Raw genomic sequence first — 57,671 nt, 5'->3', positions numbered from 1 at the left:
AGAGCCGAGAGAACGGGAATACGATCAAATGTTCACCACCGTAAAATAGACGGCGGAGTGAGCTCGGCTTCTGACCCACCTATTGCCAAAACCATACCCTGACGAGGCGTAGGCGAATGCCTGTCGTCTATCTCGTTTGAATGTTCGCGAGAGCGAGGATTGCCGCGGGAGGCCGAAACCTCCTTGATTTGTTGGTGTCCCGCTCGCCCCGTGCATGAATGCGTTCGGGCTCGGCGCAAATACCTTTCCGTCGTCCAACCAATCAAACCGAGGCAACCCCAACAAGGAAGCTCTTAGGGCATACGTTGCAAAACAAGTCTTGAGGCGCGGACCCACCGACGTCGGCTTGAGAACAAGATCTATGCGGTGGGTGTCTGCGAATAAAACACTAAGCAGCTGCGGGGCCGGTAGTCTCTTTCCGTGCTCTCCGAGGTGCATGGCCCCATCGCCCCCGAGGTGATGGTGTCTACCCACTTTTGAGGAGATCGCCGGGCTCAGGTCAGGCCATAAATTTCCAATTGCTCAGTAAACGAGCGATCCACTTCATTCGACTTCTCCTCCTTACCCGGCACAGACCATCGCTCGTAAAAATGGAGCATTAAAAGATAGCTACTTCCGATTTAATGCGCGTCTGTGCTAGTATCTGAAAAATGGGCGCTGCGATGCGAGCACGGAATCACTCTTACTGCCGATTGTAATTCATCCTTTTCGAAAAGCTTAGTCTTGAGGAGGATCTTTATGTCGCCTTTCGATTTCCGGGTTCAGGCTCACAATGGTGACCCGCTTCCGCTTGTTGAGGCGGAGTTTATTTTCAGCGCTTATGGACAGTCATCAGCGCACGTGGATCACCGCGGAATCCACTGTGCTCATGAATCCATCCTGCAATTGGTCAGCGCGACAAATGCAATCGAGCTGGAGGTTATCAACGGCACGCCAGCGATCATCACCGCCCTGTCCCTCGATGCTAATGGTTGGCAAAGCCATCCCCGAAACGTTCCTAGCTCGCCGGGGAGCCAGCGCGTGACGTTCAACGTTGCCAGCATTCAGCGCGTCGCTTTGAAATCAGAAAGCGGTGAACTTTTCCTTCAAACCTTACGCTGACTCCTGCATCGAGAATCGCACAGTCGGGGCGACGTTACTGACTTTGCATTAATTCTTTAGTCATCGACGAGTTGGGGGAGCAAGCAATGGCCGGAATTCGTCTACGGCGTGACCAATCCGGGTTATACCTGCCATCGCTGCCCGATGGAATAAGCTTGCATCGGTGGGGATTCGCGGCCCCGTTCGGGTACAACCAGAACGAGATCGTTATTACTACAAAAGATCTGAGCACGGGAACCCTGTGTCTCTGGGGTGGCGAGCCCGAGGCATTCCCGCCGGACGATATGTCGGTGCTGCTCAAATATATTTACGATTATCAGAAGTTTCCGGGACTGCTGTTTTTCCGCGTCCTTCCCGACCACTCGATCATCACTGATGAAGTTGCTGTCTCCCTTGGAACCACTGGGGGATACTCCCACGTTGTCATGGCGCCACCAATTGCGCCGAACGCGGAGCGGACGGGCTACAACCTAAGCATACCGCCCCGCTCAAGCGTGAAGCTGATTACCGACTCGCCGGCTCGAGTCGAGTTCTTCAACAGTACGAAGAAGGTATTGTTTGAGCGAGTCGACAATAACGTAGGGATCGACAAGAAAAGGCCAATTGACGATACGCTGTCGCTAGGCTTGGACTATTCGGAGCGAGCGGGTCAGACGGAGCTGGCGGCAACGTTCAGGTTTCGTCTCTCACTAACCGCCGCGCAGTTGGAGGCGCTGGGGTTCGGGCTGCGCTACTCCTGGTTTGCCGATCAGAAAAATCTAATCGCGCGTCTGCAAGACTTCACGATTCTAAGGCCATGGGATCCGAGCGGTTCACCGGATGCCAAGCTGATTTTGGACGCAGTCGTCGACCCATTCAACCATCGCCAGCGGGACCGGACGCGCTTTGCAATCCCGCGCAGCGTTAAGCTGAGCCGTCCCAGGCGGGCCCTGCTCCAGGTCCTCAAGACGACCGTCCCGACCACCCATGGGGTCGATCTGCTGCTGGTGCCGCCCGAGAAGGGGCCCGCGCCGCGCTTCGTCTTCATCAAGCACACAACATTGGCAAAAGCCGACGGACTGCCCGAATTCGGCGGCTCCTTGGACAGCCTAAGCGCAAATCTCGCACCGGACGGCGTGTTCGATCTCCAGGAAGCGAACCTAGACGACGCTAACGGCCGCGTGCCATTAGCGCAGCGCGACAACTTTGGCTTGCTCACCGGCATGTCGGATCGCGAATTCATCAGGCTCGATAAGGATGATCAGATCAAGTTCCTCCCGGACGGTCCGGCCTACGATCCCAATTGGGCGCTGGAGGAAAGTGAATCCGCCGGACCACTGCGACCCGCCAAGCTCTACGCAGACGCGCTTGGCCAGACCACATCGTGGGTGTCCGTGATCGGGCCGCGCCCCGACCTCGTGGAAACCACGACCCTCGTGTCGGAGAGCGCCGACCTCGCCCTCTACCAGCCGGATGACTCCGACCCGGTTGCACTCAAGGGCCACTATCGGCCGATTACGCTGCAAGTTGCCAACACTTCGGTGCCGTTGAAGGGCGCGCTGCCGATCGTTCCCTATCACGGCCTGCCGCCGCACCCGACCACAGCGTTCATCAAGCATTTCGAAAAGCGAACCGTCGTTCCCTATCGACGGGGATTGGTCGCGCCGGTCGCTAGCAAGGCGGAACTGACCGATGCCGTTCAGTTCACGCCGCTTGGATTCGTGGTTGGCCGAACCGCCAACGGCTTCAGCCGAGTGCTTTTGGCGAAAACAGCCGACGCTACGACGCCCGAGGTCGCGATCGCCACGCCGAGCCCTGACTTGGTGAACATCCTTGAGCGCGACGAATTATTCATGGTGATCGCCGGCCTTGCGTCGGGCGACGGGACCATTTCGGCCGGCGTCGACATCGCAGGGTGGCGCTTCAAGGTTGACGTGGACCCACACCAACCGGTGGCGTGGGATCCGAAGAACCCGGTCCTGATCATAAAGGGCGCGCGCGGAACACTCGACGACCTGGTGAGCAAGGACGGCGCCTGGGCGGGCCGCGGGGTGGTGTGTCCAACGGATCCGAATACTTTCGGCGCTCGCGAGGTGCGCAAGCTCCTCCAGCACGACGAGGGAGCGACCTCCGATCCGACCAGCCCGGCCCTGAGGGCCGCCTACGCGACGCTCGACGCGGTGCAGAAGGACCCCAACTGGATGGGGGTCCTCGTCCTCAGCTGCGGCATTGACCCGGCGAATCTGCCGGACCAGATTCAGGCGATCCTAGGCGGGATCGATGCAGGGAAGTTCCGCGCCCACCACATCGGCCTCGCGCTCAACCGCCTCAAATCCGGAGGGAGCGGCTCGGTCGAGATCGCGACCAGCCCGCTGTTTGGCGTCATCGACTACGGTTCTCTTGACAAGCCGACCGATGTGTCAAACGGCTACGGGTTGGTGGTCGCACGCCTCGTGGTCGGCTTCGCCAACAGCAAGATCAGTGCCTTCTTCGCGAAAATCCTCTTCCTGACCAACAAGTTCTTCGAGGCCGACGCGAACGACAGCCCAAGCCGGCGCTGGAAGAGCAAGAAGGCCCGCGCCGCTGCCGCCGACAAGAACGTCATCACGATCCTGGGCTCCTACGAGACCCGCCTCGATTCCGCTGGCAACAGTCTCGACATCTACAAATTCGTGTCTGCGGACACCTATCTATTCAACATCACCGGCCAGTTCATCAAGACGATCCAGTGCGATCGGATCACGCTTTCGACCAAATCTTCGCAGCCTAATCCGGACAACAAGACTCGGCACGTCGTGGCGCGTATCGGGATTGATGGCTCACTGACATTCGGCGACAAATTTCCCAGCGCGGACATCACGCTTGCGGCGCCAAACATCACCTGCTCCTTCCTCGACATGGGGATCGAGTTTGAATTTGATGTTGAGCTCAATAAACCGGACTGGAAGCCGCTGCATCTCGGCTTCCACTTTCGCCCAGGCGGACTATCGATCGATTTATCCAAAATCCAGGCGCCGGATTACGGATTGCTCGGCCTTCTCCCGTTCAAGCTTCGTAGCTTCGAATGGTGGGGTGATGACGGCGTCAGTCTTGCGAAGCTGGGGTACTTTCCTTTCATTCCGCTGAAAGGCACTTCGAACGACCTCGATTTTTTCAAATACGGCTTGAACTTCGACCTCGATCTTGGCTCGCTGGGCGACCTTGGGGCGAACCTCAAGGCGTTTCAGCTCCACTTTTTGATCGGGTGGAGGGAATTCAACGGCAAGTCGCTGTTCACCCTTGGCTTCAAGTTCGACGGCTACAACGGGACCGGCCTGGACATCGGCATCGGCAATGTCCTCCGCTTCAAGGCGGATTCCTACGGCCTCGACAACGTCGGCGACACCAATAAACCCATTTATGTCATTTATGCCGTCGGCGCGAAGATGATCATCTTCGACAAATCGGTTCCAGACGCTACGTTTGACATTTTCATTTTTGCCAATCCTGACGACCGGAGCAATGTCGGCTGGTTCCTAGTCATGCATAGTGATGACAGCACGACGGACACGATCGTCAAATTGACGCTTCTGGCGGGAGGCCAACACGTCGATCCGTTCCCGCAGCTTAGCGCTTCGCCAAGGATCAAGGATCTCGTCCAGCAAGTCACCGACGGCGCCGGCAAGCTCATCGCTAAGGACAAAAACGGAATTATCGACGCGATCAAAAATAAGAAACTTGTCCGGTACAACCCGGGCAGCAAGTGGACGACCGTCATCGATTCCAAGCTGTTCGGCCTGCTTGTGTTGCAATTCGCATTGCGAGACCCCAATCTCTATGGGCTGCGGCTAAATTTCGGCGAAATCGACATCGAGGCGCTTTATCGCAAGCTGAGCGAGGATCTCGGCGTTTATTCCATCGAGTTCGTCCCGCCGGAGACCTGGCGCCGCTTCGACGTAGGGCCTGTCACGATCAGCCTGCCCGCCATTGGCGTCGACATCTACACGGACGGCGGCTTCCGGGTCGACCTCGGCTATCCCTACAATCATAATTTCACGCGCGCCTTCGTGGCGGAGGTCTTTCCGTTCACCGGCTCGGCCGGATTCTATTTCGCGCGGGTCTCTGGGGCGGGCGCGCGCCTGGTGCCGACCATCAATCCCTTGCCGGTGGCCAGCGCTGCGCGGAGACGTAAACGCAAGCTCGCCGCGGCCGGAGCACCGCAGCGGATATTCGAATACAATCCGGTCACCGAGGTCGGCTTTGCCGGCTCGTTCGGGATCGGAAAGTCGATCGACAAGGGCCCGTTCACCGCCGAGGCCAAGATCGAGATCTACGGTTTTCTCGAGGGCTCGCAGGGCCTACGGCGGCAGTTGATCCCCAATGTCAATCCCGCGGATGGGTATGAGCCCGCCCCTCGCTTCACGGCGGTACGCGGTACGCTCGGAATTCACGGCCACATCGAGGGGCGAGTCGATTTCAAGGTCACCCGTGCCCGCGCCTGGGTCGATGTCATCGTCGAGGTCATCATTCTGTTCCGAAACCAACACGGCACGGACCTCAGCTTCAACGCAATAGTCAGCGTCGGCCTGGAATGGGTAATTGCTCGTATCGAAACCTTCTTCGGCACGATCGAGATATCGATTCACCTCTCGTTCTCGACTTCGATCAGCTACACGTGGACCCTCGGCACCACGAACCCGCTTTTCGATCAGATCTACGGAGCGCCCGCCGCAAGCCGTTTCATCGCCGCGGCGGCAGAACGGGTCCGGGCGCGCCCAGCCAATCTGAGGGACGCCAATTTTTCTCCGATCGTCTGGGCGCCAAATTTTATTCCGGACTACTGGAAGACAACCGGGGCCAAGTACCCTCTCCCCCTCGTCTTCAATCCCGACATCACCTTTGCCGATGACGGCTTCGCACAAGGTAAGATCGTGACCCGCGGCCCGGCCTTCGTCGCGCTGCTGTGGGGCCAAACACGACCGGCCGACCCGCAGGTCGCCGGCAACGTGTCCGACATGGAGAACGTGATCGTGGCGCTGACCGCCTGGGCGGTCTGGTCGGTGTGGAAAGACACCAAGGCCGGCCCTCCGCTTCAGTGGAAGGTGACACGAGAAGACGTCGCGGAAGTCGCGCGCCGCATGCGCGGCGGCGACGAAAGAAACAACACGAATCCGGACACGGTCCGCGGCCCCGCGTACGACGCCGTGACGCAATTCTTTGCCGACAATTTCGTCGTTACCATCAACGACCCGAAATGCGCTCTGACAGGAAAGACAGGAGCCCTATTCCCGTTTCCCTCTGATATCGCCTGGACCACGAATGACGGCAATGGGCAGACGAAAACCGTAAACTTGTGGGACGACAAATCGATTACCGCGAGCTATCAGGACACGCTGCGCAATTTCTTCGCCGAATTGGCGATCCAGGCGGAAGACCGCCAGCAGCCGAAATCAGCGCGCACACGCGCCGACCAGGGCCGGCCCTTTGCCTCGGTGCTGTTCGAGGAACACATCGAGTTGCTGCTGCGCGGCGGAGTCGACGCCCTGGATGCCGCTTGGCTGGTCGCAGCGAACGGCGCGCAAGAGGCCGCGCTCAGCGCTGTGCTGGGCAATCTCCTCGACATGACGCAGCCGAGCGATTCCTCGCAAAAGCTCCGCCCAGCCGCCACCGTGGCGGCATTCGTGACACGCTTCTTCCTACATGGGTTGCGCGTGCCCTTGCCGGACGGCAATGCCCAGAGTGGGAAACGGCGAGATGCTGCGATCGAGACGCCCGACTACGCGATGATCAGACGCGATAAGGATGCCGGCGCTCCGGTCTTCAGTGCGGCTTCGTTGCAAAACGACCTCGGGGCCACGCAGTCTATCTCGTTGACGCAACGCACCAACACGCCGTGGTTCTCCGTTGCCAACGGCTTGTCGGCAAACGTCAATCCCGATGCCGTGAACGCGTTGAAGGACGCGTTCGGCCTGATTACCTCGGACACGCTGACCTTCCAGACCACCACCCTGCCCGGGTGGACGGAACGCTCCAACGAATATGCGCCGCTCGCGCAGCTCGCGCTCAGGAAGACGACTTCATGCCTGACGCTGCCGGCGGATCTGATTGACGGAAGCTATCGCGACACTCCGTTGAAGGTCGAGGTTCGCGACGGGGACAGCGCGAAACGGACCACCGTCACCGCCCACCACGCGCTCGCGATCCCGATTCGCCTGAAGCAGGTCTGGGATCGCGTCAACGCGCCGAACAAAGACGGGTCGACTGCGCCCACACCGATCCAATACGTCTATGAGATCCTGGGAGCCGTGGAGGACGACCGGCGGCTGCTCGACCTGCTGGTCAAGCCGGACACTTGGGGCGCGGACGCCAACAATCTGGTCGTCGAGCTCTATGCCGTGACCGCGAACGGCGACCAGACGAGCTACGCGCTCGTCGCTGGCATCCCCATGGTGATGCGCAGCAACCTGTCGGTCGAGCCCCGGCTCGACGGCGCGGACCAAGCCGCGGCGGTCCTCGCGACGGCCGCCCCTCCGCAGAATTCTGCGCTGATCACCGAAATTGCCACCTTCGTCGATCTGGTGCGCTTTTCTTCGGTGGTGAACAGCGGTGGCTTCTATCTTCTTTCCGACGACAAAAATCTCGAGGCGATTTTCACTCAATCCGGGGCGCGCGATTCGGGAAAGCCCGAAGGCGCGCAGAAGATCCCAACCGCGCTGATGGTGATTCGTCGCGGGCCCCAGGCCCCGCAGGACGCGCCCGAGATTCCGCGGGTCCGGAATGCCCTGCTCGTCGATCTTTCGGTGGCGGAAAACGGCCGCGAGCAGGTCACTGCGATGGAATCGCTCGATGCCGGCAAGAGCGTACTCGTCATCATGGCCGGAACGGTCCCGCGCTCAGCGACCTTGCCGGGCCTGCTCCGGCTTTGCGTCAAGCTGGACGATCCGCGGTTCATGTACACATGGACCCTGAAGAACGGCAAAGCGATTCCCCCCTGCAGCTTCGAAGACCTGAAGCCACAAATCCTCGCAGACGAAGGTTATCCTGACGACAAAACGCTCAGAGCGCTGTTCCTGACGGACCGCGGGCGCGGCATTGTCAAAGCCGATCTGCTCACCCGCTATACCATGCTGGATTTTTCCATCAGCGGCGCTGTCTTCGATCCCACGAAGAGCCGCAAGCTCCTGCCGGTCGGCCCCTCGAACAGCGCGGATTGTCAGGAGAACAAGAAGCTTGTCTATGCGCTTCCGATCCCGCTGGCGAAATTCCTGGACCCCCGAAAAGGCGATCCGACCGATCCATACGGCGCCGTCGGCCAAGCCTGCGCCATCAATTATTCATTGCGCGACGTCTACGGCAATCGCCTGGGAATAGCCGGCACCTACCCAATCGACAAAGTCCAGTTCACCGATCCGTTGCTACCGTTCTGGAACATCTCGGGCATCTCGTCGTATTTCGACATCGACCCGGATCGCCGCGCGGTCCGCATCACCTTGGCTTTCAAGACGCCCGACAAACCCTCGACGGAGGGACTGCAGTCCATCCTGCGCGACGTCAAGACCAGCCTGATCCAGCTGTTCATTCCGAGCAAGCTCAAGACTGCGACCGCCATACGGCCCTACACGAAGCTGCTGCTGGAAACGACGCTGATACAGCCGGAAGACAACCGATCCACGCGCGATCTGCCAGATCCCGGATCTCTCGAAATCACCGACTCGGGCACCATAACGGCACTGCGCGACTTCCTGATCAGCGTCCGCGACAGCTTGGCCCAAGCCATAAATCCGGATCCAAGCAAAAAACAGGCCCGCAAAAAACGGGAGGTGCCGACGAATACGCTGACCATTCCGTTGCAGGCTAACCAGCTGCCTTCGGCCACCGACTTCGTGCCGCTGTCTGTCGCCCTGGTCATGACGCGCGACCGCGGGCTCGTCGCGCAAGCGGACACGCACCCCGAGCTTGCGAGGACCACAACCGAAATTGCCCCCATCTACACGTTGCCGACCTCGTCGCAAAAACAGCCTCGCGGCAGGAGCCGCCGGCGCACGGCCGGCGACCCACGCAAAGATTTTGCCGATCGTCTTGTGAAGCTTTGGGCTAACGGGACGTATCTCTCTGCGATCGGTCGCGCAGCCCAGCCGGGCGGGCGTCGCGAGGTGATGTGGCTGGTGCGCGCGGTCCTGACGCAGCCCACTATCGACTACGGCAATCCGGTCTATGCGGCCCCGTTGCCGCTGGCCAACGCGCCGGTGAGCTTCTCCTTCATGGACATCCCAGTCTACGACGACAATTTCCAGGTCACCGACAAAACGAAATGGAACCTGCGCGACGCTGACGTGGATCTGATAGGCAGGACCATGGCGACCCGTATCGATCTCGCCGTGTCGCCCCGAATCGTCGGGCGGCTACTCGCCGCCAAACTCGATTCAAACTTGCAGATTCAAGTGCGCCAGGCACTCGACAACATTCTCGACGCCAAGGCATCGATCGCCGAGAATTTTTCCACCCGCGTCGCCGCCGCGTATGAAAACGAAAAGCGTTTCACTAACCTGAGCGCCGACCTCACACGCGATTTCAAGGAACGGCTCAAGCGCAAGCTGCGCTCCTATTTCGACATCGATGCCACGGTTTGTTGTCCGGTTACCTGGTCTGCGTCGATCAAGGCTAGAGACGCCAACGATCAGCGCGCGCCCCACCTGCGGGTCAGCGTGAAGAAGGCCGATGCTGCGCCCCGGCTCCGCGCAGGAGCCACGCAGCCGCCCGACTATGCGATCGACGAGGCGCCGGTGCCGATCGGAGCGACGAATGCGTTCTCCTTCTTCGTAGACATAAATCCGCAGAGCAAGTCGGCTCAGCTGCGTCGCAAGTCGACGCAGTCCGGCGGCGACGTCCTCGACGCAAAACTCACTTACGCCACAACGCATGTTCAACGCCTGCGATACCCGCTCTCCGACAAGGCCGCGCTCAACGAGCGCCAGACCCAGTGGCTGGCCCTGATCGATCAGCCGCCTACAGCGAAAGATGCGAGTGTGCCGATCATCGTGCGCAAGCTGCCGCAGCAGCCGACGATCATAGAGCAAACGGTCGAGTTCGCCACGGTTCCGTCGTCGGGCACGTTCCGGCAGCGGATCGATGTAGCGCGGCAATGGGCGTTCGCGGTGGACTGGGGATGGCTGCGGAAGTCCGGCGACGAACTATTCGTCACGGTCCAATACAACTCCGTGCCGCAGAATCCAGCCAACGCGGTGGCCCCTGTCGATGTTGCGAACGCGGTCGCCCATTTCGTGGCCGAGACCGACGGCAAGCTTTGGCTCGCGCTCGAAAAACTCGCCGCCGGAGAATCCAACGGGTTGGCCGACGGGACCTTTGCCAAGGCGTTCATCGCCTTTGCCGGCGCGGCAGCGACCCTGGGAGGGAAACTGCGCGGCGAGCTATCGATCCTAGCGCAGCCGGCAATCAGAAGCTGGAAGGACACCTTCGAGGTCCAGCTGATCCAGAAGAAGCTAAAAATTACGCCAAATTGGGACGCCAACGATCCGGACACGCGAAAGGTCAAAGCCCAGCGGCCGTCGCCGACCTTCGGGAACTTGGATCGTGACGGCCTCAGCGTCAGCGGCATCAACGTCATGGAGGGTACGAGCGCGTGGTCCGGGTTGAAGGTGCAAAGCAACGTCGGGTTCAACCCCGTGTTCATTTACACGGTGGACGGCATCCGCGCCGGGGCGGCGTTGGTGCCGCACGTTTATCGCGGGGTCGAGGAGTTCGACATCACGGCCGGGACCTCGGCGTCGAAGTCGGCGGAGGACTGGCTGATCCTAGCCTTTGCCGCCCTGTTCAACGGAAAGCCCTCACGCTTCGCAACGCTGCTCGCCGACGTCGAAACCCTGTATCAAAGCAAATCGCTCGATGATCCGAATTATCCGGCCTTCGTCGACGTTCGCGGGGCGCAACCTCCCGGAACCCCGGTTGGGAAGCTGGTCGGCGCGGTGATCAATGCGATGCCGCGGACGTTGCAGGACGATATCGGCCGACTAGCGAAATCAACCGCCACGCTGGTGATGGATTGGCTGCGCGCCAACCAGGTCCCGATGGTCAACAAGCGCGGTCGACCCAAATCGGTGGTGCGCCGCTACAAAGGCCAGCTTCGGTTCCGGGTGACCGTGTTCAGCGCGACCGGACCGGCGGTCGGTGCACCGATCTTGGAGATCGAAAACCTTCTGTTGCCGCTGGACAGGGTGGTGCTTGACGCGTGACTGGCGCTTTTTTGAAGAGCCGTTCTCGAGGCTGGCAACATGATCCCGCCAAATTGCGGCCCGTTAGAGGAGGTATGAGATGAGCAAGTCAGCCTACTTTATAAATCCGAACAATGGCAACCAACAGGCCGTAGTTCTAAATAGCGACAACTCCACTGATGTTTGGGATCGGGACGGCAGTAATCGCTTGCATTCCGGAGGCGATCGATTCGATGACTATTGCCAACAATTACTCAACAGCGGTTACCAACGAGACGATAATCCGGGTTGGCAAGCTCCCGTCCACTAACCACAAATGACGAATTTTGTACGCTACGCGAGTCTTGCAAGAGAGTAGCGATATGCATTGGCCAGCGGTCGAGGCACTGTCGCCTCCTCGACTTTGGCGATAAGGTCGGGTTCCGTGTAGCGCGTCTCAAGGATGCCGTAGACCTCTCCGCGGTCGTATCGGGTCACATGTGCCGACCGCCCCAAGTCGAGCACAGCACCAACATAGGCAGCAGAGGTTTCGGCGAAACCGCGCACGATAGCGGTCTGAGCCCGCTCATGATCGACGGATCGGAAGATGATGTACTGCATCGTCCCGACGTCGAGCGCGCTCTCCCGGTCCATGGCCGTCTGCGCGGCGATCTGCGAGATGGCCTTGGCGTAGTCGCGCTCCCACGACGTCTGGCGGAAGCCGGGGAAGCACATGAGTACGGTCTCACGTTTCAGCATTTTCACGGTTCCTATCGTGCCTACGTGCGGAGACCGTGGGCAGCCGACCGAATCGATTCCGCCGCCGGCGGCTTGCCGGTAACCTCTTCGATGTCGTCGTGGATGGCCTTCTCGGCCATGAGCCGCAGCATCGCGGCGGTCGCCCTGGGGTGGCGCCCGTGATCGTCGCGGCCATTTTCGAAGCCATGGCGGTATGAAGCGCTTCTATTTTCCGACGGTGGCGGATTGTCTGGATTGCGGCCGTCCAGGTATCCTCCGTCATCTCGACCTCGAACCGGTCTACCAGCGCCTCGATGGAGTTGTCGTTCACTCGGACCATGAACCGGCCTACCAGCGACTCGAGAGACGTATCGTTCCCTTGGACCTCCCGTGAGCGGCGAAATGCTTCCCGTCCTTGCTCGAGGCGGGCAGGCGATTGGTTGCTTGAAAGCCGTACGGATCCTCGATGACGTCGGGATTGGCGTTGACCCGTTTCTCGCGCGCATACCCTTACCGCGCAGCGCACGCGACTGCGCGCCCGACCGTGCTCTCGCTGGTTCGCGGCGGCTTAATGGTGGCCCGCAAGGCGCGGCGGCCCAGATACGATCGGATCTCAAGGAGAAAATAACGATATGAGCGCGGCGTCCGCAGAAGCGGGACTTTGGAACGAATTCGGCCGACACGGCGGTGGGGCCGCCTGCACCGGTCCGGAAAGCATCCAGAAGATTGCTTTCCCCGACGAAAGCGACGCCGACATCGACGAGCGTCGGAAAGCAGTCCGGCAGTATCGACGCTGCTCTGCACATCGGCGTGGACATCTGCTCGTAGGGATTGCCTCGCGGCGAGACACGAGTGAACCCTGCGACGTGTTCTTTTGCCAAGTTTGCGGAAGCCAGGCGACGCCACGACCTTCGAGCCATGGTTATCAGCGTCGTGGCGAGACGCAACGTGAAGCCGGTGTCCAGGTTTGCGATCGCATTTAACGCCATCTGATGAGCTGAGCGGATGCGACCAAGTTTCTGCTGGACGAGGGTGTCGCCGTTAGAAACGAGGACTTGTTTGACAGCTTGGCTATTGTCCCGGCGGCAATACCGGGCGGCGCGTCCTTACGAGCGATGGTCAGTGCACGCCCACGCGCATGTGGATTGGCGTGTCCTGTATCGAACGATACAGGCCGATCCCTGGGGGTTACGGCCTCGAGGTCATACAGTGACTACAGCATTGATGCTCGACAATACCACAGGTTATAGTTGTGTTCTTTGGAACTTGAGATATACTAACGTTTAGATTGTGCATTGGAGGCGCGGATTTCGAGCGCTTGGCTTAACTGCCAGATCTCCCACAGAAGCAAATGTAGCGACGACATACTTTGAGGCCGGCTCGCCCTCGCCGATAAGAACTTGCGGGTCGGCTGAAAAAGACCAAGTGAATAGGATGGTTCTCTGCCTGAATTGCACACAGCTATTCGGCTTCCTAGTTCGTTGAAGGGGGTCGTTGCAAAAGCGCTCTTGCCGAATCCGAGCTGTTAGGCGGCCAACTGAGCTGCGTGCGTCACCGATTAGAAGGCAACCTCACTCGGAGCAGCACTATGTCTGATCAAGCAGTTGGATGGCTTTGTGGCGCATTTTCTAACCCCGAGAATTTTTCGACAGCTGCCGCGCAGACCTTTGTGTCGGCCCTCAATAACATCGGCGCCGGCATCTCGTTTGTCTATCCCGGTAATGCCAAGAATACCATGATCGAGACGACTCAAGGAGCCCAGTACATCGAGCGCTCAATGCTCGCTGCTATATACGGACACGGCAACGTGTTTGGGCCTGACGTCGAGTACGTACCTCATATTCGACCTGCCCAGTTTCCATGGCATGTGTGGGGCGGTCTGGGAGTTTTACGCTGGGTGTTCATTGGAGGATGCGACGCCCTCGCATTTCCTTTGGCTCCCGACGGAAGGCCGTTCGCTAATTCCGATCAAGCTCCGCCCATGCGCTGGAACGGCACTTTGTCAGGCATTTCTGGTATGTGCGGCTATCGTTCCGAATCCTGGTACGTGCCCGGCTTCCAGGCAATGATGCCTCTTATGGATTTTGAAGACGTGGGGATTCTTCAGGTCGGGTCAGGATACGCTCAGACCTTAGTAAACGCTATGGGTGCGCTCAACACCTTCTGGTCAAGCTGGATTCAGGCAGCAAGTTGGCTGCACAACCAACTTAATCATCAGGCGCAGCCCGCTTGTTACGTCAATCGTCCAGAAAGCCTTAATGAGCACCTGAAGAACTATTTGTGGAACCGTCAGTCGGGATTGGATGTAAACTCTATTCAGACCGTAACGATCGGTACCGGTACGGCTCCGCAGTACGAACCCGGGTTCTGTCCAACCTGCGATGCCAATGGTCATGCGAACTGTCCGCCTTTCAAAGAGACAGGAGCAGCGGAATTCAATAGTATTGCATTTTATGGGGTCGAGTCGGCGGGCGGTACCGCAGATCTTCCAATTTTCGAATACACATTCGATGATGTGAGTCTTGCTCTGGTCAAAAACCTGGGTCGAGGGTTGCAAATCGATGGACTATCAGCGGCGCTCGCAATGAGCGAACCCTCGGCAACTAGTAGCGGAATACTAAGACGCGAGTTCGGGACGAATTTTTCTATTGGCGCAATACCATCGGTGCAGGGCGGCGCTGAGAACTTGAGCAAGCTATTTAGAGATGCTGCTCCTACAAGCTCGACTGTGTCGGGCGTTGAACTCAGATATTCTGAACCCCAAAAGCAACAGCTAACCGGTAACTTGTCTTGTATCTCCATGCGTCCGTCTTTGACGCTCGACGAGCAGATCTTCCCCGTTCTGCTCGACAATGGTTTGACGGTTTGGGATTCCCTCGGTGTTCGATCTGTGTACGGCTCGGTTTGGCGGCTTGTTGGACAGAAGGCGACTAGGCGCATACCGACGTTGGCTTCCATCTTGGAAACCGCTTCGCTTGCTCTGCCGCCGCACGCAACTCGTGTTGTCGTGGTTGCAAATGAAATTTGCTATGTGAAGGCGGGGACGGCATTTCGTGGTCAACTTGTGCCCACTCGACGAGTTTCAATGATCGTTAAGGGCTATGGTGGCTTCAAACAAGCGATCGTGGTATTGGGCTGAATGGTCTTGGATCCTAGAGTCTGGCGTTTCCCGAAGAGCGAAACTGGGCGATATCTAGTTGCGTATCGTGCCGGCTCCGAGAACTTATTGCTTGAGAAGCTCCCACGGGGAACAACTTCGTTCATCGTGACCGATCAGGACGAGCCGCAACGCGACTACGACATTGTGGTGATGCCCGCCATAGGGGTAATGGTCGCGACTGAGCTTGCGCTATCCTCGATGCGAGTAGCCGCCGAACATATTGAGGAATTCATAATCGCGATTGAGCCAGAGGGTACCAAGCGGGCGCTGGGGCTACGAGAGGCGTTTCCGCTTGTTGCAAGCGGGAAGGCCTGGGATGAAACCAAATACACTTGGGGTTTGCAGGCAACGGGCTGCGATAGGACTACTCTCTCAGGCGAGGGTATTCGAGTTGCGGTGTTAGATACCGGAGTGGACCTTACCCATCCTGACTTGGCTAAGCGTATTCGGCGCCATCACACAGCATGCTTTATCCCGGGGCGGTCAGACGTAGCGGATGTTGCTCGTCACGGGACTCACTGCGTCGGGACGCTAGGAGGGGGACGTTTCCCTCAAGTAGCTCCAGGTTATGGCGTTGCTTACAATTCAGAAGTATGGGTTGGAAAGGTGTTGGGTGACGATGGGAATGGCAAGGACAGCTGGATTTTACGAGGAATTCATTGGGCGGTGCGTCACCATTGTCGCGTAATTTCAATGTCGTTGGGAACGCCGGTTTCTAATGGCGAGCCATACTCCAAGGTCTATGAGGCTGTCGCAGCTAGAGCCCTTGAACATGGCACATTGATAGTGGCGGCGGCGGGAAATGACAGCAGCAGGTATTTGGGAAGAATCTGTCCAGTTTCGTCGCCAGCAAACTGTCCATCGATCCTATCGGTCGCAGCGTTGGATTCGATCGAACAGAACAGCTATGCCGTAGCTGACTTTTCAAACAGTGGCCTGATTCCGGATGGCGGCTCCGTCGATTTGGCGGCTCCGGGTGTGTTCGTATATTCATCATTTCCCATGCCAGTCAAGTACTCGAGGGAAGCAGGTACTAGTATGGCCACCCCCCACGTCGCAGGGATTGCTGCACTCTTGCTAGAGGAAGATCCTACACGTGGGGCCAGAGAAATCTGGCGCCTTCTCAGAGAGAGAGCTAAACCGCTTTCCCTTTCTGGTGTCGACGTGGGAGCGGGTCTTGTATCGGCCCAAGCAAGAAAAGTGGCGGAGGGATTCCGCAATGTACCTTGATCGCTGGCGACGTGAACGTCTTTAAGCAAAACCAACCGCTCGAAGGCTAACAGGCAGAGGCTTCGACGACGATTGGTCGAACAGCTATATAGGGCTACTCCAGATAGCTTTTAGGGTAAACATGCCGTTGGCGGCATCAAACGTCGTCTGTGCATTGGCGGACCTTTTTTGCAGATCGCTGTCTTTCGGTACCGGCAATACTGCGTCACTGAAGTCCACTGTTGCTCGACTCTTAGTCGCGTAGAAGGTGGCCAATGCCAGGATTAGGCGATCGGAAGTCGCGTAAAGTGACGTTTGTTCACCTCCATCAGTCTCGATTGACGCCAAGCAACCGCTCCATGGATGCCCATCAATGCCGATGTAGTCATGTATGTTTAGAAAAGTGATGATGCCGGTTCGTTCGCCCATTTGTTCGTCTCCCGCGCGTCGTGCCATTCAATGGAAACATATTATGCCATCGCGCAGCGTGGGTAGGTTTGCGATCAGTGCTCGGATTTCCGGCAGACGTCCCCACTTTGGATTGGCGTCATGTAACAGCGCGTGGCGCTTCCGCGGCTCGCTCCGCGTCGTCCGGCTGCGGTTCGTAGAATGTCACCGGCGCCAGGAGCCAGCCGAAAATTTCGGAGTTGCTGTGCACGATGGTCTTGCGGACGTCGGTCCAGTATCATCTCTCCTTGAAAGACAGCTCCAGATATTCGAACGAATGGAGATCCCAGCGGGCAGGCCAATTTGGCTAGCTGGCGCCGTTGAGCTTTATCGTACAAGGGACGCGAGCCAAAGTCCCGAAGGGCTCGATCGACTTTCATCATGCTGCCTCCGAACTGATTCTAACCGCTTCAGAGTCCCTTACGGGCAGGGCTTGTAGAACGGCGAGCAATCAAAGACGTCATGAGGCATAAGCATGAATCCCGTCCACATGGTGTGAGCCGTTCCGATCCAGTTGTGATTGTGGTCGAAGGCGCCATCCTCGTCGCGAGGATGATGGTGCAGCGATCCCTTGTACCACAGAACTATGTCCTTGTTCGAAACTGGTGGTGAGCCGGCAATATAGGCTGGAAGGTCCTTTGCGGCGAACTGGGCGGCATTGAATGGCGTCACCCAGAATTCGTTCCGGGTGAAGGTTTCGAAATGTTGGGTTAGGCCGCCGCCGGTGACCAGCGGAACAAGTTGGTATGCCGAAAGGTGCCCCTGAGCATTCTTAAAGGCCGGATTCGTGATCTCGATGGCGTCGTGCCTGCGCGGCGACCAGGTAAATCCTTCCGCTACTGTAATGGGGGAGGTCGTGTCGTTGGCAGTACCGGCCGCATTAGCCGGATTCTCGTTATGTTGCAGCCGAGCCGCATTGTTGGTGATCCCGTCAAGATCGATATCGATCCGCCAGATCGCGTTGTGTACATGCGTCACAAGCTCGTCGCCGGGCAGGTTTTGCCCAGTCGCCGCCATGCGCCCGATGATGACGCCATCGTCGCGGAAGGTGTATTCCTGGATATAACGATAATTAGCCGCGTTGATCGCCCCCCCAGAGCACGATCTCCTGGCCGCGGCGCACCCCACCAAAATCCTTCCACATCAGCCCGCGGTCGCGCACTTCCTTGCAGACATGTGGGCTGATGGGCGCACCGCCGGCGCTCGCGGGACAGTCGGCCGCGGTGACGCCGGTCAGCGAAAAATTGTAGATGCTCAGATCATAGAAGCGCGGGCTTCCGGGGTGATAGGGCACGAAGTAGTCGGACACCCGCATGTCCCACAAAACGCGAACGAAGGGCGCGTTAGGGGCTTTGCGTAGATAGACCGGACCGATCATCAGGCCGTTCGGATTGACGATACTGTTATTTCCAGCGACCTCGCGCCAGCAGATAAGCCACGTCGTCTCGGCCGGGCCCGTTGCCGGAAAGTCCTGCGTGATGGCGTTCGGACAGAACAGTTGAAAGCGGGCCGGATTGAAGCTCGTCACGCTCACCGCCGGCTGGGCCTCAGCAAGCGCTGATGATGCCAAGGCGAGCGCGCCCGCAAGCGCCCGGCGACGCATTCGGAACGTCCCGTTCATCGATGCTGTCCTCCCCCATGGACCTCGACAGTACGTCTGGTCAGGTTGACGTGAGCGCGCACCGGGAGAAAGCCAAACTCGCTCCGAAAGATGAGATCGAGGCAGCGGTCCACGCTGCAGAAGTCTCGCGGATCAGTGCTGCGCAGCGGAAGAGCCTGTGCGGCAAACGGAATACGCGCATCACTATCTGATTCAAGAATCTCGTAACGGTCTAGCGTGTCGCCAACTGCGCGGCGAAGCCCGGCATCCGCTTTGGCGAGCGCGAGCGCCTGATCGGCGTCACCACGTACAAACGGGATGTCTGAAGCGGCGATGCTCCCGACCGAAATCACACGGTTTTCGGAAGGCGATACGAGAGCGTGAGCCGCCTGGTTGGTCTGAGGATTAAACAGCACGACGCTTACGAGTCGGCGCGGCGGCGGCGCCAATTCGCTTGTCAGAAAGGCTTCGGCCTCTGCTTTGTCGCTCTCCGCGCCGGTCATGATGATCCGCGGTTGCCCTTCGCCTACGATGGCGCGAACGCGCGCATCCGAGAGTGCCGCGTTCTCGACCGCGAGTCTTTCCTCAGTCGTTATCCGTGAAACTGAACCTGCCGTGGCCGCGGGCGGTGCCTGTGCCGGTGCCTTTTCGACGCAATACCAACTCGCCGCCAATGCGACTGCAATGATCATCGAAGATGTGCGACTGCTTGCCATGGATCCTATCCTTCGGCTTTGCCGGTGGATATCCGAAGCTGAATGCAGATCACCAAAACGTTAGAATACCATACACAACTAGTGGTAGGATACCCAACATCGGCTCATGTCGCAAGAAGTTCCGCGAGCAAATTCCGGGCGAGCGCAACGACTGACGAGCGACGTTCACGCCGGACACCCGTCAAGCGGCGCCCGACCGATACAACTGCTCGTCGTAGCACAAAGCGGACCCTCGGGAGGTGAACCTTCGCAGGGTTGAGCTCGAGTTGTTTAGACTCAACGGATAATGAATTATCATAGGCGTAAGTGAGGGGGGATAGTCGGAGGAAAGTCCATATTATTTTCCGAACATGGATCGATTGTCGGTGCCCGCCGATAAAACAACTGAAGAACGGCCTTCGCCTGACCTAACGGCTCCGAGAGCATCTCTGCCTCGGCTGCCGACGATCCCGGGATGCACGATGTTGCGATCTGGGGACGCCGATTATGCCGCGCATGTCCGCGTCTATAACGCGCGGCCGCAGATTTCGCCGGCGTTGTTTGCGATTTGCTCCACGGCAAGCGCCGTCTCCACTGTCTTTGCGTGGGTCAAGGCGAACAATCTGCCGTTCGTGGTCCGCTGTGGCGGGCACTCGTATGAAGGGTTTTCCTGCAGCTCAGGCGCCGTCATCGACATAAGAAATCTGAAGAGTGTCGCTTTCGATCGAGAAAGCATGACAGTGACGGTCGGCGCCGGGGCCTCCATCAACGACATCCAGAAGGCGCTTAAGGGCAAGGGCGTTGCATTCGTCTCGGGCACGTGCCCCACCGTCGGCATTTCCGGGCATGTCATGGGTGGCGGGTATGGCCTGCTCGCCCGCGCCTACGGGCTTGCATGCGACAACTTGAAAGCCGTCACATTTGTCACTGCCGCCGGAATGGTTGTGACAGCGAGTCAAAATGCTAACCCCGACCTGTTTTGGGCGTGCCGAGGTGGTGGCGGGGGATCGCTTGGCATCGCCACCGAATTTGTGTTTGCGGTGCATCCAATTTCGACTGTAACCGTCTTTGTTCAGCCATGGACCTTGCCGGTTGCTCGCGCGGTCAGGATTATCGATGCTTGGCAGACATGGGCGCCCACGGCTGATCCGGGCATCACAGCCTAACTTAAAATCAGCCGGATCAACAGCACCAGCGTTTCGCTACGATGTATCGGCCAAAGCATCGGTCCGTCTCAAGTGCTCGAGAGCGGCCTGCGGGCGCTGGAAAACATCGAACCACTGAGTGGTGCGAGGACGCTGGAAACAAAATCCTTTTGGGGTGCCTACCAGTTCTTTGTCGGCACTGGCGCCGACCCTCGATATCAAAAGGAAAAGTCGGACTACGTCACATCCCTCTCGCCGGCAGGGATGACGACTTTGTTGACCGAGCTCGTAGGGCAGTCGTCCAGTCAGATCGCGCTGATTCTCAACGCGTACGGTGGCGCCGTCGATAGTCTCGGCGAGTCGGATACCGCGTTTCCGCCTCGCAGGACTGTCCGCTTCATGATTCACTACTACTCCGGCTGGGACGATGCCAGCGCGACCTTGCGGCGGGTTCGCGCCATGGCGGCGTTCTACGCCGGGATGCGGCCGCACGTCCCGGGCAAAGCCTACATCAACTACTGCGACAGCGAATTGCGGGACTGGCCGACTGCTTATTGGGGCCCGAACCTCACCCGCCTGGAAGGCGTAAAGCGCGCGGTTGACCCGACAAATATCTTCCGTTTCCCGCAGAGTATCCCCCCTGTCTTGGCAGATTTCGATCTTAAGCCATTTGCGGAGCAAGCAATGCAAGCAAACCCAGCCGCAGTACTTCCGTCGCCCGATTTCACCTGCACTCCGCCGGGGTGTGTTTTCAAGGCAGGGGTCCGGCCGTATCGCCGGGGCACTTACAGGCTGGAGATCCAGCCTTTCGGGTCGAAACATGTCATTCACAACTATGGTCACGGTGGCGCCGGCATCACGATGAGCTGGGGCTGCGCGGACGCCGTTGTCAAGTTCGTCCAAACACTCGTCCCGAGCGGCACGCGCGCGCAAATTGCTGTCCTGGGTGCGGGTGTCATGGGTCTCACCGCTGCAACGCTGCTGGCGCCGAGAATCACGACGTCGCAATTTATGCAGATCGATTGAGGGGCACGACGTCCGATGTCGCCGGCGGTCAATGGGCTCCATCGGTCGTTGAATATGATGCGTCAGATGCCAAAGCCAAGCAGCAGTTCGAGGATATTCTTCGAACAGCGTACCTTATGCATGCGGCGCGAGGACCAAGCTTCGGTGTTTCACCACGCGTCAACACCAAAGTCAAAAGCGTGTCCTTTGGTAAGGTGCCCTGCGATGTGGTTCCATCTCCGGCCCAGCTAAAGCATCTCCCTTTCCAGCACCTGTTCGTTTTGCCGGAGCTTGCATTTCGCTAATGCCCCATGGCGTCATGCCTGCCTATGTCCTCGGCCAACCAGGTTTGCGTTGCTGCATCATTTCGAAGATGGGCACGAACGTCTCGATCGACGCGAACTGAAAAGCATCCGTTGCCGCCTTTCTTCCACGGCTTGAGTCAAGCCCGCGAGCGGAGGTGCTGTGTCTTAGCTTCTCCTTCGTCGCCCGTCATTTGTCGGAATAGCCCGATCCCAATCGTGCAAGCTGCTTTGCGAATGATGAGCTTTCCGCAATACCTGCCACCGTCCCGATAAATCGCGTGACGATGCCGAGCTCAGTCAGTAGGCCGCCTTCGTCAAGGAGGAGAATGGGGCATCGACGCCAATCTATCCGATTTGCATTGGGGTAGAGTAGGGCACTGTCAAATGTCCCGCGGGGGGCAAACCACTGCACAACCATTTGCCGATGGTAGTCGAAGGCCAATTCCTTGCAGCCAAGTTCATAGCGGTGAGCCGGAACATAGTCTGGCCCCCGGTTATAGCCACTGGGCTGCCCCTTGACGTACAACTTCAACGACTGCGTCGCGCGTGCCCCCTCAGTGACCGAACTGACCCAGCGAAATCCGCGCAGCATGTAGGCGTTGGCTAGTGCTTCTTCCTGCTCAATGTATCCGGCGGATCCTCGTAGTTGTGTTCTTGCGCGAATGTAACACGCTGCCCCGGTTGCAAGCTCCCAATTGGCCGCCATGCATTCTGCCGCGAAATGAAACGCTTCGTGGCGTAGAATCGCATGAGCGGCATACTGAAGCTTCCTTCTAAGATCCTCCGTTTGGTCTTCCGAATATTTTCGGTTGAAGCAATGAGCGGCAAGCTCGAGGATGCCCTTAGCTGACAGGTAAATCCCGTGCTGTGCCATCTGGCAGTGGAACGGGAAATACCATCCAAGCGCATCCGTTCCTGTTACCTCGTTCATCCGCTCGAAATCACCGCTGCCAGTTCGGCCCAGCGCCTCGCGAATTTGGCGCTCGTCGATTTCGGGCGGAATTTCGAAAATAATGGATGGTTCGTCGTCAACTGGTGCTTCGTCCATTCGGAGGGCGGGGGCGTTCAACTCGAATTGCGGCGCATCTGCCGCGTCCTTTGTTGGTCTGTGGATCGGCACGTGAGGGATGTTACCAATATCGACATTGGTCGTCCAAGGCTTGTCTACAAAGAGCGTCCTTGATATCAGCTAGGCTTCGGCGAATCGCGTTTATGGTTGGAAGGGACACGGGAGCAGTAGCCTCAAATCGGGTGTTACAAATCGGACGAATGGAGTTGCGTTTTAAATAGGCGCTTATTTCTCTTCAATGATGGACTTTCGTTTCGTACCATTTTGTATCTGCTTCTTGCGGAGGTCAGGGCGTCGCCGCAGATCGTCTGCCGTTTGCGTCTTCTTCGATGGGCTACAGCAGTCCTACTTTCCCGGTCATTCGGTCATTGCTCTTGGATCTTTGCTTCGGTCTTCGCCCCGCCGCGGCGAGCCGGCATGCGGGCCGCCGTCGAACACGGCTTCGGCGCTCCGCTGAGGTGCGGCGACTGCGTACAGAGCAGCAGTTGGCGGGCATATGTCTTCGCGCCTTCGAATACGCCTGCTTCTGTCACGAAGACCGCCAGATAAATCGCATGCAGCACGGCGATCACGACGACGGCGAGCAGCTTCGCGTCGAAAGTGTTCGACAGATCGACCGGCCATCGGCGCCAGAAGATCGCGAGGCAGATAGCGACGATCAAGGCGTTCAGCACGAATCCCGGCAGTTTCAGACCGAGCAGGTTACGGCGGAATCCGTAGCTGATGTTCTCGTTGAGCAGGATGTCGAACTTCTTCGCGTCGCGGGTGTTCTCGCGCAGCCAGGTCGCGCCGCGGGCGTAGTAGCTGTCTACCGCGGCCGGATCGGCGGCCTCCTCCGAGGCCGTGGGAGCCGGCTTGCCGAGCTTGGCTGCGATGAACGCGTGGAATCCGGCCCTAGTGTCATCGTCGTAGGTGTCGTCGCGGTGCCGAAGCGTCGTCGTGGTCGGCAGTCCGCCCATCCTTTCAATCAGCTTCGGCTCGATCGCCTTGCCGCGCCGGCGCGCGATGTCGGCGAACGCCGCGAATAGCACGGTGAGCGCAGTCGCGACGATCAGATGCGTGACACCGAGACTGCCCCACGACACGAAGATGGCGGCGAATGCGAAGGCAGGCGCGCCGGCGATGACCGCCGGGACGAGCCGCGCCTTCATTGTGTAGGCGTCGAGAGGATTGTTCATTTCCTACCCTCCTTGTCCGGCGATGCCGGACCGGCGGCACAGGGCCTCCGCGGTGAAGTGGACGTAGCCCGTAGGCGTGTGGATCAGCATCAGCAGCGGGAAATACTGACTGATCGAGAGCTTTGCGGCGGTCTTCACGTCGCGTCCGGACGGTCCGCTCGGGAAGAGATGGTTGTGCCAGGTGCCGAGCGCGTACAGGGCGCCGCCCGACCCTTCGATGAGGTGCCGCAGCATGGGCTTTAATCCTTCGGTGCCGAGCACAAACTCGTCGCGCGAGAACTTGCTGTCGGGCGGTGCCGGCATCGTCCCGATCACGTGGAAGACGTTGGCGACGTCCGAAAAGCGGCCGATCAGGATTCCGCCCGTCTCGGAGCCTGGGCGCGCCGCGACTTCCCGACGGATGGTCTCGTCGACCTCCGGGCTCAGGCGCACGACGCTCGCGCTTCCGTCGCCGACGACGATGCGCGGTGCGACCTCCGTGCGCATCCACTTCTGGCTCAGGCCGTCCGCGCCGAGGCGCCCAATCAGCAACGCGCCAGCGCCAGGCAGTCCGTTGCGCTGCAGCTTGAGCACGTGCTCTGCCATGGGCGCGGCGAACGTCGAGAGCCGGCCGTCGGACAGCGGCATCGTGATCGCGGAGCATCCCTGTCCGATCGCGATGGCCTCGGCTTCCGTATTGAAGACTTCGCCCCTCAGATCCGGGTCCGCGTGGATCGAACGGTACGCCTCGCAGATCAGATCGATCGTCGACGGGTTGGCCTGAGGCCCCTCCACCGAGATCAGGCCGACGCTTCCTATCCCGAGCATGCAGGCTTCGATCGCCCGTGGACGGTTGACCGCAACGCCCGGCAGCACTAGCGCCTCGCGCACGCTCGCCGAACCGGTCGTGTTGACGACTGCGAAACTGCCCGGCGCGACGAGCCCGGCGATCGACTTGTTGTCGAACGCATGCGCAACGATGTCCACGTCGTGCGGTACCGCCCGCTGCTTGAAGGGCGCGAGCGCCTCCACCAGGTAGAACGCCTTCGGGATCGCCCAGAAGCTCTCGACCATGTTTTCCGAAGGCAGGAGGCCGTGGCGGGCGAAGTTGTGTGGCTGCATGACGCCGTTGTCGACCACGGCCGCCGGCGCCCGACCCGACCTTGCCATGTGGACCGCCATCTTCGATCCGATGCTTCCACATCCGACGAGCGTCCAGGGCCGCGACGCCTCTCCGTCGTCGCCGGCGGCGCGCCTCAGGAGTTCCGGCGACACCTCCTCGCGATGCATGGCGGTCCTGACCAGCTTGCCGCTGCCATTCGCGAGCGTATCGTTGCCGCGCAGTTCGACCACGTAGGGACAGATCTCGATCGGCGAGCCGGCGCCGATCACATCGCAAGGACGTCTCGCCAGCAGCAGGACCGCGACCGGCTGTTCCCTTCTCAGCTTGGCGGCCGACACCCGGCTTTGCAAAATGCCGAGCTTGGGCTCGAGGAATTCGCGGCACCCGAGCTCGGCGGCTCTGGCTAGGAGTTCGTCGATTGAAGAGACGGTCTCGGGGAGATAGCGCCCCGCGACGAAAGGCTGTCCGGTCGGAAGCTTGCCTGACCAGGCGACCAGGGCATGCGTGTTCCCGCGGTAGCCCGTGTCGCCGACGGAAACGAAGCGCCAGTCGCCGACAATGTTCTGTCCCAGAGGCACTGGTGCCGCTTCGGAGAGACCGATCCTGTAGGTGACGGGTCCCACGCCGTGCGAATAGTACCACGCCGGAAAGACCGAGCAGCCGCCGTCGCGCGTCGGCAGGCGGGTGAGCCAGGCGGCGTCGGCGACAATCACATCATCGATGCCGTCCCGCCGCACGGGCTCCCAGCCCTGCCGCGGGTCGATTAGTTGAGCCATCGCCGCCTTGTCGAGCCAGTCGACGAGCTGCTCGAATAGCCCTCCAATTCCGCGGACGCGCAGTATCTCGCGCGGCGACCCCGCCACCAGACAAGGCTCGGGCGGGCCGCCGCTTCGGGAGGGCTGGATGTGGGGATGGTTCCGGTTGAAGTCGCTCCGGAGCAGGATTTTCGGCGCGCCGAGCGGATAGCCCCCGGTGAAGAGGAAAGAGACCGGCTCGCACTCGCGGACGCCCGACGGGCTGACGCCTGCCGCTCGCCATGCGTTTGGAAGTTCGGTCCGAATATCGACGACGGCCAGCGTGACGCCGGCACCTGCGTCGTGGTCGGCAGTCACCCGTTCGACGGACGGATGCGCCTCGATGAGACGCATAGCCCGGCGGACCGGTATCGGAATGTCGTACACCGCGGGAGTCGCCGCCATCGGCTCATCCGTGGGCGAGCGGCTGGCTGCCGATGCCGGTACCGGCTGCGACACTGACCGCGAAGACGGCGCGCTTGATGCGCGGTCCGGCCGAGGAGACCTCTATCATCAGCGGGTCGTCGCCCGGGCTGTGGGCGACGCATTTGAATTCGCCCTTCACCGGGTCGAGGATGTCGAGATATTCGCGCTTTGCGCGGATACACGGCGGGTCGTTCTCGTCGTCCTTGATGGGCTTGCTGCTGGCCACGATCAGCGCGCCGCCGAGCGGCTGGCCGAGGGCGCAGCGGGCGGGTTCGGAGACCTTGGCCTTTTCGCCCTTGTCGGACCAGCTATCGTAGGAAAGGCTGTGCCAGGAACAATGATGCGGCGCGATCAAGACGTCGTATTGAAGGCGCTCGGGCCACTTCTTGTTGCGTTCCCAGATGCGGTCCCAGATCGCGACCTCGGCGTCGCCGCCGAGAAGAAAGCGACCACGCGTGACCTTGGAGACCTTCAGGTCCAGCCGCGTGATGACGCTGGAATTGTTCTTCGTCAGAAGCTCCTCTTCCTCCTCGTCGTCGGCGGGCATCGGCGCCAGCAGGCGCGCCTCGAAGGAGGTGTCGTGCACGCCACAGATCTTCGAGAAGACCTCGTCAACCTTCACCAAGACGTCGGCGAGATCGTCGGTCTTGCCATCGACGTCCTCGCCGAGGATAAGAATCCGATTCCCATCGACGGCGCTTCGGTCCTTCTTGTACTTGTTGGTGCGCCGGCGGGCCTCGTCGCGCCACGCCTCGGCATCCGCGCACAGGACGTGATCTTCGTCCTTTGCTCTCGCCCGGCGGAACACGATCGGCGAAGACCACATCTCGCGGATGATAATCTTGTCGTCGGCCTTCACCCACGTGGACGGATCACCCAGATGGAAATGCTTGATCAGACCCCTGATGTGGTCGGCGTCCGGATGGGTGTTGAGGAAGGCGTCGACGAACAGCCGGCCTTTTTCGTCTCGATCGAGCTTGTTCCGGAGCTGCTTGACAACGTCAGGCGTGTCGTCGTCCGTGCCGTCGGCGGCCTGGCGGATGTTTATGTCGCACAGGATGCGTTTCCCCGTCTCGGTTTCGAACAGGGTCATGTCGCCGTTGTCGACCTTGAAGAGAGTTGCTTTCGCCGCCACTGCCATCCTCCTGATGTCGGGTGTGAGTCGGGTTTCGATTCCGGAACTCTATCAGAGGAGCCACAAAAATTTTTGATTGAAATATTAACTTTTTGTAATGTTTGTATTAAGCACAAAAATGTTTGCTTCGTTGACGGCCGACCCGAATTGCGATTCTCTCACGCACATGGCTGATTTGGAGATCTACCGCGTCGTCGGCGCCGCCATAGCGGCGCGGAGAAAGAAGTTGCGGCTGAAGCAAGCGGAAGTGGCGGACCAGATCGGCCTAACCAGAGCGTCACTCGCGAACATCGAAAGTGGACGCCAGAAGATTATGCTTCATCAGATCTACAAACTGGCGGCCGCGTTGAGGGTCGCCTCGATCGTTGATCTTGTCCCAGCGAGCTACTCGTTCGAACAAACGAGCGGCCCCCTGCGGATTGTGGGCAGCGAAGTCAGCGAAGAACAGAAAGCACAGATCGAGCAATACGTGCGACGAAAGGCCGGAGGCGGAAAATGAACGAGTCCGCGAAGGAACAAGCGCGAATGCTCGTCGACAAGCTCGGGCTGAAGAGTCCACCCGTTCCAGTGGAAAAGCTCGCGAAGGCTCTCGGCGTCAGGATCGAGTACAGCCCCTTCGATGACGAGCTGTCCGGCATGGCGTTTTTACGCGACGGCAAGCCCATTATAGGCGTCAACTCGAAGCATCATCCCAACAGGCAACGCTTCACGATCGCGCATGAATTGGGCCACATAGTGCTTCACCGGTCCCACCTAGAAACAGCAGTCTTGATTGACAAGAGCAAGAACTTCATCGCCCGCGATCCGACATCCGCGCAAGGAATTGATCCCCTAGAAATTCAAGCCAACGCGTTCGCGTCCGAATTGCTCTTGCCGGCCAGATTGGTCCGCCAGGTACTTTCCGAATCGGCCGGCGACCTTCACGACGATGATTATCTCATCCGCGTCGCGCAGCGATTCAGAGTGAGCCTCGCCGCCTTCCAGATCAGATTAGAGCAAATTTAGGCGGCAATCAGCGTGGCTTTCGTCTTCTACGATGTCGAGACCACCGGCCTGAACAAGCGCTTCGATCAAATTCTTCAATTCGCGGCCGTTAGAGCCGACGTCGATCTCGTTGAAACTGAGAAGTTCGAAACGAGATGCCGGCTGATGCCTCACATCGTTCCCTCCCCGAAAGCACTACATCTGACAGGAACGTCGCTCGCGGAAGCGTCGGACATGTCGCGGCAAACCCACTACAGTATGGTCTGCGAAATAGCTCGCGTTCTCGAAACATGGTCGCCCGCCATTTTTTTAGGCTTCAATTCGATATCCTTCGACGAGGAATTTCTCCGCCAAGCCTTTTATCAGTGCCTTCATCCGGTGTTTCTGACCAACACCAATCGTAACGCACGCGCCGACGTTCTCAATCTTATGCGGGCTGCGGGCACTCTGCATCCGACAGTCATCCGTCCGGGGGTCGGCGCAGATGGCGCGGATGTCTACCAACTCGGTCCGCTTGCCGCCGCGAATGGAATTAAGGCCGGTCGCGCTCACGACGCGGTCCACGACGTCGAGGCGATGCTTGAGTTGTGCCGGCTGGTTCGAAGTGGCGCACCCGAACTGTGGTCCACGTTCCTCCGCTTTTCGTCAAAGACGTCTGTCATTGATTTCGTCAGAGATGAGGACGCATTCGCTTACTTCGATTTCTACGGATCTTCGCGCATCATGCATTTCCTGACCCGGGTGGGCATTAGCCCGCGCGACCGCAACGTTCACTATTGCCTCGATCTGGCCGGAGACATCGAAGCATTGAGAAATCTCGAGGAACAGGCTCTCGCGGAACGCTTGAAGGTCGAGCCTCGGCCCATCCGGCGGCTTAAGGTCAACGGCTCCCCACTGCTTTATCCGTTATGGGACATCGAACGACCGCTATTCAGGGATACCTCCGAAGAGGAACTCATGCGGACGGCTTCGCTGGTCAGGGCCGATGCGGATTTCATGGAGCGGCTAACTAACGCCGCTGCAGCCTCCGAGGTGGTCTATCCGGCTTCCGAGCACGTCGAATTGCAGATCTACGGTGCCGGCTTTTTCTCCGACGCCGATCGCGAACTATGCAGGCAGTTTCATTCGCGCAGTTGGGATGAGCGGCTCCGCCTGGTTGAGGGTTTCGAGGATCAGCGCCTGAGGCGCCTCGGTCGCAGGTTGATCTATTTTGAAGCCCCTCACCTGATCGTCGACGTAGACCGCCGCGCGATGGACGAAGATATTGCTGCGAGGCGCCGAGGCGATGGTCGGCACTCTTCGCCGCCATGGACGACGGTGCCCAGTGCGTTGGCGGAACTCGAATTGATTCGCGGCAAGATTTCGGAGGAATTCATCCAGAGCTTTGGCTCAATCACATAGCAATCGCGGCTGCCGCTTGCCATGTCGCCGCGCCGTCGCCGCAACCTGGCGCGGCGCCTGTGAGCTCTCCAGGACGATCTTGAGCTTCTCGTCCTCGGACCGGCGACGCCGCCGACTCGTCTCCACGACCTCAAGCCGCCCGACGTGGTCACTGCACCTATCACTGTTCATAAGGACAGTTCTCAACACCCTGCGTCACTCGGCAAGGCGGCCGCCACCGGCGCCACCGGAGGGATACCACCTTCATGAGCGGCGCGTTGAAATGGGTGGGCTGTTACTCGGGACGGTTTATGACGGATTGAGCCGCCACGATGATATCATCATCGAAATCGCGAACTTTGCCCGAAGCAAGGATTTCGATCGGACCAGCGTTTCTCTGCGCATGGTACGTCTGGGAACGCGCGCGGGAATTGGCAGAGGGAACCACGGTTGTCGGCTGGTACCATAGCCATCCCGATTTAGGTGTCTTCTTCAGTGGCACTGACCGAAAAACGCAACGCGCTTTTTTCAATCAGCCGCATTGCATCGGGTTGGTCGTCGACCCGATGCTACTTCAAGAGAAGTGGTTTATCGGACCGGATAGCATAGAGCTTCAGGATATTCAGATCCTGCGCTGAGTGCGGCACTCTCTTGCACGACGCTCCTGCATCGGATCGAGGCGCTACGGAAATTCCTTCTGCACAAAGCCGCGAGCTCCCAAGGATCATACCGCATGCCCTCGTTAGTGTTGGGATGCACCTCCCGAACCCAACGCGGAAGCCGCGCACGCTCTCGACGGACAGGGATCTGGTCGATGCATAGCCACAATCCTATCCGATCCAATCAGTAGTCTGTTGCAGCCGAGGGCTCCGGCATCTCGATCCCTAGCGCCCTGAAGAGGTCTCCGGGTCGGCCTTGGTCAACAACAATGGAGATAGCGCGAGCGACCTCATCCGCGCTTGGCTCATTCACATGAGCGCTGTCGTTTCTTACATCGGCAAGATTCTGGAGCCTATCGACAAAGCTGCGGCTCTGAAGGAGGTCTCGTCCGTGCCAGTTGGCCGAGCGGATTTGTGTCCTGAACGCCTTGAGTACATCCGGATCCGAGGACGCGAACGGCTTGGCCGCATACCGAAGAATTCGTACGATCCCACCCAATGAAGGCGACGACCGCCCGCAAGGAAAGCGTCGAGATCTCGCAACCGATCATCGGGCGCGAGCTGCCGTCCCGCGTTTACCTCCCGGAATGGAACTAACAATCGGTCCACGAGAAGCTTTTCGGCTACTTTTGAAGTGAACATGGCCAGCGCAACCTTGAGCTGCGCTATGTTCGTGAGGCTGTGATGAGCTCCGGCCAGCCATCCCGAAAGGGGAGAGGCCAGTGTCCGAATCCAGGGCCACTCCGTTTCGGCGGAGTGTGTTTGCGATGCGGGAGGGGAGGTGGCTGCCAACTTACCGGCCGCTATAAGCTCACCGAGCCGATATCCCAGGTCCTCGCTATTTTACTCCGCAAGATCCGACCGATGCCCGGCAAGCGCTTCGCCGGCTCTGTCGAGTCGCGAAAGACCAACGAGCGTTTCGACCGCCAGACGAAGTGTCCGAGGCTCCGACGGGCGGCGTCGCAGTGCGTCGATCAGAACGGCTTCTACCTCATCGTCTTCGCCCAGATCCACCAACGCGTTGACGTAGACGGCGCGCGCGAGAACGCAAGATGGATCACGTCGCACTGCTTCGTGGCCGCTCTCGCGAGCCGTCCGCAATTCGCCGCGCGAGCGGGCGACTGAAGATATGACCGCGTATGCCAAGGCATCAGGTCGCCCTTCCGGATGAGAATAACCATTAGCGTCGGAGCGAGCTGCCACTTGCATCGCAAGCTGGTCAGCAGCATCGGCATCGTCGTTCTCGATCGCTACTAACGCCAATGAAATCTGAGCTGGAATTTGCTGGTCCATTCCTTCAAGAAGCGCGGGAATATCCCCCGTGCGACCAGCCGCTCGAGCGATTTCTGCATTCAGGATTCGCCAATCCCCGTCGGCCCAGCGTGGCCAACAGAACACTGCGCTCACTAGTTCCGATAGTTGCTGGAAACGCTTTGACTGCAGTAATGCGAGGGCATAGAGCTTGTGTGTTTCTGCGCTCGGTAAAATAAAAAGCGACGGGTCATCGGGATCGTACAGCATCGAGTGCACGTCTTCGGGCGGAATCACGGTCCCGTCACGAACAAGAGCTTCCGATGCGAAATCAGCAGCGGTAGCTGGCCGACCCGCAAGCAAGTGTCCTTCAGCAAGCAGGATTGAGCGCCGTGGCGACGGCTCCCATCTTTCCATAAGCGCAGAAACAAAGGGTCTTGCCAATGAAGGGTCGCGGAGCTCCCCTATGCATCGGAACGCATTTAGGAAGGGTAAGACAAATGGCGGCTCGATCTCGACCGCTTTCCTGTAGGCTTCGATTGCGGCCGCTCGCAACCCCGCATTATTCCGAATGTTTCCAAGAACTGTGTGAAACCGATCGCCTGCCGGCGCTCTCGACTCTATTATGGTCAGAGCTTCCGAAGTCCTTCCCAGACGATCGAGTGCGACCGCTTCATTGACGGTTAGAACGCCCTCGGCGTCGAACTGAGCTGCTTCCCGCCAAGCCTGGAGAGCCAATTGATCGTCGCCGGCCTGACTGGCCATCGTGGCCAGACTCGACAGCAGGTCGAGCTGTTCAGCAGATTCGACTTGCAAGCGGCGTCGCCATGCGAGGTTGAGCAACACACGTCTGCCCGGTGCCCCTATGAACTCCCCTACGCTATCAACAATTACCAAATATTCGCGCGGATCTAGCGTCTCGTCGCAGAACGCTGCAATGAGCTCATCCTTCACAAGTGGGTGCGCGCTTGGGATCTGCTTAGTTTCGCGCCAGAGCTTTCTGGCATCTATCGGGCGTCCCGCCGAGAGAAGAGCTAGGATCAAATTGTCCCGGTAAAGGGCGTTGCGAGGAGCAAGCGTCACCGCTTTTTTGTGGTATTCAATCTCCTTCAGGTAATCCTTTTCGATATAGGCATAGCTGTTGCCCATCAAATGCAAAGCAACTGCGTAGTGTGGGCTGTCCGGTTCCATTTCATCGATGGCTGTCTCCAGGTAACTGCGCGCCCTTACGGCATCCTCGAGCTTGTGCGCGAGGCGAGATTCGTAAGTGCTAGGGCACTGCGAGGGTTGGCCTCTATCGCTTTTCGATACATGGCTACCTCGCCGTGGGGATGTCAGCATCGACTTGCTGGAGACGAGCGAACCGCTCCGCGTGCCCGAACCTGGCGTGGTCGATGATCACACGCGCGGGAAAATCGCGCGCACCGCTTACTGGTATCGACGGCTCCGCGGCAGTCGCGAGCGGGTGTTCGAAGGACTTCCACCGGTTTCAGGCGCTGAACTCGACCCCGATGCCGAGCACCCGCGCATCCTCGCAGCCGTAAAGGAAATCGAGAACTGGACGATCGAAAAGCGCGAGAAAGTCTTGGTGTTCGGCGTTTTTCTGCGCCCATTGCGGCTCCTTCGTGACGTAATCAACGTGCGCCATGCGCTTCGCGCGGCCGATAAAGGCATGCCGATCGCTCATGCCATTCACGCTGATCCTTCGCTGCTCGGCATCGCGCTTCGCCAGCTCGAACGCCTTCGCGGGGAGGGCGCGTTCCAGCGCCACCTTATCACGGGCAATGGCCCCGAAATGCGCCGAGCGCTTGCCAACAGCCACAAGGCCTACGAGCACCTGCGTCGGCAGGTGCGCAAGCTCGCGAAGAAGTCGGTCAGCGCATGGCGTACCGATCTCACGGAGCTAGGGGGCGCGCCAGTCGATCGCGCGTTGGAGCGAGCGCTTGAGGACCACCTCGCGTCTTTTGTCATCGACGACGTCCTGGCGACGACGTCGGCGTCCGACGGGGTCACCCAGGAGCGCTTCGACGCGCTGACCAAAGAATTCGTTAAAGAGCGATTGCGACCGTTGCTAGGCGAGCTGGGTGACGAGGACGTGGACCAAGACCGGGCCGTGCTCCGGCAGGAAGCGCTCCGTGCGCTCCTTGAAGACGACGATGGTCGTCAGAGCTTCCATGCGCGATTGCTCCAGGGCGCGACGCGTTGGGAAACGCGGCGCTATCTCCAAGCCGCGTTCAATCGGCCCGGAGCTTCGCCATGGGTGCTCATCGCGCAGAGCCAGGTCGGGCGCGAGGGGCTGAACCTGCACGAGTCCTGTCGCGTCGTCGTGCAGTTCCACGCTGAGTGGAACCCGGCCGATCGGGCGTGTCGACCGCAAGGGCAGCCTATGGGAACAACGCGCGCAGAAGTGGCTCGATGACGGTGCTCACGACGATCCGCCCTTCGTCGAGGTGCGGCAACTGATTTTCGAGGGGACCTACGATGCGTTTCAGTGGGACCGGGTAATGCGACGCCAGCACGGATTTGACGCAAGCCTCTTCGGTTGGCTTTTGCCAACAGACGCGTGGCAACGCGTACCGCAAAACCGTCTCCCTGATCTCCTTGCCGCCGCGCCTTCCTTTTCTCCGACGGAACGGCGTCAGGTGACCCTAGTAAAGACGAGGCGTGGACCATCCTTGGTCTAATCGCAAAAAAGACTGGCGATGCCCCGCTGACAGCTTTGTGTATGCATCGCGCACCGCACGGGGCCAGTTCTCGGTATCCTTGAGCCTCAGCCCACGAGCGCTCTCGCTCATGCATTCCGCGGCAAAGAGCACGTCGAGCCATGGCGAGCTCCGCCCGATAGTCTCGGCCCAACGGATCTGCACGCGCTCTAGCCGTCGGTGTGGATGAGGACGTCCATCGGCTAGCTTCAGGTGGGTTCGAAACTGCTTGATAAGCGGGTCTTCGTCACGCCGTCGCCTTGTCACGTAAGGCGCCAACGTCTTGGTGAAGTCCCTCGCAGCCGCACAGAGCTTGTCGAGGCGCCTGCCTTCATCGGGAGCGACAGCAGCGCAGCGCGCAGCCTCGTGGAGGTTCTTCGTTTTCTTGCGGTCTAGGGGTCCCTTTAGCATGACCTTATCGCCCGTCTTGGTCAGCACGCCCTTGTCGGAGACGAGCTCGGTGAATTCGCAGCCCATCGACTGCGCCATGTGGATCTCCTCGCGTTTGCCGACGATCTTGCGCAAATCCTCCGGAACGGCCTTCCGGAGCTGATAGATTCCAGTTTTGGGATGCTTCCACGGACGCGACATAGCCAACGGCATTGTACCACCCTTCTGTACCACTGAGGAGCGGGTAAGCCGTTGAATTTGCTAATTTGCTTTGGATTTCACGCTCTTAGAAGAGCGATGGTGCCCAGGAAAGGACTCTGACCTCCAAGTCAGGACCGGACACTACTCCGGTCGAATCGCGCCAGTCACGCGGTCCGCGCCATGCCTGGCGCACCAAAAAAAGCCCGGCCTCCTCCGGAGGCCGGGCGAAAGTCACGCAGGAACGACGCTGCTTTATGCATCGCACCAGCTTTCGTCGGTAGGGAGGACTTACCGGCGATCGACTTCGGCGAGGGCATTCGCCGTCAAAAAAGGAGAAACGGATATCACTCCGCGCGAAATCTGGAGCCGCTTGCCTTCCGCTCCTGTCGGAAACTTCACGACTTGTCCACCACTCGCCCGCTGTCCGGTTGGGACGTCAGTGCCTTGATCGAGCTGGGATCCTTCGCGCAAGCGGTTTGGCTGCCGTGCCCTGAAACACAAGCGGCAGTTTGCCGTCGCGCAGCAGCATTTGGCACGCCCCCAAACATCAACAACGCTCGATTACCTTTCCCGGAGCGCGTGCCAGGAGGCGAATTTCGTATGACGTTCCGTAAGGACGGTAAAATAGATTGTTGTGATGGGACGCATCCACGCGATGGATAAATGAAAAAGTAGGGCTGTGCTTCGCGTGGAGCGTTAATGACGTCGCAATATGTGACCTGATCGGACGTCGCCGGCATGCTGTCGGCCGTCGGGTCGAGAATCGAGCTTGTCGCCGGCTGTATGCGACCGCCTCCGCCGACGCCCGCCGGCATTCCGAGGCGCTGGGAACTTTGGGAGCTCGCAAGGACATCGTAAGCCCCCAAAGCGCGTGCATCTTGTTCACAAACGCGTTTGCAAAACGCTCCGCACCATCATGGCTCAGCCCGCAACTCGCGTGCGGCGGCCACCATATTGACGAGCGCGGGACGCACCTCCTCCCAGCTTCGAGTTTTCAGTCCGCAGTCGGGATTGATCCAGAGCTGCCGATCGGAAACTCGCTGCCGCGCCAACACAATCAGCTGCTTGATTTCCGCCGCTGCGGGAATGCGCGGTGAATGAATGTCATAGACGCCGGGCCCGATCTCATTGGGATATTTGTAGCTCTTGAAGGCCTCGAGCAATTCCATCTTAGAACGGGACGTCTCGATTGAAATGACGTCAGCATCCATTGCTGCGATCGCATCGATGATTTCGTTGAACTCGGAATAGCACATGTGGGTATGGATCTGAGTTCCGTCGGCGACAGCGGACGAGCAAACGCGGAAGCTGTCCACTGCCCAATCGAGATAGTTCCTCCACTGCGATTTGCGTAGCGGCAATCCCTCCCGCAACGCAGCCTCGTCGATCTGGATCATGGTCGCTCCAGCCGCCTCAAGATCGATCACCTCATCTCGGATCGCAAGAGCGATCTGACGGCATGTCTCGCTCCGCGAGATGTCGTCGCGGACAAACGACCAGTTCAGGATCGTCACCGGTCCGGTCAGCATAGCCTTGACGGGTTTCTTAGTCAGAGACTGCGCGAAGCGCCACCATTCAACGGTCATCGGCTTCGGCCGGGAGACATCTCCGAACAGGATAGGCGGACGAACGTACCGCGACCCATAAGACTGAACCCAGCCGTGCTTGGTGAAAGCGAATCCCAACAGCTGCTCGGCAAAGTATTGAACCATGTCATTGCGCTCGAACTCACCGTGTACGAGCACGTCCAGGCCGATATCTTCCTGCCACTGCACGGTACGGGCTGTCTCCGCTTTCAGAAGCTGCTCGTACTGCGCGTCATTCAGCGCTCCCCGCGCATGAGCCGCACGCGCATTCCGGACGTCGACCGTTTGCGGGAAGGACCCGATGGTTGTCGTTGGAAACATCGGCAATGCGAATGCGGCCCGCTGGACGTCGGCACGCTGGGTGAACGCACTGCGACGGCGACGCATGCTATCGTCGATCGCGGCCATTCGTCCGGCGACATTCGCATTGTGGATCTCGGGCGATGTTTCGCGGGTCACGGCTGCGTCCTCGGAAAGCGCAAGTTCATCGGCCACCTCGGCAGCATGGCCGGCCAGCGCTTTGCCCAATATCGAAAGTTCCTTGAACTTCTGAACTGAGAACGCCAGCCACGTCTTCAGATTGGGATCGAGATCGGTCTCTAGCTCAATGTCGATCGGAACATGAAGCAGCGAGCAGGAAGGAGCAATCTGAACACGGTCCCTGCCCAGCTTTTTGACCAAAGGGGCAAGTTGGTCGAGCAGCGCCGCAAGATTGGAGCGCCAGACGTTGCGACCATCAACCACGCCTAGCGAGACCACGAGATCTCTGCGGGCTGTGGCGACAATTGCGTCCAACTGGTCGGGTGCCCGAACCAGATCGACATGAAGCCCGGCAACGGGCAAGGCAAGGGCTGTTTCAAGATTGTCGCCGATAGCGCCGAAATAAGTGGCCAGCATGATTTTAAGGGCCGGCACAACCTTTGCGAAATGAGCATAGGCCCGGCGGACAGCCGCCCGCGACGCTTCGTCGATGTCCATCACCAGGCATGGCTCGTCGAGCTGAACCCATTCAGCACCGCACGAGGCTAGTTCGCGGAGCACATCGACATAGACTGGGAGGAGCCTATCAAGCAGCGACAGCGGATTGAATGCGGGATTTGCGCTTTTGCCGAGCTTCAGGAAAGTGACTGGGCCAACTAGGACGGGGCGCGTTTGGTAGCCGAGGCTTTTTGCCTCCTCATATTCCTCGATCGGCTTTCGAGAGGAATACTTAAAGATCTGATCCTGGTGAAATTCCGGCACCATGTAGTGGTAGTTGGTATCGAACCACTTCGTCATTTCCTGTGCGGCTACGCCTGGCCCATGCTGAGTGTGATCACCGTCCTGAGCGCCACGTGCCATGGCGAAGTAGGTCTTGAGCGACACAGGACCTTCGGTCCAGCCGTAGACGTCGGGAATGGCTCCGACCATTACGCTGGTATCGAGCACCTGGTCGTAGAGCGAGAAGTCATTCGAAGGAATGACCGTCACACCGCAGGATTTCTGCCGTGCCCAATTAGCGGCACGAAGTCCACTCCCCGCCTCGAGGAGCTCGGCTTCGCTGGAGTTTCCCGCCCAGTAGCTCTCGAGCGCGAACTTGAGTTCGCGTCGTGGGCCGATGCGTGACGTCCCCAATGTGGCAACGGGAAGCGAAAGAATAGACATAGATCAGACCCCATAATTGGGGCAAAGGCCATGGCGGACGCATGCAGCGAATATCGCGTGAGCGACAGCTGCTTGGCGCACACCGGGACACCCCGCCCGTGGACGATATATTGTCGAGGCAGGTCTCCTGGCTCGCGGGTCGTCGCTGCTGTCCGGCCTTCCCGAAGCCGCATGGCTTCAGTGACTTCGTTGGACAGCGGCTCGCCGCTTACAGTTGCGGGGGCAGCGCCGGCATTGCACCGGCTTCCCTCTTAGCTCCGGATCAAACGAAATCCGAAGACCACGACGGCTGGCATTAGACGCACGAGGATCGATCCGTCAACCTACTAAGTGTTGCCGCGATATTGCCCAAGCGATTGCCAGCTGTACCAGGTAGGGCACAACGGTCTTACTCCCGGCCTGGTAAAAACGCGTGGATCTGTGAAGCCTCCGCTTATGAATGCGTCCGCTCAACACCCTCTTGGCGTAGTCGTGAGCTAACGCGAGCAGAACGAACGCGCTGGGCGCTTCGACATCTGCGTGATCGCGACAAGCCTGGTCTTTTCCGTCAGCAGCTTCTCGAACTCGCCCGTGAGGAAGTTGCGATCATGCTCGGCCGACATCCGCTTGAACACAGCGCCATGAGGCTCCTTAGGAATTGCCAAGGCCGGGATTGCTCCAGGATCGCACGGATGATCAGGTCGGACTGCCTGTGTTCGGCGGACCCCGCGACGAGCCGCGAGCTCGATCGCCTCCGTGGCGTTGGTCAAGATGATCTCCTCGGTGCGCCAAGCACTTACGTGCTGAGCGACTTTGGCGCGCCTTCGTTGTTTCCGTCGCCGCTGGCGAGTAGTGCAGCCTGGACGTTGGCATGCGTGACATCGCGGGAACAGTTCCGGACCTCAGGATGCACGCTGACTTGCGAAACTGGAGTAAGCGGCGAGAGCGCGGGCGGCGGGGATCTGCTATGACCCTAGGCTCCATGCACTCGTGCATGGTGCGCGGATGCCGAGCTTCTCGTATGTCTTCAAGATCTCCGGACCGATCTCGTCGCGCGTGGAGACCGTCTCTTCGGCTTCGGCCGTGACGTAGCTTTAGATATCCTGCAAGTCGATCTTGGGATGTCGACGCCCGTCCACCTCGCCTCGTCTCCTCAGCCAGCGACGATAAGCCCCAACGCGGCGACTGGAGCATCGAGGCGGCTTTGTCCTTATTCGAGACAAATTTGACGGTGTTCTCTGACAGAGCCCTTCGATGGTTTCTCGGAGTCGATCAGCGCCTTAAACTCATAACGATGTTGATCGACCTCGATGCGCCCCACGCGGTCGGCGGCCTTCTCAAGCGCGACATCTATTACTTCGTTCGCAAAATCGAGCGGTGAAGCCTTCTGGACGCGGGCTGCTTATGCTGTCTTAGACTGGACACAGGTGTCAGGCACCGGACAGACCACCGCGCATTGCGGCGTGTCGGAATGGCCCTCGCACTCCGTACACTTTTTGGCATCGATAACGTAAATGTCGCGCTTGAGGCTGATCGCCGCGTTGGGACACTCGAACTCACATGCCCCACAAACGGTGCATTGCGAAGCGACGATCTTGTAAGCCATGCCTTCCGACTCCTTAGGCGAGCGATGCCATTGGCGATCCCTTTCAAATGCCGTGCCAAGGACAGACGCGCTCAATGATGGTCAATTTGCCCAGGGGTGCTGTCCCGGGTCTGAGACCATGTTGCATCTGCGACAGCAACGGGCCACTTCAATTTCAAGCTATGCGAGCCCTCAGGCCCTACTCCGAGAGTCAGTCGCGACTCGACCGCTGGGCGCTTCCGTCGTTTGTCTTGCATGGCAGCGCGGGGCCAAGCGACGCTCGACCATTCCGAAACCGCGCGACTAAAAGCCGCGAGCCGACGCACGTCTACACCGGATCTCGGCAAACCTCCGGTCACACGCCCTGACTGGAGGTTTTGTGCAAGCCTCGCTCACGGCTGCAACGTTAACTCCGCGGATTGACTCGCTGGAGGCCTGATAAAAGGGGTTTGTGCTACAATAACTTTCGGCATCGCTTCGGAGGGAAATGAAGTTCCGCCGGGAGAAGCGTTACTGGCTTTGCAAAGTGACCGATTTAATTGCAGTCAGCCGCATGCCTGGTGCCGAGTAGGCATGGCGGCGCGGGCGAGCGCTGGTACGCTTTGCCTGGCTCTGCTCAGCCACTCCTCATGCAACTATTTTGGACGAAGTGGAACAGGGCTGAAAGATGACTGTGCAAATTGCTTCAGCGGCATGGCCTTTCCGAACAGATGGCCCTGCGCAAGGTCGAATCCGAGTTCGGTCACAGCGATCAGGTCGGCGTGGCTCTCCACACCTGCGGCGACGGTGCGCACGCTGTACTCTTTGGCTAGATCGACGATATGGCGGCACACCGTTCGCTTCAGGGGTCCATTTCCGCAACCGGCGACGTACTGCCGGTCCACTTTTAATTTCATGAACGGGAATTTTTCCATCCCCATCAGCTGCGGCCAATTGGCGCCGACATTGTCGATTGCAAGGCCAATGTTGTGAAAGCGAACCTCACGTGCGACCTCGATCAGGAGATCTAGGTTCTGGATCGCTTCCTCGCTATCGATTTCAATCGTCAAGCCGCCGAAAGCGGGGTGCGAGGGCATGCGCTGACAGAGATCGCGTACCGCTTGCGGGTCAATCAGGAATGCTGCCGGGAGATTGATGGAGAGATCGATCGAAGTTTGCTGCTCCAGAAGATACTGCCAATCTTTGATCGCGCGGTCGATCACGAACTGCGACAACTCCCTGAAATGCGGATCGTGAGCCTCCGCGATGAAATAGGCCGGTGGAACAACGCCCCAGGTCGGGTGCCGCATTTGCACAAGCGCCTCGGCGCCGCGGCGGCCGAGGGTACACGCGTCAAACTTCGGCTCATACCAGAGCTCAAGCCAGCCAGCGTGTAAGGCTTCCCCGACATGGACCGCGGGACGGGGCGCCGGCTCTCTGGGCAAGAGCATGGCGACCCGATCGCGCAGCGTCTCGGCTGCAAACGGCGTCCTCAGCGGCGGCAGCATATCAAGTCCATATTCGCCCCCGACCTGCTGCACTGCCGTCATGATGATCGACTCGCGGGCGCCGAACGCCAGCACTCCGCCTGCAAATCCTTCGCGTACGAGTATCTCGAGCAATCGTCCAGGCTCGATGCGATCCGAGCCAATGCCGAGCAGGATCAGATCAGGGAAGTCCGTGCCGAGTACGTGCGACAGCTCGTCAGCAGTCCCGCATTCGCTGATAACAAACCCCATATCCTCCAGCACATCCCGAAGAAAGGCGCGCAGATGCCGCTTGCCGACGGCCACGCACGCTCGCGGCCGCACCTTACGCTGTCCGAAGATTACAGGTTTTCCTCCGACTAGTTCGGCCTGCCCATGCTCCATTGCAACCACTCCCGTTCCGTGACGGTCCCTTAAACGAGGAGGGAAGGTAAACAAGCTGTGCTTGCCATTATCTTTCGATTCTTCGAGGTAAGCTTAAGATAGTGCATTAGCGTGCAAAATCTTTCGCGATGTTGTTCAGACGATTTTGTCGGGCGCACGCGTATGATACCTCTCCCGCCTCGCGCAACCTTGTACGAGTGACGCACACGAGTGTGGGGAATCTCACCTTCGGACGCGCGGAGCTGATGCGCCCTATGGCACGGCAATTACCATGCCGCAAGATCTACTGAATCGAGTCGCTCGTGAGTGATGATCGGAAATCACTCTTACGAGATGTTTGATCTTCATGGCCGGCCTGCCCACGCGCGAATGTGCCGTCTCGTGGATTTCCTTTCCAATCGAAGGAAGTCCATCATGAGTTCGCAGCAGGTCAAGCCGCAGTCGATTCTGAGAACGGCAACAGCTTGCACTTACCTCACCTCTGTTGCTGATAGCGAGTGCGGACGTCCTATTCCCTATCGAGCTTGATAGTTGCTCTCAGTTGCGTTTTCTGTATCCTTCTGAAGCATGGATATCCTCATCTAACTAACGGGTGTTCGTGTTGGCGCTGAAGCGCAAGGCCTGCCCCACGGGGCACGGCTTTGCGCAAAGGCGTGCCAGGAGATGAGAACGCGATCGCAGAAGCCGTCGGAAAGCTACTTTCTGAATTAGGTGGTCCCGGACCAGAGTTCAGCCTTGAAGGCGCGAAGCAGGCTGCTTTGCGCCTGATTCAGGATTCCGAAGAGGCTTCATTTTTGTCGTCGAGGAACAAGCCACCCGGCAGATTGTAGGGGTCGCTGCCACCTCGGCCGTACAGGCCGTGAGAGCAGCCGGAGCGTACGGTGTGCTTCAGGAGCTATGGATTTCTCGCGACTTCCGAAGCTCTGACCACGGTCGGCATCTGCTCGACGCGGTACATTCGGAGGCGAAGCGCCGAGGCTGGCAGATGATTGAGGTTGCGTTGCCCCCGGATGGCTATCCAGCTTTACAACGGGTACGTCGTTTCTACGAGGAGAGGGGATATCGGGTTGAAGGATTGCGCGCGCGCAAGAGGCTATGACAGTGCGTCGCGGCCGAGGATGATCGAGAACCTCGACGCTGATGCGGTGCTTACTCCTACTGCGAGCGGATTACCTCTTCGACCTTCTTGGCGGGTATCAGCGATCAAATCGTTCTTCATGGTGCGAAGCGATACCTTGGTCTTCTCAAGGCTCGTGGACCCGCGAGCCGAAACCTGCCCGGCTAAAAGGCGCGGAGCCAGGTCGGCGGCGACCCGTTGGGGGGCGAAGCCCGACCCCAGCCTTACAAACGATGGCCGAGTCGTTCTTTCGTGCTTCCCACACAATGCGACCTTACTGACGCCGGTTTCGGATCACCGCACACAAATGCGATCCATTCGTCGCCAAGTACAATGCCTCGGCAACTGGCAAGCCAATCATCTACCGGGCTCCTTCCTGCATCTTCATTCGGTGGACCGTCGCGTAAAAGGATTCGGTACCACCTTGTCACTCCTGCTGGCGAACGTTCAAGGAAAGTGAGCGAGATCAGCCATCAACACTGATCCGGTAGAGGATTCCGTAATGAGCAATGTGCCGTTTGCCGCCTCCAATAGGAGGTTCGTGCAGGTCGCGCCAGCGCAGGACTTGATGCGGGCGATCGTTTCGCCGTTCGGCGCCATGACGAAGACGTGGCCTAGGGAGGCGTGCGCGACAAAGAGCCGCCCTTTTTGATGCATCGTCAGCCCGTCAGGATCGCTGTTCCCGAAGAATAGGCTGAACCGTCCCACCTTCCCAACCCCACCGTCACGCATCAGCGGCACGCGCCAGATGCTGTTGTCGCGCGTCATTGCAACGAGCAACACGGCCTCGTCGGGACTGAGCACCAGCCCGTTCGGGCTTGACCCGTTCGAAATCAGGCAATCGAGCCGGCCGTGAGAACACAGTCGGAACACCCGGCCGGTCGGATCGCGCAATCCAGTTTGCCCCTGATCGGTGAAATAGATGTCGCCGCTGGTCGCGATATGCAGGTCGTTGCAGCCTCTGAAGGGCTCGGAATTGCGGTGCCCCAGAAGCGGGCTGATAGTATCCCGCTGCGGATCGAGCTCCATGGGGCCGTTCATTTAATCGGCCACCAGCTCCCGGCCATCAGGTGCGATCTTCAGACCATTCGGCCAGCCGTCATATTCGATTATCAGAGACCAGATGCCGCCGGGCGAAATCCGGAAAAATGCGGCCGCGGGATATCGACGACGTAGAGATTCCCGGCCTTGGCGAACGACGGCCCCTCGATGAAACAATCCACCGGATGGCCCCCGCGGTTGGCATCCGCCCATTTCGAGGAAACACCAGGGCGACGAAATTCCGCCGGCATCGACGAGAACACGCGGGTCTCAACCAGCTGAGGCGGCTTGTCGAGATACATCATGACGCGCCTCCCAGCGTGCGGCGCGGCTGTCCCTCGTATTTGTAGCCAAACTGCTTGGGCATCGGTCCCTTGTTACGATCCTTGCGCCTGGTCTGTTCCCAGGCGTGGGCCAGGATTCCGACCGCGCGCGACAGGCAGAAGACGCCGCGCGCCAGCGGAGGCGCGAAGCCGAGCTCGCCATAAATGACCGCGGTCGCGCCATCAATGTTCACTGGGATGAGTTTGCCCTTGCGCTGCTGCATCACGCGCTCGATCGCGCGGGCGGCCTTGGCATAGTCGCCGCTGACACTGCGCTCAGCACCTGCGTCATCCACCAGCGCCATTAGCGGTGCCGCGCGCGGGTCGACCGGATGAAACCGGTGGCCGAAGCCGGGCAGATATTTGCCGCGCCTTGCGGTGAAATGGTCGATTGCGGCGGCCGCGGCCTCGCCGATCTCTAGGCCATCGCGCCTCCGCAGCACATCTTCGTAGAGTTCGACCGCCTGCTCCCCTGCTCCGCCGTGCACGTCATCGAGTGTATTGATCGCGGAGGCCATCGCACCGTTCAGGGGCAGCCCGCAGCTCACCGCCATTTGCGCAATTGCGATGGAGGGCGCGTGCGGACCGTGGTCAACGGACGCGACCAGCGCAGCTTGCAGCAGCCGCTCCTGCGCTGGCGTCGGCAGATCGCCGCGCAACATCAGCCAGATCATGGCGGGAAAGGAAATCCGGCCGATCAAATCTTCGATTGGGTAACCCCGATAGGCGATGCGACCGGGCGCGATGTCGCAGATGGAGGTTCGCCACCAACGGGCCGCTTGCTGTCGCAATTCTTCTTCGCTCATTTCCGGTTCCGCCCCTTCAACCTGCCGATTGCCAACCGCCGCAAGCCGTCGAATATCATGATATTGGTCCGTCCGCGGCCACGCGGACGGGCAGGAAATCAACCCCTCCTTGCTTTGGTGTCCCGACGGCCCGGCTTGAGACCAGTTGCTCGACCTCCGCATACGAATAGCCGAGCCGCTGCAACCATCGCTCGGTGTCTGCTCCGAGCGTCGCAGGTGGTGAAGGCACCGAAAACTCCTCATCCAGCCGGAAGCCCGGCCGCGTGATTCGTAACGGCTGCGCACCGTCTTGTTCTGGGGCCAAAGTCTCGACGAATCCGCGCTCGAGGAGCTGTGGCTGCTGCAAAACTTGCGAGACCGTCAGCACGCAGCCTGCGGGGACTCCAGCCAGATTCATTTGGGTCTCCCATTCGTCAGCGGGCTTGCAACCCAACGCCTTGTTCAACTCCGTGTTCAGCGCTGCGCGATTGACCTTGCGCATCTCGCGCCCAGCAAAGCGTGGATCCGTCTTCAGGTCCGGTCGGCCAATCAGGTCGCATAGGGCTTGGTACTGCTTCTGCTCGTTGGCGGAAATGTTCAGCAGGCCTGTTGCGGTGCGGAACGTGCCGGAGGGAGCCGCGGTGAAGTTCTCGTTGCCGATGGGTTGCGGCTCGACGCCAGCGTTCAGGTGGTTGGAGACGACCCATCCCATCGCTGCGACGGTGGCTTCGAGCAGGGACACGTCAATGAACCGACCGCGGCCGCTATGCCGCTGGTCGACCAGAGCCGCGGCGATGGCAAAGGCAGCAGTCAGTCCCGCAATCGTGTCGGAGATCGGAAAGCCCGTGCGCAGGGGAGCCGAGGCCATATCGCCAGTGACGCTCATGGCACCAGACAGACCCTGAACGATCTGGTCATAGGCAGGACGGGCGGACCACGGCCCGCTCTGCCCAAAGCCGGAGATCGCGCAGTACACCAGACGCGGGTTCTGCCTGCTGAGCACATCAAAGCCTAGGCTAAGCCGTTCCATCACCTTCGGCCGGAAGTTTTCGAGCACCACATCTGCTTCCTTGACGAGCCGCAAGAATACCTCGCGGCCCGATTCCGACTTCAAGTCCAGCGCCACGGATTGCTTGCCGGCGTTCACCGCGACAAAAGAGAGGCCCTGCAGGCGCTCTGCCCTTTGCGGATCGGCGCCGAGGCGCCGCGCGAGGTCGCCGCCGTTCGGATTTTCGACTTTGATGACCTCCGCGCCAAGACGCGCGAGATGATAACCGCAGAACGGACCGGCTAACACGTTCGACAGGTCCAGGACGCGGATGCCGGTGAGCGGCAGAGACATCTGAAGAAGCCTTCCTTAGGTGATCCGATGGTGAGGGCTTGGTCTGCGAGCAGCTATTTCAGTTGTTGAGCGGCGCGTTCGGCGAAGCGATTGGTGAAGGTTTTGTTCAAGTCGATCTTTGCGGCAGCGATTTTTGGATCAGAGTCGCTCAGGACAGCCAGCGGGACCTTGGCCGCCTCAATGTCCATCTGCCCGGTTCGCGAGAAGAGCGCTTTCGATGCGTTCATGATTTCGATATTCACCTCGCGATTGTCAGTCTTGTAACCAGGAGGAATCGTATCGACGAGCTGCTCCGTCGGCGTTGCGTTGATCCAGCGGTGAGTTTTGAGCAAGGCGTTGACCAGGCGCTGGACCGTTTCGGGATTTTTATCGATGAAGGACTGCTGAAGGTAGAGACACGCGGTCGGATAGGATCCGCCGAAGGCCTGCTTTGAGCCTTCGATCGTGCGCGCATCGAACAGCGCTGTCGCGCTCTTCTTGCGCGCGAGAAGCGTCGCGATGGGATCGAAATAGACCAGGGCATCGACGTTCATGGCCTCAAGCGCCACCATGCCCGGTGCGCCGCTGCCGACGGCAATGACGTTGACATCGCGTGGACCCAATCCTGATTTCTTGATGTAGTAACGCGCCATAGTCTCCGTCGATGACCCCGGCGCCGTGATCCCGAGCCTGAGACCCTTCAGGTCGGCGGCGGTTCTGACCTTGTCGGCGAGGTCGCTGCGGACACCGAGCAGGACGCCGGGAATGTCGTTCAGCAGGAACACGCAGGAAATTTGTTTACCCTGCGCCTGCATCTGAATGGTGTGATCGTAAAAGCCGATAGTCCCGTCGACGGAGCCGCCGATCAGGGCCTGCAGAGCCTTTGAGCCACCGGCCTGGAAGTTCTCGACGGCAACGTCAAGGCCTTCTTCCTTAAAGGAGCCAAGCTTCACTCCAAGTTCGACAGGCATATAGTTGAGGATCTGTGACCCCATGGCGATCTTCAATTTTGTTTTCTCGGGCTCGGTGGCATGCGCCAAAATGACCGAGAATGCGGCCAGCGCCACGACCGGCGTCAGTCTTATGGAAACGTGCATGCGAACCTCCATGATTGGTGGGAGAGCGTACGATCAGCTTTCGTGCGCAGGCGCCGGCCGCCAGACCAGGAGCCGCTTTTCCGCGCAGTCGACGATGGCATCGAGGACAACGACGAAGGCGGCGAGAACGACAATTCCTGCGAACACTCCGGTCGCATCGAGGACGCCTTCGGCCTGCGCAATTAAGTGCCCCAATCCTGCGGACGAGCCGAGATATTCGGCGACCACGGCTCCCATCACGGCCATGCCGACTGACACCCGCAGGCTCGACAGAATCCAGGTCGTAGCGGACGGCAGGTAGACGTGCCGTAGCAGGGACGACTTCGATGCACGCAGCAGGCGGGCATTCGCCAGCACGACCGGATTGACCTCGCGGACGCCCTGGAAGGTGTTGAAGAATGCGACGAATAGAACCAGCGTGACGCCGAGCGCAACCTTGGAGGTGAGGCCCAATCCGAACCAGATGACGAAAATGGGTCCAAGCAAGATCCGCGGGATTGCATTGAACATCTTGATAAAGGGCTGAACGACTTCGGCAGCAAACGGGCTTAAGCCCAGCCAGATACCAAGTGCTGTGCCGATCCCGATGCCAGCCAGGAATGACAGGACCGTCTCCAGCAATGTTATGCCTATATCGGTCCAAAAGTCCGCCATCGATATCCACTCCCCGATCCTTACGACAAGTGTCGACGGTGCCGGAAAGAAGAAGGGATCGATCAGTCCGGCCCACACGCCCAATTCCCAGATCAGGATCAGGCCAAGGAGGATGGCGAACTGCGTGAGAGCGACCCTACCCCTGCGTGACATAGCTTTTCTCCACTTCGGCGCCGAGCAGCGACCAGATTTCACGATAGAGCGCGACGAATTCGTCGGTGGTCTGCAGCGCAGAAACATCGCGCGGACGAGGCAGCGTGATCCTGACGTCGGCAACCATGCGGCTGGCGGGACCGGCAGACATCACAACGACGCGGTCCGCTAGCGTGATCGCCTCATCGAGATCATGGGTGATGAAGATGAGCGAGCGCCGGTCCGCCTGCCAGAGGTCAAGCAGGATGCGGTGCATGAGTCGGCGTGTGTGAACGTCCAGCGCGGAGAACGGCTCATCCATGAGAACGATTTTGGGCTCCATGATCAGCGTTTGTGCCATCGCAACGCGCTTGCGCTGGCCGCCGGACAATTGATGCGGATAGCGCTCCTCGAATCCCTTCAATCCGACCTTGGAGAGCCAGGGCCGTGCCTGCTCGCGCGCTTTCGCGATCGAGCTGCCCTGAAAGACGAGCCCGAGGCCGACATTGTCCTGGGCGGTCTTCCAGGGCAGCAGCCCTTCCTGTTGAAGCATGTAGCCGGACTGACCGTTCAGGCCCGTAAGAGACTTGCCGAAAATGCGAACGTCGCCGGCGGCGGGCTTCAGCAGTCCGGTGACAGTGTTGAGAATGGTGGATTTTCCGCAGCCGGTCGGCCCCACCACTGCAACGAATTCAGTCTCGGCCACCTGGAGGTTCATGCTTTTGACGGCCGTGAAGTCGCCAAAGCGAATCATGACTTCGTGCAAGTCCACGGCAAGTCCCGGCCGCCCCATTGTTTCGCTCCATAGAACTTGTTCTGGCACCTGGAACCGAGTAGCTCGCGTTCTCACGAGGAGTCAATCGGTATTCTGATGTGCAGAATGGCCCTCGCGCTAACTGGGTGGACTCCTGGCGTCATTCTGACTATTGGTTCTGCACAGCAGAACCAGAGGTATCGATGGTAAGAACAGGGGTTGATGCGGTCGCGCGGGCACTGGCAATCCTTAAGGCGTTCGACCCGGAGCGCGCCGCGATGACGCTGACGGAGATTGCGGATGCGACTGACCTGTACAAGAGCACAGTCCTTCGCCTTGCCGCATCTCTGGAGGCGGATGGCTTCCTGGTGCGGGGTACGGACCGGCTATTTCGACCCGGACCGGAGCTATGGCGCCTTGGGGCGCTCTATCAGCGCGGGCTCGACCTCGGTGACCTGATCAGACCCTCGCTCCATCGTCTGGTCGAGGCAACCGGAGAGACCGCATCCTTCTACATCGCGGACGGCGACGAGCGCATCTGCCTTTATCGCGTCAATTCTCCGCGTTCGGTCCGGCATCACCTCGAAGAGGGTCAGCGATTGCCGATTGACCGCGGCGCTGCCGGCCGTGTTCTTACCGCCTACCGCGATTCTGCATCAGCCGATGGAAAGAAGGTCAGAGATCGTGGCTCCTACGTCTCGATCGGCGAGCGGGATCCTGAGGTCGCGGCCGCAGCTGTGCCTGTGATCGACGTTCATGGCCAATTGCGCGGCGCCCTCTCGGTCTCCGCCATTCGGACGCGCTTTGATGCAGATGCTCGGAAGGCTGCGATTGTAGTTCTGAAGTCCGAGGCTAAAGCGCTGATCGGTCTGCTGCCTGCAAGCGAGCGCTGAGCTACAATGGCAGCGTTCCGTTTATGACGCACAGCTCAGCGGGTGCCGCAAGGGCCTCTCCTGAGCGCAGTTTTCCTTGGTAAGTTGGTGCGGTTTGCGCCCTCGAGGTCTCGCGCTTCGCTCGCAATCCTGCACGCGCTCGATGACGATCTTCAGTCGGGATTGGCAGCAACTCATCGAGATGTGCCGCGTGGTTGATACCGAGACCATCTACGCATCGACGCATGGAAACGACCGCCTGCTGCTCGGGCTCAAGGGCAGCCTCAACGAGTACGAACCGGATCTGTTGCGCCAGCCCTCGCTCTCGGCACGCTAATAGAAGGCGCGCCGCGGGCGAGTTGGTTGTGGCAGCGCCCGTCGGCTTCATGAAGGCCGGCGACCGCTATGTGAAAGACCCGGATCGGCGTGTCCAGGAAGCGATCAAGATGTGTTCGACAAGGTCGAGGAACTGGGCGGCGCGCGACAGGCGCTTTGCTGGCCCCACGAGTACAATGTCGATCTGCCGGTGAAGCAGACCAACGGGGACACGGCCCGGCGGCGACCACACTACTCCGCCATCGGCGGGCTTAAACACCGGGATGTGGTTGTTTGAGCGCATTGATGTGGCGCGCTCGCGGGTACGCGATTGCCGTTGCCGGTGTTGAGGCCATTGCGATTGAGGAGGCCAGCAATGAGATCGTCGCTGGCGATCAGCACCAGTTGGCGCACGGCTGGATGACGTCGGCGGAGAGCATCACGCACCTGATCTTGGCGGCCGCGATTGTAGCGGCGATCGCCCCGGGACAGATGACGCCGAGCAGCGCTTCCTCGATCACCGCGCTGAACGATGCGGAGTTGAATGCCCTACATTAACGCGCGTTCCGCGTACTGAGGGGCGATGGGACAACTGTTCGAAGCGCAACGTCCTGTCGGACGATAGCAGCGCAGACTGTCAGTCTCGAGCAAATGTCAGCAACTTGACGCTACACACCTTACGGAGTGCCTGCAGAGCCTCGAACTCTCTTCGGCACGAGGTTTGCGTTGGTCCCGTCATCATTACCAATCGCAGTGCGATGGTCTTCGGGAAACGGGATCATTTCCAGCATATACGCATATACCGGCGCGACAGAGTCTGAAGCTCACGGTTCGACAAGCTAGAAGGGTCGACGTTAATTCCGCCCTTGGCGCCGCCATATGGCAATCCGACCAGGGCACACTTCCAGCTCATCCAGATCGCAAGCGCTGCAACTTCGCCAAGGTCGACGGTTGGCCCGAATCTGGTGCCCCTTAGTAGGGCCAAGTGTAAGGTGCTGCACCCGAGAGCCTTCAAAAACCGCCGTTGTGCCGTCATCACGGTGAATTGGGCACGACACCGTGACAGATCGCTTCGGGCATCGGCAGGCGGGTCTGACGTCGTCTGGTATCCCCAGATAATTCGCGATCAGTTCGAATTGCCTTACGGCCATCTCAAACACTGGCCCAGTGTAGATAGTCACGATAGCTCATGAGGCTGGATATGAAACATCGGACTGCTTGTGCTTCAGAGCACCGAGCTCCCTAGTGCGTGTTGCGCGTTTCAGATGTGGGCGAGACAACTAATCCAATCAGCAAGATTGCGTCTCGCGGTCACGCCAAAAATATGACCAATGCGATGAAAGCGAGATTGACCGAGGCGGCCACGACGGCCCAACAGCGAATCGTGGCAGGCGAAAATTCAAGAGCATCCTGCGAAGTGTCGACCCATAGCGGCGGCATTCAAGTCAGCTCCAAAGACCCGGGTTAAGAGACAAACCTGCATAAGCGCAGAAACCACCCACTCTGCTAAAGCCGAGCCTTTCGCGCGTAGAACCCTTGCCGTCCCGCCAACCGAGCTCGCAAAAAGGCACCCCGCCTGGCGAGCGGGAGCACATCGGCTATCGCTCGCCGAACTGCCCGATCCGTCCGCTAGGCGAGCCGGTGCGATCCGCGAGTGCGAGGAGCACCGATGGAAAGGACCGTGCCGATCGCACGCCCGCGAGCCCGCAAAATCCGTGCCCACTGGCAGCGCATCTTGCCGCGAGCTTGTCAGGAGGCTTGCGCCCAATGCTCTGGGCTCGATGACATCCGTTCTAAGGCCAACCCGCTATCCCGATCGCTTTTGAACCACGGTGCTGGAGCGCTCGTCTGAGCTCACCGAACTGGTGGAACATGACGAACAGAGCGATCATTCCGGCGCCCAGCTCAGCGATTGCTTGACTAGCTAACAGTCCATCGAAACCCGCAACCACCGGGAATAACAGTACGGCCGGTATGAAGAGATAGCCCTGCCTCGCCAGGGCCACAGTTGCACTGAGGCGTGCTCTCCCAAACGCCTGGAGCATTGCCGTCACGAAACTCTGAACCCCAAACAGTCCAAAGAAGAGATGAAACACGATGCAGGACGAGACGGCTATTTCCGCGACATTCTCGTTATCGCTAAATAGGGTCACCAAAGGCCTTGCAAAAACCACAACGGCCGCAGAATACGCGATGGAGAATGCGACCGTCACGAAGAGCATGAACTTCGCAGCCTTCAGAATACGAACATAGTCGCGTGCGCCCCAAGCGAAACCCAGGACAGCTTGAGCGCCTATGCAGAACCCGGTGATAGGCAGTGCGCCGACCATCAAGATTCGCACAGCTATTCCAACTGCGGCGATGGAATCATCGCCGAACGGTGCAGCAGCTCCGTACAAGAGCATAACCGCAAGTGCCGATAAGATACTCGTCATTGTCGCTGGCGCGCCCACCGACACGAGCTGTCTGATGCGATCTGCTCGCAATGACATATGAGATATCCTGACGAGAACTGTCCCGCCAAGCTTCGTAAAATACGCGATATAGAGTCCGATAGCAGCGATCTGCGATACCAGCGTGGCGAGGGCTGCGCCACGCACACCAAGGTCAAACAAGAATATGAAGACGGGGTCAAGCACAGCGTTCAGTAGAAACCCGGTAAGCATTGCCCACATGCTGAATCGCGTATCGCCTTCGGCTCTGACAATGAATCCGCTGACGATGTTTAGAAGCATCAGGGTGTTCCCGAACAAAAGCGTTCCCGCGTAGTCGAGCGCCACGGGCATGATGGTTGGAGTCGCTCCGAAGGTTGCGAATATCGCTGGCAGACTTGGAAGCAGAGCGACGGTAACTATGATACCAGTCGGAGCGGTGAGCGCGAGAGCTGTACTTGCGCCTCGACTCGCCTCTAGGTACTCACGAGCGCCCAGATGACGAGATATGAAGGACGCCGTTCCAACACCGATCCCCTGTCCGGCTGCCGCGAGCAGGACCATGATCGGCAAGGTCATGCTCACAGCTGCGATCGCCTGCGCGCCAAGTGCGCCAACAAAGATCGCATTGACGACCTGCTGTAACGCATGGATCGATAACCCAACAACAGATGGAATGGCGAGCCGCAGGATAAGGCTTGAGAGATTCGGGTCCGATAGATCGATGTGCTGTTTCTTCTGTGGCATCAAATTTCGCTCGCTCTCGAGCGCGAATTCTGTATCCGGCTCATTCATGGATGAACGTGTCGCGAGCTTTTCCAAATTCGCTGATCGCGTACTCAGCGCAACCCTCGCCGGAGCTGCTCTTGCACAGTGGTACATAAGTTTATCTGCGCCCATCGATCGCCGTGATCGCGTGGATCCATTTGACGTTTCACAAGCTGATTTTTGCGTTGGTCGATTTTCCCCTAGGCATATGCCTCTCGCCAATCGTAGCCTTCTGCGGCTCTTAAGTCAGAACAACGAGGATCCTGATTGAGGTGTTCGTGGGTAGCCACCCAGGTTCTGCCAGTCATATTGTGCCGTTCTGCCCTTTGTTGACTTCTCATGGGTTTCGTTCATTTCTTTTCCTCGATGATGATCGGCGGGGAACGCGGCCGGACCCTAGGGCGACAAGTTGGCTTTGGCATCTACCGGATCTTGTAGTAGACGCTCCATCGTCTGCATGGCACACGGAAGGAACGTGCCCAGAACCACAGTTGTGGTTCGGCGACGATCCACGGCAGGCTGCTGGTCCCGGCCGGCGTGGTAATTGGATTTGCGTCAGCAAATCGCGCCGCGCTGGCCATCACCCGCGGACACGAACTCAAAATTCGTGTAGCCGCAGCCGGAAGCTATGCCGGCGGTTCGATGAGAGGGAGCTCGGGCGATTTCTGCTTCGGCCCACGAGACGGCCCTGACGCCGTCGACCCTATGCGGCAAGCCGTCGCGTAATGCCTCGCTCATCGGAAATGTCGAATCAGCGTGCAATCCCACGTCCCGGCATCAGATGAAGATATCTCAGGTATTTAAGTTCGAGGCAGCGCACCGATTTCCAAACGTCCCGCAGACACATCGTGTCATCGGACGCACGGTCATTCCTATCGCGTCGAGATCGTGCTGAACGGGCCCGTCGATCCGCGCACCGGGTTCGTAATGGATTTCTTCAACATGGAAGAAGCGTTCGGCCTTCTTTCTAAAGACTCGATCACCATTGCCTGAATGAAGTCCCGGGACTGGGAAAATCAGACGGTGGAAAATATCGCCATCTGGATCTGGCAGCACGCGAAACCGCGCCTTGTGCAACTCTCGAGCGTGAGGGTGTACGAGACGACCGATTGTTGGGCGGAATATGACGGGCCGGATCGGTGAATTCAGCGCTCGTTGGGACTGTGTCGATGCGGCGCGCCTGTCAAACGCCATTCGGAACTGCCCCCTTTGCGTCATGCAGAACTGCCCCCACCCTCGCGTTCATGATGTCGATTGAAGGTTGGCTCCGCCGGTGACGGGCGGAGGGAGGCGGAGCCGACCGGAGGGCCGTCAGCGGGCGCTCTTTCGCTTGGCGCGGAGCCGGTAGCTGTCGCCGCGGATGTTCGGCACGTGGCTGTGGTGCAAGAGCCGGTCGAGGATGGCGGTGGCGACCACGCGATCGACGAACAGGGTGCCCCATTCGGCAACGCTGCGGTTCGACGTGATCAGCATGGCGCCGGTTTCGTAGCGGCGGCTAACCTAACTAGCTGGAAGAACAGATGCGCCGCCTCGGGCTCCAGCGGCAGGTAACCGAGTTCGACGACGATCAGCAGCTTTGGCTTCGACAACGCGAGCAGTTTCTCGTCCAGGCGTCGCTCGCAGTGCGCCTTGGCGAGGCCAGCGACCAGCGTCGTCACCGTGGTGACCTGCACCGTATACCCGACCAGGATTGCCTCTCGCCCGAGTGCAATGGACAGGTGCGTCTTACCGACGCCGCGCGGCCCGAGCAGCAGTACGTTCTCGCCGTCGGTGATCTATCGTGACGCGGCCAGGTCACGGATCTGCTTTGGATCGATCGACGGCTGCGCCTCGAAGTCGAAGCTCGCAAGCTCCTTCACGGCCGGGAAGTGTGCGGTGTCCGCGCCACCTCGATGCGGCGTACACTGTCGATTTCATCCTACCCTCGCCCAATCCCATCCTGAATTCGGCATGGGATGTCTGGTACATTCTGGACAAAAAATAATGGGCGGAGGAGAACAAGGCCGTCGAGCCGACGCCGGTGTCCGCGACCTCGCCGAGCTACGCCTCGCTACACGAGAATGGTACCGGTCCGTTCATCATCGAACATCAGCCCGGCGTGAAGAAGGTGTTCAAGGCCAACCCCAATTACTGGGGCAAGATGGAAGGTAACCTGAAGGAGATCATCTTCACCCCGATCGCCTCCGACGCGACCCGTGTCGCCGCGTTGCTCTCGGGCGAGGTCGACGTCATCGACCCGGTGCCGATCCAGGACATCTCCCGCGTCGATTCCAGCCCAAATGCCCAGGTGCTGAAGGCCCCGGAGCTGCGCACCATCTTCATCGGCTTCGATCAGACCCGCGACGAGCTGCTCTACTCCAACATCAAGGGCAGGAATCCCTTTAAGGACGTTAAGGTCCGCGAAGCCTTCTACAAGGCGCTCGACGTCGAGCTGATCAACGCGCGTGATGCGAGGGTTGTCGACGCCGTCCGCGTTGATGATCGCGCCGGAGCTGTTCGCACGGTCCAAGGATTTTACGCCGCCGAAATTCGATCTGGACGGCGCCAAGAAGCTCCTGACCGAGGCCGGCTACCCCGACGGCTTCGAGGTCACCATGGATTGTCCGAACGATCGCTATGTCAACAATGCCGCGATCTGCCAGGCCGTGGTCGGCATGCTTGCCCGCATCGGCGTCAAAATCAATCTGCTGGCACAGCCCCAAGGCGCAGTACTTCGCCAAGGTGCTGAAGCAAGGTGGCTACCAGACCTCGTTCTTCATGCTGGGCTGGACGCCGAGCACGATGGATTCCCACAATGTGCTGAATGACACATGGGGTGCCGTGACGATGCGAAATCCTCGCGTGGCGAGGCCAATCTTGGTGGCCATTGCAAGGAGTTCGACGCCATCACAAGGTGCTGGTCGAAACCGACACCGCCAAACGCAATCAACTGATCAAGCAGGCGTATGAGATCAGCATCAAGGACTGGGCCTACATCCCCCTGCACCAGCAGGCGCTGGCCTGGGGCGTATCGAAAAAGGTCAACCTGCCGCAGCACGCGGACAACCTCGTCATGTTCCACTGGGCGACCAAGCAGGAATAGCGCCAGTTGAACCCAGGGTCCCGGCAGCGTCAGGCTTCCGGGACCTTTCCTTTTCCGGCTGACAAAGACGTCAGCCAGACACACACCCAGGAAGGTGGAAGGAATGCTCGCTTTCACTCTTCGCCGCGCCGTTCAGGCCATCGGCGTCATGTTCGCCGTCGGCATCATCGCGTTCTCGACGTTCCGCTTCGCCGGCGACCCCGTCAACCAGATCGTCTCGATCGATACGTCGGCGGCCGAACGCGAAGCCGTGCGCAAATCGCTCGGTCTCGATGACCCCGTTCCAGTGCAGTCCATGCGCTATTTCGGCAATGCCGCGCAGTTCAAGTTCGGCGTCTCCTATCAGTTCCGCCAGCCGGTCTCGGCGCTATTTATGGAGCGTATGCCTGCAACACTGGAACTTGCGATCTGGGCGACCGTATTTGCAATGGTTTTCGGCATCCTGATGGGCGTCTATTCGGCGCTCAAGCGCGGCACCGTGCTGGCCAAATTATTCCAGGCGGTTTCGCTATCGGTATCTCACTGCCGACTTCCTGATCGGCAGGACGAACACCCCAATCGGTAAGCCCCTCTCGGAGCAGAGGCACCCCAAGCATCGTACGTGGGTTAGAACGCCTTCGCGCGGACGAGGGCGCAAATTCGGGGTCGGCCTGCACATCCGGGACGTGGACCGTCTTGCCATCGAGCAATGTACGCCCAACCACGCTTCCCCGTTCAAGGACGGAAGCGACCGCTGGCCGTCACGGTGGGAATGCCCGCCGCTTTGGCAGCCATTGCGGTCGGCTAGCGATGATCACGATGGCATCAGCGTGGTGCGTCTTCAGTTCGGCAACCAGCCCGGGAAGCTTTGCGACATCGCTCATCGCCCCGCGCGGCTCGAAGGTCAGGTTTTGACCGAGGACGAAACCGCGCTGGCCCAACACCTTGATCAGGATTTGGCCCGCCGGGCTGGTTTCGGTGGCCGGGGCGTTCGGCGTCACTGTCGCGAGCCGATAGACCTTGCCCGCCTGCGCTGCTGCCGCAAACGGCCGCCGCAGCGTGACAGAACCGAGCCCGCCCAGGAATTCGCGGCGCCTCATCATGATGTCCGTGCCGGGGCACAACGACACCCGGCGGGAGACTAGCACGGCATAACAAAAAAGCGGCAACAGCGATTGCCATTGCCGCTTTTCGGCTTCGATTGAACCCGCCTCAGGTCGGCCGCAAGGCCTTGGAGCCAAGATCGAGCTCGTTGACCTGCTTGTTCCGCTCCGAATCGGCGGCCGCGCGATGGTCGGTCGCCAGCACCACGTAGACCGCCGGCAGCACGAACAGCGTGAACAGCGTGCCGATCGACATGCCCGCGACGACCACGAGGCCGATCGAGAAGCGGCTGGCCGCGCCGGCGCCGGTCGCGGTCAGGAGCGGGATCAGACCCGTCACCATCGCGGCCGTGGTCATCAGGATCGGGCGCAGCCGAATGCGCGCCGACATCTCGATGGCCGAGCGGCGG

At 59.5% G+C, this 57,671-nt stretch carries 40 protein-coding genes, 6 pseudogenes and 1 riboswitch; of the genes and pseudogenes, 20 read left to right on the top strand and 26 right to left on the bottom strand.

Going from position 1 to position 57,671, the window contains the following annotated elements:
• Positions 1 to 738 precede the first annotated feature (738 nt).
• The 3 genes from IVB12_RS08020 (at position 739) to IVB12_RS08010 (ending at position 11,598) form a co-directional block, all read left to right on the top strand.
• Positions 739 to 1,101 (top strand): hypothetical protein, encoded by a 363-nt coding sequence (locus IVB12_RS08020; protein ID WP_247297478.1) that lies wholly within the window; start codon positions 739 to 741, stop codon positions 1,099 to 1,101.
• 86 nt (positions 1,102 to 1,187) lie between these two features.
• Positions 1,188 to 11,309 (top strand): hypothetical protein, encoded by a 10,122-nt coding sequence (locus IVB12_RS08015; protein WP_247297477.1) that lies wholly within the window; start codon positions 1,188 to 1,190, stop codon positions 11,307 to 11,309.
• Positions 11,310 to 11,388: 79 nt separating this feature from the next.
• Positions 11,389 to 11,598 (top strand): hypothetical protein, encoded by a 210-nt coding sequence (locus tag IVB12_RS08010; protein WP_247297475.1) that lies wholly within the window; start codon positions 11,389 to 11,391, stop codon positions 11,596 to 11,598.
• Positions 11,599 to 11,621: 23 nt separating this feature from the next.
• Here IVB12_RS08010 and IVB12_RS08005 read toward each other — a convergent pair whose 3' ends face one another.
• Positions 11,622 to 12,026: a hypothetical protein gene (locus IVB12_RS08005; protein ID WP_247297473.1), complete on the bottom strand. Its 405-nt coding sequence runs from the start codon at positions 12,024 to 12,026 to the stop codon at positions 11,622 to 11,624.
• A gap of 1,567 nt (positions 12,027 to 13,593) precedes the next feature.
• On the opposite strand from IVB12_RS08005, the gene IVB12_RS08000 reads away from it, so the two are divergent.
• Positions 13,594 to 15,144, top strand: coding sequence for a hypothetical protein (locus tag IVB12_RS08000; RefSeq protein ID WP_247297471.1), 1,551 nt, complete (start codon positions 13,594 to 13,596; stop codon positions 15,142 to 15,144).
• Between the two features lie 87 nt (positions 15,145 to 15,231).
• The gene (locus IVB12_RS07995; protein WP_247297468.1) at positions 15,232 to 16,395 is read left to right on the top strand and encodes a S8 family serine peptidase; all 1,164 of its coding nucleotides are present in this window, start codon (positions 15,232 to 15,234) and stop codon (positions 16,393 to 16,395) included.
• An 84-nt stretch (positions 16,396 to 16,479) separates the two neighbouring features.
• Here IVB12_RS07995 and IVB12_RS07990 read toward each other — a convergent pair whose 3' ends face one another.
• From IVB12_RS07990 to IVB12_RS07975, 4 genes are all read right to left on the bottom strand, one after another.
• Positions 16,480 to 16,803 (bottom strand): hypothetical protein, encoded by a 324-nt coding sequence (locus tag IVB12_RS07990; protein ID WP_247297467.1) that lies wholly within the window; start codon positions 16,801 to 16,803, stop codon positions 16,480 to 16,482.
• 438 nt (positions 16,804 to 17,241) lie between these two features.
• Positions 17,242 to 17,949, bottom strand: a complete 708-nt coding sequence (locus IVB12_RS07985) for a hypothetical protein (RefSeq protein WP_247297465.1) — start codon at positions 17,947 to 17,949, stop codon at positions 17,242 to 17,244.
• A complete protein-coding gene (locus tag IVB12_RS07980; protein WP_247297462.1) occupies positions 17,894 to 18,442 on the bottom strand; it encodes a hypothetical protein in 549 nt (182 codons plus the stop codon). The genes IVB12_RS07985 and IVB12_RS07980 overlap by 56 nt, the downstream gene beginning before the upstream one ends.
• Complete coding sequence (locus tag IVB12_RS07975) at positions 18,439 to 19,137, bottom strand: hypothetical protein (protein ID WP_247297459.1); 699 nt, start codon at positions 19,135 to 19,137, stop codon at positions 18,439 to 18,441. Before IVB12_RS07975 ends, IVB12_RS07980 begins: the two co-directional genes overlap by 4 nt.
• A 461-nt stretch (positions 19,138 to 19,598) precedes the next feature.
• On the opposite strand from IVB12_RS07975, the gene IVB12_RS07970 reads away from it, so the two are divergent.
• Both IVB12_RS07970 and IVB12_RS38355 read left to right on the top strand, forming a co-directional pair.
• On the top strand, positions 19,599 to 20,282 hold the full coding sequence (locus IVB12_RS07970; protein ID WP_247297458.1) for an FAD-dependent oxidoreductase: 684 nt from the start codon (positions 19,599 to 19,601) through the stop codon (positions 20,280 to 20,282).
• A gap of 72 nt (positions 20,283 to 20,354) precedes the next feature.
• Positions 20,355 to 21,287 carry a BBE domain-containing protein gene (locus tag IVB12_RS38355; protein WP_247297456.1) on the top strand — a complete coding sequence of 311 codons (933 nt, stop codon included), beginning with the start codon at positions 20,355 to 20,357 and terminating at the stop codon, positions 21,285 to 21,287.
• Positions 21,288 to 21,758: 471 nt separating this feature from the next.
• Here the strand turns inward: IVB12_RS38355 and IVB12_RS07960 are convergent, their stop codons facing one another.
• The 4 genes from IVB12_RS07960 to IVB12_RS07945 form a co-directional block, all read right to left on the bottom strand.
• Complete coding sequence (locus tag IVB12_RS07960) at positions 21,759 to 22,619, bottom strand: hypothetical protein (RefSeq protein WP_247297455.1); 861 nt, start codon at positions 22,617 to 22,619, stop codon at positions 21,759 to 21,761.
• A 386-nt stretch (positions 22,620 to 23,005) separates the two neighbouring features.
• A complete protein-coding gene (locus IVB12_RS07955; RefSeq protein ID WP_247297453.1) occupies positions 23,006 to 23,818 on the bottom strand; it encodes a hypothetical protein in 813 nt (270 codons plus the stop codon).
• A gap of 3 nt (positions 23,819 to 23,821) precedes the next feature.
• Positions 23,822 to 26,119, bottom strand: a complete 2,298-nt coding sequence (locus IVB12_RS07950; protein ID WP_247297450.1) for a thiamine biosynthesis protein ThiF — start codon at positions 26,117 to 26,119, stop codon at positions 23,822 to 23,824.
• 4 nt (positions 26,120 to 26,123) lie between these two features.
• Positions 26,124 to 27,281, bottom strand: coding sequence for a metallohydrolase (locus tag IVB12_RS07945; RefSeq protein WP_247297449.1), 1,158 nt, complete (start codon positions 27,279 to 27,281; stop codon positions 26,124 to 26,126).
• A gap of 112 nt (positions 27,282 to 27,393) precedes the next feature.
• Between IVB12_RS07945 and IVB12_RS07940 the strand changes: the two genes are divergently transcribed.
• The 4 genes from IVB12_RS07940 to IVB12_RS07920 all read left to right on the top strand — a co-directional run bounded on the left by IVB12_RS07940 (position 27,394) and on the right by IVB12_RS07920 (position 30,277).
• Positions 27,394 to 27,774 (top strand): helix-turn-helix transcriptional regulator, encoded by a 381-nt coding sequence (locus IVB12_RS07940; protein WP_247297447.1) that lies wholly within the window; start codon positions 27,394 to 27,396, stop codon positions 27,772 to 27,774.
• A complete protein-coding gene (locus IVB12_RS07935; protein ID WP_247297445.1) occupies positions 27,771 to 28,280 on the top strand; it encodes an ImmA/IrrE family metallo-endopeptidase in 510 nt (169 codons plus the stop codon). Before IVB12_RS07940 ends, IVB12_RS07935 begins: the two co-directional genes overlap by 4 nt.
• A gap of 12 nt (positions 28,281 to 28,292) precedes the next feature.
• Positions 28,293 to 29,660 carry an exonuclease domain-containing protein gene (locus IVB12_RS38350; RefSeq protein ID WP_247297443.1) on the top strand — a complete coding sequence of 456 codons (1,368 nt, stop codon included), beginning with the start codon at positions 28,293 to 28,295 and terminating at the stop codon, positions 29,658 to 29,660.
• Between the two features lie 311 nt (positions 29,661 to 29,971).
• Positions 29,972 to 30,277, top strand: a complete 306-nt coding sequence (locus IVB12_RS07920; RefSeq protein WP_247297441.1) for a Mov34/MPN/PAD-1 family protein — start codon at positions 29,972 to 29,974, stop codon at positions 30,275 to 30,277.
• 864 nt (positions 30,278 to 31,141) lie between these two features.
• Here IVB12_RS07920 and IVB12_RS07915 read toward each other — a convergent pair.
• On the bottom strand, positions 31,142 to 32,740 hold the full coding sequence (locus IVB12_RS07915) for a hypothetical protein (protein WP_247297439.1): 1,599 nt from the start codon (positions 32,738 to 32,740) through the stop codon (positions 31,142 to 31,144).
• 154 nt (positions 32,741 to 32,894) lie between these two features.
• Here IVB12_RS07915 and IVB12_RS07910 point away from each other — a divergent pair, with 154 nt between their 5' ends.
• A complete protein-coding gene (locus tag IVB12_RS07910; protein WP_247297437.1) occupies positions 32,895 to 33,968 on the top strand; it encodes a hypothetical protein in 1,074 nt (357 codons plus the stop codon).
• A gap of 229 nt (positions 33,969 to 34,197) precedes the next feature.
• On the opposite strand, the gene IVB12_RS07905 is transcribed toward IVB12_RS07910, so the two are convergent.
• The 5 genes from IVB12_RS07905 to IVB12_RS07885 form a co-directional block, all read right to left on the bottom strand.
• Positions 34,198 to 34,776 (bottom strand): hypothetical protein, encoded by a 579-nt coding sequence (locus tag IVB12_RS07905; protein WP_247297436.1) that lies wholly within the window; start codon positions 34,774 to 34,776, stop codon positions 34,198 to 34,200.
• A gap of 980 nt (positions 34,777 to 35,756) precedes the next feature.
• Entirely contained in the window at positions 35,757 to 38,072 is a 2,316-nt protein-coding gene (gene metE / locus IVB12_RS07900) for a 5-methyltetrahydropteroyltriglutamate--homocysteine S-methyltransferase (protein ID WP_247297434.1), read from the bottom strand.
• A gap of 99 nt (positions 38,073 to 38,171) precedes the next feature.
• Positions 38,172 to 38,372: riboswitch (cobalamin riboswitch) on the bottom strand.
• A gap of 176 nt (positions 38,373 to 38,548) precedes the next feature.
• Entirely contained in the window at positions 38,549 to 38,944 is a 396-nt protein-coding gene (locus IVB12_RS07895; protein ID WP_256467099.1) for an aminotransferase class V-fold PLP-dependent enzyme, read from the bottom strand.
• Positions 38,945 to 39,453: 509 nt separating this feature from the next.
• A complete protein-coding gene (locus IVB12_RS07890) occupies positions 39,454 to 39,657 on the bottom strand; it encodes a 4Fe-4S binding protein (RefSeq protein ID WP_247297430.1) in 204 nt (67 codons plus the stop codon).
• Positions 39,658 to 40,271: 614 nt separating this feature from the next.
• Complete coding sequence (locus IVB12_RS07885; RefSeq protein WP_247297428.1) at positions 40,272 to 41,486, bottom strand: EAL domain-containing response regulator; 1,215 nt, start codon at positions 41,484 to 41,486, stop codon at positions 40,272 to 40,274.
• Positions 41,487 to 42,276: 790 nt separating this feature from the next.
• On the opposite strand from IVB12_RS07885, the gene IVB12_RS07880 reads away from it, so the two are divergent.
• On the top strand, positions 42,277 to 42,585 hold the full coding sequence (locus IVB12_RS07880) for a GNAT family N-acetyltransferase (protein ID WP_346658489.1): 309 nt from the start codon (positions 42,277 to 42,279) through the stop codon (positions 42,583 to 42,585).
• 465 nt (positions 42,586 to 43,050) lie between these two features.
• On the opposite strand, the pseudogene IVB12_RS07875 reads toward IVB12_RS07880, so the two are convergent.
• The 6 genes and pseudogenes from IVB12_RS07875 to IVB12_RS07850 form a co-directional block, all read right to left on the bottom strand.
• Positions 43,051 to 43,949: pseudogene (locus IVB12_RS07875) on the bottom strand (SMP-30/gluconolactonase/LRE family protein).
• Positions 43,946 to 44,773, bottom strand: a complete 828-nt coding sequence (locus IVB12_RS07870) for a citryl-CoA lyase (protein ID WP_247297426.1) — start codon at positions 44,771 to 44,773, stop codon at positions 43,946 to 43,948. The pseudogene IVB12_RS07875 and the gene IVB12_RS07870 overlap by 4 nt, the downstream one beginning before the upstream one ends.
• Positions 44,774 to 44,828: 55 nt before the next feature.
• Positions 44,829 to 46,094 (bottom strand): CoA transferase, encoded by a 1,266-nt coding sequence (locus tag IVB12_RS07865; protein WP_247297424.1) that lies wholly within the window; start codon positions 46,092 to 46,094, stop codon positions 44,829 to 44,831.
• Positions 46,095 to 46,147: 53 nt separating this feature from the next.
• The gene (locus IVB12_RS07860) at positions 46,148 to 47,170 is read right to left on the bottom strand and encodes an ABC transporter substrate-binding protein (protein WP_247297422.1); all 1,023 of its coding nucleotides are present in this window, start codon (positions 47,168 to 47,170) and stop codon (positions 46,148 to 46,150) included.
• A gap of 33 nt (positions 47,171 to 47,203) precedes the next feature.
• Positions 47,204 to 47,977 carry an ABC transporter permease gene (locus IVB12_RS07855; protein ID WP_247297414.1) on the bottom strand — a complete coding sequence of 258 codons (774 nt, stop codon included), beginning with the start codon at positions 47,975 to 47,977 and terminating at the stop codon, positions 47,204 to 47,206.
• On the bottom strand, positions 47,961 to 48,749 hold the full coding sequence (locus IVB12_RS07850; protein ID WP_247297411.1) for an ABC transporter ATP-binding protein: 789 nt from the start codon (positions 48,747 to 48,749) through the stop codon (positions 47,961 to 47,963). Before IVB12_RS07850 ends, IVB12_RS07855 begins: the two co-directional genes overlap by 17 nt.
• 164 nt (positions 48,750 to 48,913) lie before the next feature.
• On the opposite strand from IVB12_RS07850, the gene IVB12_RS07845 reads away from it, so the two are divergent.
• The 4 genes from IVB12_RS07845 to IVB12_RS07830 all read left to right on the top strand — a co-directional run bounded on the left by IVB12_RS07845 (position 48,914) and on the right by IVB12_RS07830 (position 50,455).
• A complete protein-coding gene (locus IVB12_RS07845) occupies positions 48,914 to 49,603 on the top strand; it encodes an IclR family transcriptional regulator (protein ID WP_247297409.1) in 690 nt (229 codons plus the stop codon).
• 142 nt (positions 49,604 to 49,745) lie between these two features.
• Positions 49,746 to 49,919: a recombinase family protein gene (locus IVB12_RS07840; protein WP_247297407.1), complete on the top strand. Its 174-nt coding sequence runs from the start codon at positions 49,746 to 49,748 to the stop codon at positions 49,917 to 49,919.
• Positions 49,920 to 50,030: 111 nt separating this feature from the next.
• Positions 50,031 to 50,195, top strand: a complete 165-nt coding sequence (locus tag IVB12_RS07835; RefSeq protein ID WP_247297405.1) for a hypothetical protein — start codon at positions 50,031 to 50,033, stop codon at positions 50,193 to 50,195.
• Entirely contained in the window at positions 50,192 to 50,455 is a 264-nt protein-coding gene (locus IVB12_RS07830) for a hypothetical protein (RefSeq protein ID WP_247297403.1), read from the top strand. Before IVB12_RS07835 ends, IVB12_RS07830 begins: the two co-directional genes overlap by 4 nt.
• A 212-nt stretch (positions 50,456 to 50,667) precedes the next feature.
• On the opposite strand, the pseudogene IVB12_RS07825 reads toward IVB12_RS07830, so the two are convergent.
• Together IVB12_RS07825 and IVB12_RS07820 are read right to left on the bottom strand one after the other, a co-directional pair.
• Positions 50,668 to 51,078, bottom strand: a pseudogene (locus IVB12_RS07825) (Glu/Leu/Phe/Val dehydrogenase dimerization domain-containing protein); the annotation flags it as partial.
• A 612-nt stretch (positions 51,079 to 51,690) separates the two neighbouring features.
• The gene (locus IVB12_RS07820) at positions 51,691 to 53,124 is read right to left on the bottom strand and encodes an MATE family efflux transporter (protein WP_247297570.1); all 1,434 of its coding nucleotides are present in this window, start codon (positions 53,122 to 53,124) and stop codon (positions 51,691 to 51,693) included.
• A gap of 861 nt (positions 53,125 to 53,985) precedes the next feature.
• On the opposite strand from IVB12_RS07820, the pseudogene IVB12_RS07815 reads away from it, so the two are divergent.
• Positions 53,986 to 54,240: pseudogene (locus IVB12_RS07815) on the top strand (6-carboxytetrahydropterin synthase).
• A 99-nt stretch (positions 54,241 to 54,339) separates the two neighbouring features.
• On the opposite strand, the pseudogene istB reads toward IVB12_RS07815, so the two are convergent.
• Positions 54,340 to 54,971, bottom strand: a pseudogene (gene istB / locus IVB12_RS07810) (IS21-like element helper ATPase IstB); the annotation flags it as partial.
• Positions 54,972 to 54,997: 26 nt separating this feature from the next.
• Here istB and IVB12_RS07805 point away from each other — a divergent pair.
• Together IVB12_RS07805 and IVB12_RS07800 are read left to right on the top strand one after the other, a co-directional pair.
• A pseudogene (locus tag IVB12_RS07805) lies at positions 54,998 to 56,179 on the top strand (ABC transporter substrate-binding protein); the annotation flags it as partial.
• A 103-nt stretch (positions 56,180 to 56,282) separates the two neighbouring features.
• Positions 56,283 to 56,710 (top strand): annotated as a pseudogene (locus IVB12_RS07800) (ABC transporter permease); the annotation flags it as partial.
• Positions 56,711 to 56,919: 209 nt separating this feature from the next.
• Here the strand turns inward: IVB12_RS07800 and IVB12_RS07795 are convergent.
• Together IVB12_RS07795 and IVB12_RS07790 are read right to left on the bottom strand one after the other, a co-directional pair.
• Positions 56,920 to 57,258 (bottom strand): hypothetical protein, encoded by a 339-nt coding sequence (locus IVB12_RS07795; protein ID WP_247297594.1) that lies wholly within the window; start codon positions 57,256 to 57,258, stop codon positions 56,920 to 56,922.
• Between the two features lie 112 nt (positions 57,259 to 57,370).
• Positions 57,371 to 57,671 (bottom strand): efflux RND transporter permease subunit (locus tag IVB12_RS07790; RefSeq protein ID WP_247297401.1); only part of this gene is annotated, 301 nt, incomplete at its 5' end.

Origin of the sequence: Bradyrhizobium sp. 179, assembly GCF_023073535.1 — a bacterium.
GTDB lineage: Bacteria > Pseudomonadota > Alphaproteobacteria > Rhizobiales > Xanthobacteraceae > Bradyrhizobium.
The sequence above is the reverse complement of the archived record's forward strand: the minus strand, read 5'-3'. Positions and strand labels throughout refer to the sequence as shown.

Coding starts and splice junctions, on each gene's coding strand:
- IVB12_RS08010 (WP_247297475.1), top strand. CDS start 11,389: ATGAGCAAGTCAGCCTACTTTATAAATCCGAACAATGGCAACCAACAG.
- IVB12_RS07970 (WP_247297458.1), top strand. CDS start 19,599: ATGTTGCGATCTGGGGACGCCGATTATGCCGCGCATGTCCGCGTCTAT.
- IVB12_RS07885 (WP_247297428.1), bottom strand. CDS start 41,486: ATGGAGCATGGGCAGGCCGAACTAGTCGGAGGAAAACCTGTAATCTTC.
- IVB12_RS07955 (WP_247297453.1), bottom strand. CDS start 23,818: ATGAACAATCCTCTCGACGCCTACACAATGAAGGCGCGGCTCGTCCCG.
- IVB12_RS08020 (WP_247297478.1), top strand. CDS start 739: ATGTCGCCTTTCGATTTCCGGGTTCAGGCTCACAATGGTGACCCGCTT.
- IVB12_RS07935 (WP_247297445.1), top strand. CDS start 27,771: ATGAACGAGTCCGCGAAGGAACAAGCGCGAATGCTCGTCGACAAGCTC.
- IVB12_RS07865 (WP_247297424.1), bottom strand. CDS start 46,094: ATGTCTCTGCCGCTCACCGGCATCCGCGTCCTGGACCTGTCGAACGTG.
- IVB12_RS07840 (WP_247297407.1), top strand. CDS start 49,746: ATGACGATCTTCAGTCGGGATTGGCAGCAACTCATCGAGATGTGCCGC.
- IVB12_RS07820 (WP_247297570.1), bottom strand. CDS start 53,124: ATGAATGAGCCGGATACAGAATTCGCGCTCGAGAGCGAGCGAAATTTG.
- IVB12_RS07860 (WP_247297422.1), bottom strand. CDS start 47,170: ATGCACGTTTCCATAAGACTGACGCCGGTCGTGGCGCTGGCCGCATTC.
- metE (WP_247297434.1), bottom strand. CDS start 38,072: ATGTCTATTCTTTCGCTTCCCGTTGCCACATTGGGGACGTCACGCATC.
- IVB12_RS07950 (WP_247297450.1), bottom strand. CDS start 26,119: ATGGCGGCGACTCCCGCGGTGTACGACATTCCGATACCGGTCCGCCGG.
- IVB12_RS07795 (WP_247297594.1), bottom strand. CDS start 57,258: ATGAGGCGCCGCGAATTCCTGGGCGGGCTCGGTTCTGTCACGCTGCGG.
- IVB12_RS07920 (WP_247297441.1), top strand. CDS start 29,972: ATGATATCATCATCGAAATCGCGAACTTTGCCCGAAGCAAGGATTTCG.
- IVB12_RS07990 (WP_247297467.1), bottom strand. CDS start 16,803: ATGGGCGAACGAACCGGCATCATCACTTTTCTAAACATACATGACTAC.
- IVB12_RS07945 (WP_247297449.1), bottom strand. CDS start 27,281: ATGGCAGTGGCGGCGAAAGCAACTCTCTTCAAGGTCGACAACGGCGAC.
- IVB12_RS07975 (WP_247297459.1), bottom strand. CDS start 19,137: ATGGCAAGCAGTCGCACATCTTCGATGATCATTGCAGTCGCATTGGCG.
- IVB12_RS07855 (WP_247297414.1), bottom strand. CDS start 47,977: ATGTCACGCAGGGGTAGGGTCGCTCTCACGCAGTTCGCCATCCTCCTT.
- IVB12_RS07890 (WP_247297430.1), bottom strand. CDS start 39,657: ATGGCTTACAAGATCGTCGCTTCGCAATGCACCGTTTGTGGGGCATGT.
- IVB12_RS07940 (WP_247297447.1), top strand. CDS start 27,394: ATGTTTGCTTCGTTGACGGCCGACCCGAATTGCGATTCTCTCACGCAC.
- IVB12_RS07870 (WP_247297426.1), bottom strand. CDS start 44,773: ATGAGCGAAGAAGAATTGCGACAGCAAGCGGCCCGTTGGTGGCGAACC.
- IVB12_RS08005 (WP_247297473.1), bottom strand. CDS start 12,026: ATGCTGAAACGTGAGACCGTACTCATGTGCTTCCCCGGCTTCCGCCAG.
- IVB12_RS07915 (WP_247297439.1), bottom strand. CDS start 32,740: ATGGAACCGGACAGCCCACACTACGCAGTTGCTTTGCATTTGATGGGC.
- IVB12_RS07850 (WP_247297411.1), bottom strand. CDS start 48,749: ATGGGGCGGCCGGGACTTGCCGTGGACTTGCACGAAGTCATGATTCGC.
- IVB12_RS08015 (WP_247297477.1), top strand. CDS start 1,188: ATGGCCGGAATTCGTCTACGGCGTGACCAATCCGGGTTATACCTGCCA.
- IVB12_RS07845 (WP_247297409.1), top strand. CDS start 48,914: ATGGTAAGAACAGGGGTTGATGCGGTCGCGCGGGCACTGGCAATCCTT.
- IVB12_RS07980 (WP_247297462.1), bottom strand. CDS start 18,442: ATGAACGGGACGTTCCGAATGCGTCGCCGGGCGCTTGCGGGCGCGCTC.
- IVB12_RS08000 (WP_247297471.1), top strand. CDS start 13,594: ATGTCTGATCAAGCAGTTGGATGGCTTTGTGGCGCATTTTCTAACCCC.
- IVB12_RS07960 (WP_247297455.1), bottom strand. CDS start 22,619: ATGGACGAAGCACCAGTTGACGACGAACCATCCATTATTTTCGAAATT.